43 protein-coding genes (1 of these 43 only partly in view) are annotated in these 50,923 nt (G+C 67.6%); 16 read left to right on the top strand and 27 right to left on the bottom strand.

What is annotated here, in order from left to right:
• Positions 1-1,019, bottom strand: the 5' portion of a protein-coding gene (locus AC5RVD_RS14875; RefSeq protein ID WP_494127343.1) for a cytochrome ubiquinol oxidase subunit I. 616 nt of this gene lie to the left of the window's left edge; 1,019 of the gene's 1,635 nt are visible here — the first part of the coding sequence; its start codon is at positions 1,017-1,019; the stop codon falls past the left edge of the window.
• 190 nt (positions 1,020-1,209) lie between these two features.
• Here AC5RVD_RS14875 and AC5RVD_RS14880 point away from each other — a divergent pair, with 190 nt between their 5' ends.
• Both AC5RVD_RS14880 and AC5RVD_RS14885 read left to right on the top strand, forming a co-directional pair.
• Positions 1,210-1,599, top strand: coding sequence for a BlaI/MecI/CopY family transcriptional regulator (locus AC5RVD_RS14880; RefSeq protein WP_493977919.1), 390 nt, complete (start codon positions 1,210-1,212; stop codon positions 1,597-1,599).
• A gap of 5 nt (positions 1,600-1,604) precedes the next feature.
• The gene (locus tag AC5RVD_RS14885) at positions 1,605-2,588 is read left to right on the top strand and encodes a M56 family metallopeptidase (RefSeq protein ID WP_494127344.1); all 984 of its coding nucleotides are present in this window, start codon (positions 1,605-1,607) and stop codon (positions 2,586-2,588) included.
• On the opposite strand, the gene AC5RVD_RS14890 is transcribed toward AC5RVD_RS14885, so the two are convergent.
• On the bottom strand, positions 2,585-4,696 hold the full coding sequence (locus tag AC5RVD_RS14890; RefSeq protein WP_494101634.1) for a DNA gyrase/topoisomerase IV subunit B: 2,112 nt from the start codon (positions 4,694-4,696) through the stop codon (positions 2,585-2,587). The two genes, AC5RVD_RS14885 and AC5RVD_RS14890, sit on opposite strands and share 4 nt — an antisense overlap.
• Before the next feature lie 250 nt (positions 4,697-4,946).
• Here AC5RVD_RS14890 and AC5RVD_RS14895 point away from each other — a divergent pair, with 250 nt between their 5' ends.
• On the top strand, positions 4,947-5,168 hold the full coding sequence (locus AC5RVD_RS14895) for a DUF7455 domain-containing protein (RefSeq protein WP_494101633.1): 222 nt from the start codon (positions 4,947-4,949) through the stop codon (positions 5,166-5,168).
• Between the two features lie 237 nt (positions 5,169-5,405).
• Here the strand turns inward: AC5RVD_RS14895 and AC5RVD_RS14900 are convergent, their stop codons facing one another.
• The 4 genes from AC5RVD_RS14900 to AC5RVD_RS14915 form a co-directional block, all read right to left on the bottom strand.
• Positions 5,406-6,680 (bottom strand): RNA polymerase sigma factor, encoded by a 1,275-nt coding sequence (locus AC5RVD_RS14900; protein ID WP_494101632.1) that lies wholly within the window; start codon positions 6,678-6,680, stop codon positions 5,406-5,408.
• A gap of 250 nt (positions 6,681-6,930) precedes the next feature.
• Positions 6,931-8,133: a DUF4192 domain-containing protein gene (locus AC5RVD_RS14905; RefSeq protein ID WP_494127345.1), complete on the bottom strand. Its 1,203-nt coding sequence runs from the start codon at positions 8,131-8,133 to the stop codon at positions 6,931-6,933.
• Between the two features lie 95 nt (positions 8,134-8,228).
• Positions 8,229-9,584 (bottom strand): MFS transporter, encoded by a 1,356-nt coding sequence (locus AC5RVD_RS14910; RefSeq protein WP_494127346.1) that lies wholly within the window; start codon positions 9,582-9,584, stop codon positions 8,229-8,231.
• A 33-nt stretch (positions 9,585-9,617) separates the two neighbouring features.
• A complete protein-coding gene (locus tag AC5RVD_RS14915; RefSeq protein ID WP_493987549.1) occupies positions 9,618-10,556 on the bottom strand; it encodes a proteasome assembly chaperone family protein in 939 nt (312 codons plus the stop codon).
• A 314-nt stretch (positions 10,557-10,870) separates the two neighbouring features.
• Here AC5RVD_RS14915 and AC5RVD_RS14920 point away from each other — a divergent pair, with 314 nt between their 5' ends.
• From AC5RVD_RS14920 to AC5RVD_RS14940, 5 genes are all read left to right on the top strand, one after another.
• Entirely contained in the window at positions 10,871-12,394 is a 1,524-nt protein-coding gene (locus AC5RVD_RS14920) for a leucyl aminopeptidase (RefSeq protein WP_494127347.1), read from the top strand.
• A 180-nt stretch (positions 12,395-12,574) separates the two neighbouring features.
• Positions 12,575-13,957, top strand: a complete 1,383-nt coding sequence (gene lpdA, locus AC5RVD_RS14925) for a dihydrolipoyl dehydrogenase (protein ID WP_494127348.1) — start codon at positions 12,575-12,577, stop codon at positions 13,955-13,957.
• Between the two features lie 112 nt (positions 13,958-14,069).
• Positions 14,070-15,839, top strand: a complete 1,770-nt coding sequence (gene sucB, locus AC5RVD_RS14930; protein WP_494127349.1) for a 2-oxoglutarate dehydrogenase, E2 component, dihydrolipoamide succinyltransferase — start codon at positions 14,070-14,072, stop codon at positions 15,837-15,839.
• 177 nt (positions 15,840-16,016) lie between these two features.
• A complete protein-coding gene (locus tag AC5RVD_RS14935; protein WP_494113369.1) occupies positions 16,017-16,367 on the top strand; it encodes a hypothetical protein in 351 nt (116 codons plus the stop codon).
• Between the two features lie 171 nt (positions 16,368-16,538).
• Complete coding sequence (locus AC5RVD_RS14940) at positions 16,539-16,970, top strand: OsmC family peroxiredoxin (RefSeq protein ID WP_493987444.1); 432 nt, start codon at positions 16,539-16,541, stop codon at positions 16,968-16,970.
• Between the two features lie 73 nt (positions 16,971-17,043).
• Here the strand turns inward: AC5RVD_RS14940 and AC5RVD_RS14945 are convergent, their stop codons facing one another.
• Together AC5RVD_RS14945 and AC5RVD_RS14950 are read right to left on the bottom strand one after the other, a co-directional pair.
• Positions 17,044-20,538 (bottom strand): S41 family peptidase, encoded by a 3,495-nt coding sequence (locus tag AC5RVD_RS14945; protein WP_494127350.1) that lies wholly within the window; start codon positions 20,536-20,538, stop codon positions 17,044-17,046.
• Positions 20,539-20,547: 9 nt separating this feature from the next.
• Positions 20,548-22,332 carry a protein kinase domain-containing protein gene (locus AC5RVD_RS14950; protein ID WP_494127351.1) on the bottom strand — a complete coding sequence of 595 codons (1,785 nt, stop codon included), beginning with the start codon at positions 22,330-22,332 and terminating at the stop codon, positions 20,548-20,550.
• A 104-nt stretch (positions 22,333-22,436) separates the two neighbouring features.
• Between AC5RVD_RS14950 and lipB the strand changes: the two genes are divergently transcribed.
• The 3 genes from lipB to AC5RVD_RS14965 all read left to right on the top strand — a co-directional run bounded on the left by lipB (position 22,437) and on the right by AC5RVD_RS14965 (position 25,013).
• Positions 22,437-23,153, top strand: a complete 717-nt coding sequence (lipB, locus tag AC5RVD_RS14955; protein WP_494127352.1) for a lipoyl(octanoyl) transferase LipB — start codon at positions 22,437-22,439, stop codon at positions 23,151-23,153.
• On the top strand, positions 23,150-24,154 hold the full coding sequence (gene lipA, locus AC5RVD_RS14960; protein WP_494127353.1) for a lipoyl synthase: 1,005 nt from the start codon (positions 23,150-23,152) through the stop codon (positions 24,152-24,154). Before lipB ends, lipA begins: the two co-directional genes overlap by 4 nt.
• Positions 24,155-24,257: 103 nt before the next feature.
• Complete coding sequence (locus tag AC5RVD_RS14965; RefSeq protein WP_494113365.1) at positions 24,258-25,013, top strand: DUF4191 domain-containing protein; 756 nt, start codon at positions 24,258-24,260, stop codon at positions 25,011-25,013.
• A 102-nt stretch (positions 25,014-25,115) separates the two neighbouring features.
• On the opposite strand, the gene AC5RVD_RS14970 is transcribed toward AC5RVD_RS14965, so the two are convergent.
• The gene (locus tag AC5RVD_RS14970; protein ID WP_494113364.1) at positions 25,116-25,553 is read right to left on the bottom strand and encodes an RDD family protein; all 438 of its coding nucleotides are present in this window, start codon (positions 25,551-25,553) and stop codon (positions 25,116-25,118) included.
• A gap of 235 nt (positions 25,554-25,788) precedes the next feature.
• On the opposite strand from AC5RVD_RS14970, the gene glnA reads away from it, so the two are divergent.
• Complete coding sequence (glnA, locus tag AC5RVD_RS14975; protein WP_494127354.1) at positions 25,789-27,213, top strand: type I glutamate--ammonia ligase; 1,425 nt, start codon at positions 25,789-25,791, stop codon at positions 27,211-27,213.
• A 195-nt stretch (positions 27,214-27,408) separates the two neighbouring features.
• Positions 27,409-27,606: a hypothetical protein gene (locus AC5RVD_RS14980; protein ID WP_494113361.1), complete on the top strand. Its 198-nt coding sequence runs from the start codon at positions 27,409-27,411 to the stop codon at positions 27,604-27,606.
• Between the two features lie 15 nt (positions 27,607-27,621).
• Here AC5RVD_RS14980 and AC5RVD_RS14985 read toward each other — a convergent pair whose 3' ends face one another.
• The 5 genes from AC5RVD_RS14985 to AC5RVD_RS15005 form a co-directional block, all read right to left on the bottom strand.
• A complete protein-coding gene (locus AC5RVD_RS14985) occupies positions 27,622-27,954 on the bottom strand; it encodes a cupin domain-containing protein (RefSeq protein WP_494113360.1) in 333 nt (110 codons plus the stop codon).
• 127 nt (positions 27,955-28,081) lie between these two features.
• A complete protein-coding gene (locus AC5RVD_RS14990) occupies positions 28,082-28,810 on the bottom strand; it encodes an amino acid ABC transporter ATP-binding protein (RefSeq protein ID WP_494113359.1) in 729 nt (242 codons plus the stop codon).
• Positions 28,807-30,273: an amino acid ABC transporter substrate-binding protein/permease gene (locus tag AC5RVD_RS14995; RefSeq protein WP_494113358.1), complete on the bottom strand. Its 1,467-nt coding sequence runs from the start codon at positions 30,271-30,273 to the stop codon at positions 28,807-28,809. Before AC5RVD_RS14995 ends, AC5RVD_RS14990 begins: the two co-directional genes overlap by 4 nt.
• Before the next feature lie 108 nt (positions 30,274-30,381).
• Positions 30,382-33,399 (bottom strand): bifunctional [glutamine synthetase] adenylyltransferase/[glutamine synthetase]-adenylyl-L-tyrosine phosphorylase, encoded by a 3,018-nt coding sequence (locus tag AC5RVD_RS15000; RefSeq protein WP_494127355.1) that lies wholly within the window; start codon positions 33,397-33,399, stop codon positions 30,382-30,384.
• Between the two features lie 9 nt (positions 33,400-33,408).
• Positions 33,409-34,749 carry a glutamine synthetase family protein gene (locus AC5RVD_RS15005; RefSeq protein ID WP_493977944.1) on the bottom strand — a complete coding sequence of 447 codons (1,341 nt, stop codon included), beginning with the start codon at positions 34,747-34,749 and terminating at the stop codon, positions 33,409-33,411.
• Positions 34,750-34,915: 166 nt separating this feature from the next.
• On the opposite strand from AC5RVD_RS15005, the gene panB reads away from it, so the two are divergent.
• Complete coding sequence (panB, locus tag AC5RVD_RS15010) at positions 34,916-35,788, top strand: 3-methyl-2-oxobutanoate hydroxymethyltransferase (protein ID WP_494113356.1); 873 nt, start codon at positions 34,916-34,918, stop codon at positions 35,786-35,788.
• 54 nt (positions 35,789-35,842) lie between these two features.
• Here panB and AC5RVD_RS15015 read toward each other — a convergent pair whose 3' ends face one another.
• Positions 35,843-36,004 carry an SPOR domain-containing protein gene (locus tag AC5RVD_RS15015; protein ID WP_493967355.1) on the bottom strand — a complete coding sequence of 54 codons (162 nt, stop codon included), beginning with the start codon at positions 36,002-36,004 and terminating at the stop codon, positions 35,843-35,845.
• 94 nt (positions 36,005-36,098) lie between these two features.
• On the opposite strand from AC5RVD_RS15015, the gene map reads away from it, so the two are divergent.
• On the top strand, positions 36,099-36,977 hold the full coding sequence (gene map / locus AC5RVD_RS15020) for a type I methionyl aminopeptidase (protein WP_494113355.1): 879 nt from the start codon (positions 36,099-36,101) through the stop codon (positions 36,975-36,977).
• 89 nt (positions 36,978-37,066) lie between these two features.
• A complete protein-coding gene (gene ppgK / locus AC5RVD_RS15025; RefSeq protein ID WP_494113354.1) occupies positions 37,067-37,885 on the top strand; it encodes a polyphosphate--glucose phosphotransferase in 819 nt (272 codons plus the stop codon).
• 75 nt (positions 37,886-37,960) lie between these two features.
• On the opposite strand, the gene nrdR is transcribed toward ppgK, so the two are convergent.
• The 12 genes from nrdR to AC5RVD_RS15085 form a co-directional block, all read right to left on the bottom strand.
• On the bottom strand, positions 37,961-38,461 hold the full coding sequence (nrdR, locus tag AC5RVD_RS15030) for a transcriptional regulator NrdR (protein ID WP_494113353.1): 501 nt from the start codon (positions 38,459-38,461) through the stop codon (positions 37,961-37,963).
• A 99-nt stretch (positions 38,462-38,560) separates the two neighbouring features.
• Positions 38,561-39,910 (bottom strand): histidinol dehydrogenase, encoded by a 1,350-nt coding sequence (hisD, locus tag AC5RVD_RS15035; RefSeq protein WP_494127356.1) that lies wholly within the window; start codon positions 39,908-39,910, stop codon positions 38,561-38,563.
• Between the two features lie 34 nt (positions 39,911-39,944).
• Positions 39,945-43,424 carry a DNA polymerase III subunit alpha gene (gene dnaE / locus AC5RVD_RS15040; protein ID WP_494113380.1) on the bottom strand — a complete coding sequence of 1,160 codons (3,480 nt, stop codon included), beginning with the start codon at positions 43,422-43,424 and terminating at the stop codon, positions 39,945-39,947.
• A 110-nt stretch (positions 43,425-43,534) separates the two neighbouring features.
• Positions 43,535-44,470, bottom strand: a complete 936-nt coding sequence (locus tag AC5RVD_RS15045; protein WP_494127357.1) for an RluA family pseudouridine synthase — start codon at positions 44,468-44,470, stop codon at positions 43,535-43,537.
• A complete protein-coding gene (lspA, locus tag AC5RVD_RS15050) occupies positions 44,463-45,074 on the bottom strand; it encodes a signal peptidase II (protein ID WP_494113350.1) in 612 nt (203 codons plus the stop codon). The genes AC5RVD_RS15045 and lspA overlap by 8 nt, the downstream gene beginning before the upstream one ends.
• A gap of 128 nt (positions 45,075-45,202) precedes the next feature.
• Positions 45,203-45,868: a DivIVA domain-containing protein gene (locus AC5RVD_RS15055; protein WP_494120486.1), complete on the bottom strand. Its 666-nt coding sequence runs from the start codon at positions 45,866-45,868 to the stop codon at positions 45,203-45,205.
• A 149-nt stretch (positions 45,869-46,017) separates the two neighbouring features.
• A complete protein-coding gene (locus AC5RVD_RS15060; protein WP_493987465.1) occupies positions 46,018-46,305 on the bottom strand; it encodes a YggT family protein in 288 nt (95 codons plus the stop codon).
• A gap of 69 nt (positions 46,306-46,374) precedes the next feature.
• Positions 46,375-46,890, bottom strand: coding sequence for a cell division protein SepF (locus AC5RVD_RS15065; protein ID WP_494113348.1), 516 nt, complete (start codon positions 46,888-46,890; stop codon positions 46,375-46,377).
• Between the two features lie 89 nt (positions 46,891-46,979).
• Positions 46,980-47,729 (bottom strand): YggS family pyridoxal phosphate-dependent enzyme, encoded by a 750-nt coding sequence (locus AC5RVD_RS15070; protein WP_494127358.1) that lies wholly within the window; start codon positions 47,727-47,729, stop codon positions 46,980-46,982.
• Complete coding sequence (locus tag AC5RVD_RS15075; protein ID WP_494127359.1) at positions 47,726-48,445, bottom strand: purine nucleoside phosphorylase YfiH/LACC1 family protein; 720 nt, start codon at positions 48,443-48,445, stop codon at positions 47,726-47,728. Before AC5RVD_RS15075 ends, AC5RVD_RS15070 begins: the two co-directional genes overlap by 4 nt.
• A 21-nt stretch (positions 48,446-48,466) precedes the next feature.
• A complete protein-coding gene (gene ftsZ, locus AC5RVD_RS15080; RefSeq protein ID WP_494113345.1) occupies positions 48,467-49,654 on the bottom strand; it encodes a cell division protein FtsZ in 1,188 nt (395 codons plus the stop codon).
• 217 nt (positions 49,655-49,871) lie between these two features.
• On the bottom strand, positions 49,872-50,923 hold a 1,052-nt coding region (locus tag AC5RVD_RS15085; protein ID WP_494127360.1), incomplete at its 5' end, for a cell division protein FtsQ/DivIB.

Below are 50,923 nucleotides of genomic sequence, written 5' to 3' on the forward strand. Positions count from 1 at the left end.
CGCTCCTGGTACTCCGGCAGCAGGCTGTTGATGCCCCGGATCTCGGTGTCGAAGTCGCCGTTGGCCATGAAGGAGAGCAGGCCGGGCAGCTCCACCACGGCGACCATGTCGTCGCAGTCGTTGGAGCCGAGGTCGCCGACCGTCAGGATGGAGAAACCGGTGCCGTCGTGGCAGGCTGCCTCCGCCGCCGCCATCTTCATGGGCTGTTGCTCGAACATCAGTTTGGCCTGCAGGTCCCCGGTGAGGGACACGCCGGCGAAGGAGACGACGGCGACGACCGCGCCGATCCGCAGCGAGCGGAGCCACACCTTGTGGTCGGCCGCATCCCTGCCGCGCGCCGGGTCCGATCCCACGACCACCGCGCCGTCCGGGCCCACGGTGTCGATCCCGTCGCGGCGGCGCTTCCACAGGTGGTACCAGCTGATGCCCAGCAGGAAACCGCCGGCGACCGAGGTGGCACCAAAGATTGTGTGCGGGAAAGCCACCAGCAGGGTGTTGTTGGTCAGCACCGCCCAGACGTCCACCATCACCGGCCGCCCGTCGATCATTTCAACGCCGACTGGATGCTGCATCCAGGAGTTCGCGGCCAGGATGAAGTAGGCCGAACAGACGGTGGCCAGCGAGGCGCCCCAGATGCTGAGCAGGTGCACCGCTTTGGGCAGCCGGCCCCAGCCGAAAATCCACAACCCCAGGAAAATGGACTCCACGAAGAACGCGAGCAGCGCCTCCATGGCCAGCGGCGCGCCGAAGACGTCGCCGACGAAGCGGCTGTACTCGCTCCAGGCCATGCCGAACTGGAATTCCTGGACCAGGCCGGTGGCCACACCCATGATGAAGTTGATCAGGAATAATTTGCCCCAGAACTTGGTCATCCTCAGGTACTGGTCCTTGCCGGTGCGGTACCAGGCCGTGTGCATGATCGCGACGAGCAGCCCGAGGCCAATGGTCAGCGGCACCATGAGGAAGTGATAGACGGTCGTGATACCGAACTGCCACCGCGCGATTTCCAGTGCTTCCATTGCCGATGCCTCCCCGGACTGAACTGGGTATCCGGACAGCTCCGGAAACCTTTTCTACAAGCCGTAGAACTTAATCTTCTACGAACTGTAGAACATTTGGGCGAAAGACGGTAAATTAGAGACCAAGAGCACGGTCGCGGAAAGGGTCTGCGCGCCGGCGATGCGACGTTAAGAGACGAAAAGGAACCAGATGGCTACTCTCGGAGATTTGGAACGGGCGGTCATGGACGTGCTGTGGTCCCAGAACGCCGCCGATCCTGCTGAAGCCGGACTGACGGCCAATGAGCTGCGCGACACGCTGGCACAGGTCTCCGCGGACGGTGCGGATGGCAAGGAGCTGGCCGTCACGACGGTGCTGACGGTCCTGTCCCGGCTTGAGAAGAAGGGACTGGTCCAGCGCGGCCGAGACATCCGCCCGCACCGCTACCGGGCAGTAACGAGCCGTGAAGAGCACACCGTGGAGCTGATGCACGAAGTCTTGGGCTCGGCCCCGGACCGCGAGGCCGTCCTGGCCCGGTTTATCGGCACGGTCAGCGACGAGGAAGCCGAAACCCTGCGCAAGATCCTCTCCTCCAACTGAGCTGAATGTTCCTGGCCTCCTACCTGCTGGCCGCCATGGCGGTCATTTTGGCGTGGCCGGCTCCCATCCTGCTCTCTCGGGCACGCTGGACAGCCCGCAGTCCCGGCACGGCGCTGGTGCTTTGGCAGGCCATCGCCTTGGCCGGCGGCCTGTCCATGATCGGGGCGATGCTGACGTGGGGCCTGGAACCACTGGGCGAACACCTGCTGGCCGGCCTCCGTGGACTGACCGGCCTTCTGCTTGACGACAGCACGGACAGGGGCCTGGACCTGGTGCACGTGTTCGCGCTCAGCGCCGCCCTGCTGCTCTCCGTCCACCTGGTCTTCACGTTGCTGCTGACCTACTACAAGATCCGCAAACAGCGCGGCCGGCACCGCGACCTGCTGAACCTGCTCAGCTCCCCGTCCGAGGACTCCCCGCGCACCTTGGTGATCAACCATCCGGCGCCGGTGGCCTACTGCCTGCCGGGCGGCGGCGGCTCCGTCACGGTGCTCTCGAACGGCCTGCTCGAGCTGCTCTCGCCGGACGAACTGCACGCCGTCATGACGCACGAAAAGGCGCATCTGGAACAGCGCCACGACCTGCTGCTGTGGGCCTTCGCCGCCTGGCGGGCGGCCCTGCCCTGGCTCCCCACGTCGAAGCTGGCCAGGACGGCCGTGAACGAGCTGATCGAGATGCTCGCAGACGACCATGCCCTGAAGACTTCGGACCGGGGGACGCTGGTGCGTGCCATCGCCGTCGTCGCCGCCGGTGAGCGGCCGGCGGCCACGGCGGGCCCGGCCGCCCCGGCCGCGGGCATCGGCGACCCTGCGAAGGCTTTGCTCGGCGCCGCCGAGGCGGAAACCCTTGTCACCGCACACCGGCTCCGGCGGCTGCTTTCCCCTGTTCCGGCCCTCAGCGGGGCAGCCCGGGCCGCGGTGCTGCTGGCCGCGGCGTTGCTGCTGGCGGTGCCGACCGCCCTGCTGGTGGCACCGGGACTGGCGGCCTAGGCGTCGATCCGTTCCCGGTCCAGCATCGAGGCGCCGGCCACGATGAACTCCTTGCGCGGGGCCACGTCAGAGCCCATCAGCAGGTCGAAGGAGCGCTCGGCGGCTTCGGCATCCTCGATCCGCACCCTGCGCAAGGTACGGTGGCGGGGCTCCATGGTGGTCTCGGCCAGCTGGTCGGCGTCCATTTCGCCCAGGCCCTTGTAGCGCTGGATCGGCTCCTTGTACTTCCTGCCGTCCCTCTCCAGGGTGGCGAGCAGTTTGTGAAGCTCGTTCTCGGAGTAGGTGTACACCACCTCGTTGGCCTTGGCGCCCGGATTGATGATCTCCACGCGATGCAGCGGCGGCACGGCGGCGAAGACGCGTCCGGCGTCGACCAAGGGGCGCATGTAGCGGAAGAAGAGCGTCAGCAGCAGCGTGCGGATGTGCGCGCCGTCGACGTCGGCATCCGTCATGAGCACGACCTTGCCGTAGCGGGCGGCGTCCAGTTGGAAGCTCCGTCCCGACCCTGCCCCCACCACCTGGATGATGGCCGCGCATTCGGCGTTGGAGAGCATGTCGCCCACCGAGGCCTTCTGCACGTTGAGGATTTTGCCGCGAATGGGCAGCAGAGCCTGATGGTCCGAAGAGCGGGCCAGCCGCGCCGTGCCCAAAGCGCTGTCGCCCTCGACGATGAACAGCTCGGAGCGTTCGACTTCGTTGGTGCGGCAGTCGATCAGCTTTGCCGGCATGGAGGAGGTCTCCAGCGCATTCTTGCGCCGCTGCGTCTCCTTGTGGACGCGGGCCGAAATCCGGGATTTCATCTCGCTGACGACCTTTTCCAGCAGCAGCGCGGATTGGGCCTTGTCCCCGCGGTTCGAGGACGCCAGCTTGGCGGACAGCTCCTTCTCCACCACCCGGGACACGATGGCGCGTACGGCGGAGGTGCCCAGGATCTCCTTGGTCTGGCCCTCGAACTGCGGCTCGGCCAGGCGGACGGTGAGCACCGCGGTCAGGCCGGCGAAGACGTCGTCCTTTTCGATCTTGTCGCTGCCGGCCTTGAGCTTGCGCGCGTTGGCCTCGATCACCTTGCGGAAGGTCTTCAGGAGCGCCTGTTCGAAGCCGGTCTGGTGCGTGCCGCCCTTGGGGGTGGCAATGATGTTCACGTAGGAACGGACCGTGGTGTCGTAGCCGATGCCCCAGCGCAATGCCACGTCCACCTCGCAGTCGCGGTCGACCTCGGCAATCTTGCTGTGACCGTTTTCGTCGAGTACGGGAACGGTTTCCTTGAACTTGCCGGAGCCGTGGAAGCGCCAGACATCCGTGACGGCGCTGTCGTTGGCCAGGTATTCGACGAACTCGGCAATCCCGCCGTCGTGGTGGAACACTTCCTCGATCGGGCCGTTCTCGCCGGCGGTGCCGGCCATCTTGCGCTCGTCGCGCAGCGTGATCTTCAGCCCCGGGACCAGGAACGAGGTCTGCCGGGCCCGGTTCTGCAGCTCTTCGTAGGAGAATTTGGCGTCCGGGGTAAAGATCTGCCGGTCGCCCCAGTACCTGATGCGCGTGCCGGTCACGCCGCGCTTGGCGGTACCGACCACTTCCAGCTTGGAGCCCGTGACGAACGGCTCGAACGTGGACTCCGGGCCCGGCCCCCGGGCCGTGTCGATGAACTTGCCCGGCTCGCCGCGGCGGAACGACATTTGGTACGTCTTGCCGCCGCGGTCCACCTGGACATCCAGGCGGGACGACAGGGCGTTGACCACGCTGGCGCCGACGCCGTGCAGTCCGCCGGAGGCGGTGTACGAGCCGCCGCCGAATTTGCCGCCGGCGTGCAGCTTGGTGAACACCACTTCGACGCCGCTCAGGCCGGTCTTTGGTTCGATGTCCACCGGGATGCCGCGGCCGTCGTCGTGGATCTCCACCGATCCGTCCGGGTGCAGCGTGATCTTGATGCTCTGCCCGTAGCCAGCCAGCGCCTCGTCGACGGAGTTGTCGATGATTTCCCAGAGGCAGTGCATCAACCCGCGGGAATCCGTGGACCCGATGTACATGCCCGGCCTCTTGCGGACGGCTTCCAGCCCTTCCAGGACGGAAAGATGGCGTGCTGTGTACTCAGACTTCGTTGGCGCCACGTGTACGAGTGCTCCTTGGCAGACAGAACTGCGGTCCTTGGCCGCGGTCCGCCGCGAATAACGGACCGTTACTAGGCTAATCCCCTTTGCGGGCGGGCTTGTGCACCGCGCCGGGGCGCACGCCGGCATGTGACGCAGCTCCCGGCTGTTACCGACACGTGATACGCGGTGAGCGAAAGTGACCCCATCTTGCGAAGATTTGCGTGCTTCGGATGGTTCTATGGATAGACGCACTCGTAAGGAGGTCATCATGACGACAGCAGTAGCCCCCCGTGAACTGACCGCATTGGACCGATGCGACCGGTGTGGCGCCCAAGCCTATGTACGGGTTGTCCTGGCCTCCTCCGGCGGCGAACTCCTCTTCTGCGGGCACCATGCCCGGCAGCATGAGCCGCAGCTTCGCTCCAAGGCCTCGGAATGGCAGGACGAGACCGGCCGGCTGACCGAAAAGGCCGGCGCCGCCGCCGAATAGGCTCTCCGGGAACAGCTGCAGCCGCAGCCCGTTCCCGGTGCGGTCCGACAGGTCCGCGCGGTACCCCGATCAAAGGGCGCCGTTCCCCGCAAGGGGAACGGCGCCCTTTGCGTTTCCAAAAGCATTTCCGCCAGAGCACCCGGGCCTGGACGGCGCGGCCCTCTGCCCTTCCGCTGCACCCCCGGTTAACGCAGCAGGGCCGGCCCCCGCGGGTGCCGGCCCTGCTGCGCAGTCGGATCAGTCCAGGTAGTCGCGCAGTACCTGCGACCGCGACGGGTGCCGCAGCTTGGACATGGTCTTGGATTCGATCTGGCGGATGCGCTCACGGGTGACGCCGTAGACCTTACCGATTTCGTCTAAAGTCTTCGGCTGGCCGTCGGTCAGCCCGAACCGCATGGCCACCACGCCGGCTTCGCGCTCGGACAGCGTGTCCAGCACCGAGTGGAGCTGCTCCTGCAGCAAGGTGAAGCTGACCGCGTCGGCGGGAACCACAGCTTCGGAGTCTTCGATCAGGTCGCCGAACTCCGAGTCGCCGTCTTCGCCCAGCGGCGTGTGCAGCGAGATCGGCTCGCGCCCATACTTCTGGACCTCGACGACCTTTTCCGGCGTCATGTCGAGTTCCTTGGCCAGCTCTTCGGGAGTCGGCTCGCGGCCCAGGTCCTGGAGCATTTGGCGCTGCACGCGGGCCAGCTTGTTGATGACTTCCACCATGTGCACCGGGATGCGGATCGTGCGGGCCTGGTCCGCCATGGCGCGGGTGATGGCCTGCCGGATCCACCAGGTTGCGTAGGTGGAGAACTTGAAGCCCTTGGTGTAGTCGAACTTCTCGACGGCGCGGATCAGGCCCAGGTTGCCTTCCTGGATCAGATCCAGGAACAGCATGCCGCGGCCGGTGTAGCGCTTGGCCAGCGAGACCACCAGGCGCAGGTTGGCTTCCAGCAGGTGGTTCTTGGCGCGCTTGCCGTCGTGGACAATCTGCTCCAGGTCGCGCCGCAGGCGCGTCTCCATGGTGCCGTCGTCCTTGGCCAGCTTCTCTTCGGCGAAGAGACCGGCCTCGATCCGCAGGGCGAGGTCGACTTCCTGCTCGGCGTTCAGCAGGGCGACCTTGCCGATCTGCTTCAGGTAGTCCTTGACCGGGTCTGCGGTGGCACCGGCGGAGACTACCTGCTGGGCGGGGGCGTCGTCGTCGTCGGCGTCCGAGTAAACAAACCCGGAACCGGTCTCGCCTTCCTTGCCCTTCTTGGCGCCCGTTTCCTCGGCGGCTTCTACATCTTCCTCCGTGGGCTCCGGCTCAGCTTCGGGATCCTCGTCGACTTCATCCGTAGCCAACCCGGCGGCGTTCGCCTCATCCTTTTTGGCAGCGGCACCGGGCTTGCGGCCGCGCCGTTTGGGAGCAGCTTCCGCCGCTGCCGCTGACTGGGCGCCCGCGCGCTTGGTCGTCGCGGACTTTTTCGGAGCGGAGGCAGCAGTCTCCTCATCGGGAGCTGCAGCAGTCTTCTTGTCCGGTGACACAGAGAACCTTTCGTACGGCGGTCTGTGACGCTACCTGCGGGTAACACCACTATGACCCTGTCAAGTCCGTGAATGACTTCAAACCAAACCACGGACGCAGGGTCTGCAAGGCATAACCTGTTCCGCGGCGACGGTATTCCCGCAGGACCTACCGCTGTTTGAAACACGAACCCAACCGGGTCTCGGTTCCCATTGTCTCACGATTCAGACCGCCGGATGAACTGATTTTCGACCGTCGCGGACGCCGCGGTCATGCCGCCAGGTGCCTCCGGCCCGGCCAGGCCGTCTCCCGCCGGCGTGCCCACACCGGCAGCATTCCGCTGCCCGCCAGTTCCTGGACCAGTTCCGCAAGCCGGTAGCCAGGCATTTCGCGCAGGCATGCTTCCGCCCGTTGGTGCGCATGCGAACCGCGCCCCCGTGCCCATTCGATCCAGGCATGCAGCGTGCCGGCGGCGGCGCGGGAGCGCCCCGTTCCGACGGCGTGCAGGTGTTGGAGCAGGTGGGCCGTGGCATCCACGCGATCCCAGTCCGGAGCGTGGGGCGAGTCGCCGATCAAGATCCTTGACCACCCCCGGGCCGCCGCAGGATCACCGGATCCGGGCAATGGCTCCGTGGGCGGCACCGCGTCCGTCGCCCCGTCCGGGTCCTGGAGGAGGCCGGACGCATCCGCCCACCGGTACGCGGTCTCGGGGCTGCTGCAGGCGAAGATGGCAACGCCATCCCGTACCGCGTAGTCGGTCAGGCTCGCGAGCAGGAATGCCTGTTCTTCCGCCGTGACGGTTCCGGCCCGGTGCGCCGCCAGGGAATGCTCCCAGCGGCAGAGGGTATGGAAGTAGAAGGCCGGATGGGTCCACCCTCCCGCGCGTCCCTCGGCCAGCCGATCCGCCTCCTGCTGTATCCCGGCCACCACAGCGGGTGCCGCGGACGTTGCCGGTGACGGCGCTTCGGCGGCCTCCGCCGCGGATGCCGCATAGGTGCTGCCGCTGTAGACGAGTTCGGCGTTCAACGCACTGTCCCGGATCTGTGACACCGGCCGGCCGGGCATCGGGCAGCATCCGATGTCGCCGCAGTAAAGCTCGCGCCAGTGCTGCGGGCCCACCGTCCAGCCCCCGCGCACCGGCAGTCCGGCGGCGGACAAGGAGCGGCCGAGGGAGGCTACGAGTCGGGCATGAGGCGGCCGGTCCGGCGAGCGCCAAGGGCGGTCCGTGTAGAGAATCAGCAGCGCGGAATCGGCGTCCTCATCGGAACGCAGATAGTCCGCCGCTGTGTCGGTAAACAGCTCTAGGTGGCAGCTGTCCTCGCTGGTAGGGAGGTCCAGGCGGAGCGTCGCGCCCAGACGGCCCCGGGAAAGGGCCAGCAGCACCACGCTGCCGGCCGGAAGGAATCCCAGCGCATGCGGCACGAAACCCAGGACGTCGACGGGCCGGCGGGCGGTGAACTTCTTCTTCTCCATGACAGGAGCCTTCCGCTGCGGCCGACCCGGCGGCTAGCCGACGGGTCGCCGCTGTGGACGGTGGCCCTGCCGAAGGCCCTGTGGAGGGAGGGTGCTTACCCGTCCCCGGTTCCGCCGTTCCCCCTGCGTTCCCGGATCCGTTCGCGACGCCGGCGGCGTTCCCGTGCCAGCGCGTCACGCAGCGGCGGCACGGTGATCCCTCCGTGCGACATCCGGGTGCGCACGCGTTTGCGCACGGCCAGCATCGCCAGCGTGCCCACGATCAGGAACAGGAACTGGAGGCTGAAGGCCAGCTTGAAGGAGTCCAGCGCGTACAGGTCTCCCTGTGAGAACCCGCTGGCCAGCAGGGCATCAAGGACTACGCCCATGCCGAGCATCACCAGCAGCGCCGAGACAAAGCCGCCGACGTTGACGATCCCGGTTGCTGTTCCGGCGCGGCTGAGCGGATTGAAGGTCCGGGCGAAGTCGAAGCCGATCATGGACCCCGGTCCCCCGACCGACACGGCCATGACCAGCAGCAGAAGCAGCCAATACGGGGCAGGGCCGGGGTAGACCAGCACGCACAGCCATGCCGCCGACATCGCCCCGACGATCAGCAGGACCATGGTGGAGCGCCTCAGGGGATGCCGGCCCACCCAGCGACCCAGCAACGGGCCCGCGACGAAGGAGGTAAGGACCGCGGCCGTCATCAGCACCGAGGCTTCCGTCGGCGTCAGGCCCTGGGCCGAGACCAGGAACGGGTAGCCCCACATGAGCATGAACACGTTCGCGGGGAACTGGAGCGTGAAGTGAGTCCACAGTCCCAGTCTCGTACCCGGTTCCCGCCACGCCTCGGCCAACGACGCCCCGGTCTGGCGCAAGGTCGGCTGCGGGGCCTTCCGCGGCTGGCCCGGCTCGTTGCGGACCACCGCGAGGGCAAGGACGAAGGCCACCGCCGAGAGCGCCGCAACGGAGAGGAACGCCGGCGTCCAACCCGCAAGGTTGAGGATGGCCACGAAAGGGATGACGCTGATCAGCTGGCCGATCTGGCCCAGCTGGCCGGTCAACTGGGTCAGCAGCGGGATCCGCTTCCCGCTGAACCAACTGGGCAGCAACCGCAGCACGGACACGAAGGTCATGGCGTCGCCGGCGCCGACCAGGACGCGTCCGGCCAGCCCTTCGGGAACGGAGGACGCGAAGGCCAGGGCGGTTTGCCCGGCCAGCATCAGCACGGCTCCTCCGGCCACCATCATCCGGGGCCCGTATTTGTCCACCATGAGGCCGACGGGTATCTGCAACCCCGCGTACACCACCAGTTGAAGCACGGTGAACGTCGACAAGGCGGCGGCGGTGGCATCAAAGCGCTCGGTGGCCTGCAGGCCCGCTACGCCAAAGGTTGTCCGCTGGGTGATCGCCACCAAGTAGGCGAATATCCCGCTCCCCCACACCCACCAAGCCCGCCGCGAATCCATTGCTCCATCTTGCCCACGGCCCGGGGCAAGGTACTAATCGGCGTCGCCGGACCCTGCGGAGGCTCCTTCGCCCCCGTCGTCGTCCGTGGCAGGCCGGGTGGCCAGGAAGGCCTCCACGGCCGCGCCGATTTCGTCGGCGTCGGGAAGCTCTTCGTTGTCCTTGACCAGCAGCGAGCGGCGCTCTTCGTGCCCCGCGTACTCGTCATACCGCTCTTCCAACCGGCCGACGACCCGCTGGACGTCGGCAGAGTCCTGTACCTGCCGGTCGATCTGGCTTTCGACCTCGCGTCCGGTCTCGCGCAGCCGGTCTGTCGGCAACGTCAGCGAGGTGGCGGCACCCACGTACTCCAGTGCCGCGACGGCGGCCGGTGGGTACTGGGCGTCGGACAGGTAGTGGGGCACGTGAATGGAATAGCCGACGACGTCGCGCCCCGCCTCGGCCAAACGCATTTCCAGCAGCGGGCCGATACCGGCCTGCAGCTCCGCCTGGGGCTTCCAGCTGGTGATGCCGTCGATCAGGTCCTGGCGCGAGCCGTGGACGGTGACGCCGATCGGGCGGGTGTGCGGCACCGGCATCGGAAGCGACTGGACCCACGCGACCAGCCGCGTCTGGAGCCGGTTCGCCAACCAGACGACCGCCCGGGAGAACCGCTCCCACTGGTAGTCGGGTTCGGGACCGGTCAACAGCAGGAACGGCGTGCCGAGCCCGTCGACCAGCCGGTAGAGCTCGATGGCGGGGGCCTCGTAGTCCGTGAAACGGTCTCCGGCGAAGGTGATGCGGGGCCGCCTGCTGCGATAGTCCACCAGTTGGTCAACGTCGAAGGAGGCGACCAGCTGTGCATCGAGCTCGTCGAGCAATTCGTCGCCGATCTGCTCCACCACATGACCGGCTTCGGCTGCACCGGTAAATCCCATGACGAGATCAAGCCCGCGCAGCGCAGGCGAGTCGAACAACTCCGCGTTGGTCGACATCAGCGACTGTGGATCCAGCAATGTGCCCTCCGTTCCGGCATCGTCTTTCCCTGCCGTGCATGGCTCTCTCGCAAGGTTCAGCGCCCGGGCGGGCGGAAAAATTCCTGCGCCGCCGGCCGTGACAGCGCGTGCGCGGCACCGGATCCGGTGCCGGAGAGACTACGATCGACAGGTGCAGGCCCTGTTCCGGCCAACCTCTATAGGCTCATTCCTGCTGGAACTACTGTAGACACAACGGTAAGCAACCGGTGAGCGGCGGCGGGCACCACCCGTCCGGCGCCGGCCGGCTGAAGGAGAAGTTAGGACAGATCTGCGTGATCCCCACGACCGAGCTCAAGCTCAGCGCCATTGCCAAAGATGTCAAAAAGGCCAAGTCAAACGCCCTCGTCATTGCAGTCGGACAAGACGGAGATGGTCCCGTCCTGCTGGAGAATCCGTTGCCGGCCAAGGCGTCGAAGACGCTGCAGGAGTCCCTTCCGCTGCTCGGTGTAACCGGGGCCGCCGACGAGGTGCACCGCCTGCCGGGGCTGCCCGACTCCGGGGCGGATGTGGTGGTGCTGGCCGGCGTCGGGAAATTGCTGCCCGGGCAGGCGCTGACGGAAGAAACCCTGCGCCGCACCGCCGGCTCGGCTGTGCGGCAACTCGCCGGGGTCCGGTCGGTGGCCCTGGGCCTGCCGGCCGGAACAGTCGCCGAAGCCGCGGCTGTTGCCGAAGGCGCGGCCCTGGGGGCCTATGACTTCAGCGATCACCGCACCCGCGGGGCCGGGGTTCGCGGCCCGGTGGCGGAAGCCACCGTCATCACGCCGGTCGCCGGCGATAAGGAACTGGCGAAGGCGCTCAAGCGGGCCTCGGTGCTGGGACGGGCGGTCAACGCGACGCGCTCCCTGGTCAACCAGCCGCCGAGCCACCTGTACCCCGAGTCGTTCGCCGAGGCTGCCACGCAGATGGCCAGGAACCTGCCGGTCAAGGTCACCGTCCTGGACGAGAACCGGCTGGCCAAGGACGGCTACGGCGGTTTGACCGGCGTCGGCAAGGGATCCAGCCGCCCGCCCCGCCTGGTCAAGGTGGAATACGCGCCGGTCCGGGCCAAGGCGAAGCTCGCCTTCGTGGGCAAGGGCATCACCTTCGACTCCGGCGGCCTCTCGCTCAAGCCGGCCACGGGCATGATGACCATGAAGTGCGACATGGCGGGCGCGGCCGTGGTGCTGAACGCTGTCCTGGCCATCGCCGAGCTGGGACTGCCGGTGAAGGCCACGGCGTGGCTTTGCCTGGCGGAAAACATGCCCTCCGGCACCGCATCCCGTCCCTCCGACGTATTAACCATGTACGGCGGCAAGACGGTGGAAGTGCTGAACACGGACGCCGAAGGCCGGCTGGTCATGGCCGACGGACTCGCTGCCGCCAGCGAGGAACATCCCGATGTCCTGTTGGACGTCGCCACCTTGACGGGTGCGCAGATGGTCGCGCTGGGAAGCCGGGTGGCCGCGGTCATGGGCGAAGAACCGGTACGTGATGCCGTCAAGGCCGCAGCCGACAGGGCGGGGGAACTGTTCTGGCCGATGCCGCTGCCGGAAGAACTTCGTCCCAGCCTGGACTCGCAGGTGGCAGATTTGTCCAACATGGGCGACAAGTACGGCGGCATGCTGACGGCCGCGATTTTCCTGCGCGAGTTCGTGGGCGAATCCGGCGGCGTGCGCATCCCGTGGGCCCATCTGGACATCGCCGGTCCGGCCTTCAACGAAGGCTCTCCGCACGGCTACACCCCGAAGGAGGGCACCGGCGTCGCCGTCCGCACGCTGGTTGCCTATGCCGAGGATGTGGTGGCCCGCAGCTCCTGAGCCTGCATGCTCGCCGCTTCCCCGCGTGAATCCGCACACAATCCGGCCTGTTGGGGCCGTCACCAACTAGATGATGGTATGCGGGAGGGCTAAGGTGAAACCCAACCAACTTCGTTCGTCAACCCCAATCAACTCATCGACGTGTCACCACACGTTGCGAACACGCGAGGGAGCGTTCACGTGGCCGATTCGGCAACAGCGCAAGAATTCGACATCCTGATCCTCGGCGGCGGCAGCGGCGGTTATGCCGCTGCCCTCCGCGCCGTGCAGCTGGGCTTCAGCGTCGGCCTGGTGGAAAAGGGCAAGCTCGGCGGCACCTGCCTGCACAACGGCTGCATCCCCACCAAGGCGCTGTTGCATTCGGCCGAGCTGGCCGACCATGCCAAGGACGCCGCGAAATACGGCGTGAACGTTAGCCTCGATTCCATCGACATGGCTGCCGTCAATGCCTACAAGGACGGGGTCATCGCCGGGAAGTTCAAGGGCCTGACCGGTCTGGTCAAGTCCAAGGGCATCACCGTCATCGAAGGTGAAGGCAAGCTCGTCGGCAAGGACACCATCGAGGTCGGCGGCACCGCCTACAAGGGCAAGAACATCGTCCTGGCCACCGGTTCCTACTCCAAGACCCTCCCCGGACTGGAAATCGGCGGCAAGGTCATTACCTCCGACCACGCCTTGAAGATGGACACCCTGCCCAAGAGCGCCGTGGTGCTCGGCGGCGGCGTCATCGGCGTCGAGTTCGCCTCGGTATGGAACTCGTTCGGCGTTGACGTCACCATCGTCGAGGGCCTGCCCTCGCTGGTGCCCAACGAGGACCCGGCCATCATCAAGCAGTTGGAGCGCGCGTTCAAGAAGCGCGGCATCAAGTTCAACACCGGCGTTTTCTTCGAAAAGGTGGAACAGAACGACGACGGCGTGGTGGTCACCCTCGCCGACGGCAAGACGTTCCAGGCCGACCTGATGCTGGTTGCCGTGGGACGCGGGCCGAGCACCGCAGGACTGGGCTTCGAGGAAGCCGGCCTCACGGTTGACCGCGGCTTCGTGGTCACCAACGAGCGGCTGCACACCGGCGTCGGCAACATTTACGCCGTCGGCGACATCGTCCCGGGCGTCCAGCTGGCCCACCGCGGATTCCAGCAGGGCATCTTCGTGGCCGAGGAGATCGCCGGCAACAAGCCGGCCCTCATCGAAGACATCAACATCCCGAAGGTCACCTACTGCGACCCGGAGATTGCCTCCGTCGGCCTCAACCAGCCGCAGGCCGAGGAGAAGTTCGGCAAGGACAACGTGGAAACCGTCGAGTACAACCTGGCGGGCAACGGCAAGAGCTCGATCCTGGGCACCAGCGGCATGATCAAGATGGTCCGCGAAAAGGACGGCCCCATTGTGGGCATGCACATGATCGGCGGCCGCATCGGCGAGCAGATCGGCGAGGCGCAGCTGATCGTCAGCTGGGAAGCCTACCCGGAGGACGTCGCCGCGCTCATCCACGCGCACCCCACGCAGAACGAGGCCCTCGGCGAAGCCGCCATGGCCCTGGCCGGCCGCCCGCTGCACGGGTAACAAGCCCTCCCCTGGTGCACCCGTCCCCGCCGGACGGGTGCACTAGGCTCAAGACAAGACTCGATGTACCGGCCAGGCCGGAAAAATAGACTCAAAGGAGAACGGGCACCACATGTCTGAAACCGTGAACTTGCCCGCCCTCGGTGAAAGCGTCACCGAAGGCACTGTGACCCGCTGGCTGAAACAGGTCGGCGACCGGGTCGAAGTCGACGAACCCCTGCTCGAGGTGTCCACCGACAAGGTCGACACCGAGATCCCCTCTCCGGTAGCCGGTGTGATCGAAGAGATCCTGGTGGCCGAGGACGAAACCGCCGACGTCGGAGCCCCGCTGGTGCGCATTGGCGACGGTTCCGGCTCAGGCGAGGCCGCCGAAGCAGCGCCGGCGGCGCAAGAGGAGGCGGAAGCTCCCCAGCAGGAGGCCGCGAAGCAGGAGGAGCCCCGGGAGGAGGCCCCGAAGCAGGAGGAGCCCCGGCAGGAAGCCCCTGCCGAGGAAGCTCCGGCCGCCGGTTCCGGCGAGGGCACGGAAGTCACCCTCCCGGCCCTGGGCGAAAGCGTTACCGAAGGAACGGTCACCCGCTGGTTGAAGCAGGTGGGCGACACGGTCGAGGTCGATGAGCCGCTGCTCGAGGTCTCCACCGACAAGGTCGACACGGAGATTCCGTCCCCGGTGGCCGGCACCGTGCAGGAAATCAAGGTCGCCGAGGATGAGACCGCCGAGGTCGGTTCAGTGCTCGCCATCATCGGCACCGGTGCCGGCCCCGCCAAGGCGGAGCCGAAGGGAGCGGAGCCGGTGGCCGCCGCGCCCGCCGAGGACCGCGAAGCCCCGGTGGCGGAACCGTCCGCCGAACAGCCGGCCGCCGAAGCCCCGAAGGCCGAGGCCCCCAAGGCCGAGGCCCCGGAGGCAGCAGCCCCCCAGGCGGCATCTGCCCCGGCCGCCGCCGAGTCCGCCGCCGGCCCGGACGCCGGCTACGTCACCCCGCTCGTGCGCAAGCTGGCCAACCAGCACGGCGTGGACCTGTCCACCGTCAAGGGCACCGGCGTGGGCGGACGCATCCGCAAGCAGGACGTGATGGAGGCAGCCGAAGCCGCCAAGCCAGCCGCAGCTCCCGCAGCTCCCGCAGCCGCCGCAAAGGCTCCGGCGGAAGCCGCGGCCTCGGCGAAGCGCGGCACCGTCGAGAAGGCGCCGCGGATCCGCCAGGTGATCGCCCGCCGGATGCGCGAATCGCTCGACGCTTCCACCCAGCTCACCCAGGTCCACGAGGTCGACATGACCAAGGTGGCCAAGCTGCGCGAGCGCGCCAAGAAGTCCTTCCAGGAGCAGAACGGCGTCAAGCTGACCTACCTGCCCTTCATCGCCAAGGCCGTCGCGGAGGCGCTCAAGCAGCATCCGAAGCTGAACGCCGAGTACGACGAGGAAAAGCAGGAGATCACCTACCACAACGCAGAGCACCTGGCGATTGCGGTGGATACCGACAAGGGCCTGCTGGTCCCGGTGATCAATGACGCCGGCAGCCTGAACCTGGCCGGCCTGGCGGGCAAGATCGCCGATGTTGCCGCACGTACCCGCAGCAACAAGATCGCCCCCGACGAGCTCTCCGGCGGCACCTTCTCGATCACCAACATCGGCAGCGTCGGGGCCCTGTTCGACACGCCGATCATCAACCAGCCGCAGGTGGGAATCCTCGGTACCGGCGCCATCGTCAAGCGGCCCATGGTGGTCCAGGATGAGAATGGCGACGATTCGATCGCCATCCGCTCGATGATGTACCTGTCCCTGACCTACGACCACCGTTTGGTCGACGGCGCAGATGCCGGCCGTTTCCTGCAGACGCTGCGGGCGCGCCTGGAAGCCGGACAGTTCGAGGCGGACCTGGGCCTCTAGCCCGGACTGCCCCGCGCGACGCACGAATCAGCGGCGGGCTGCGTTCCCCAGTGGACGCAGCCCGCCGCTGTGCTCTGCCGCCCTCGGCCCCCAGCCGTACTACGCAAGGTAGAAAAACCCCGTGCCGTCGCGGCATGGCGCGGATCCGGGCGCTTCCCCGGCCGATAGGCTGGGCCCATGGAGATCCTTTACAACATTTTCGTCTTCCTGCATATCGTCGGTGCTGCCATGATCGTCGGCATCTGGATCGGCAACATGAAGAAGCCCACGGTCCACCCCCGCCAATTCGACGGCGCCGCCCTGCAGCTCATTACCGGCATCATCATGATGGGCCTGATCCCGGCCTTGGCCATGGACGCCGACTACGTGAAGCTGACCATCAAGCTTGTCATCGGGCTCGTCGTGGGCGTCCTCGCGTTCATCGGCCGCCGCAAGTACAAGGCCGGCGAGCCGATTTCGGCCGGTCTGGCCCACTCCGTGGGCGGCCTGGCGCTGCTGAACGTCGCCATCGCCACCCTCTGGAACTGACCTTACGAATTCCCGCGCTGCGGCCGGCCCCGACCCGGGGCCGGCCGCAGTGGCCTTAACGGTGCCGCCGGACAGTCCGGCGCAACTCCCCTAGGATGAAGATGACGGCACCGGCCGACTCTGGCCGGGACCGGCGGAAAACGCATCCTGTACATCGACCAAGGAGGACACATGGCTACAACACGTTCTGCCAGCACCGAGTGGAACGGCGACCTGTTTAGCGGCGCCGGCCAGACTACGTTCGAAACGTCCGGCATCGGCACCTACGATGTCACCTGGAAGGCACGTGCGGACCAGTCCGAAGGAAAGACCAGCCCCGAAGAACTGCTGGCCGCCGCCCACGCCACCTGCTACTCGATGCAGTTCAGCAACATGCTCAAGGAGAACGGGACCACCGCCGAGAGCATTAAGACCTCGGCGGCCGTGGATTTCGTGCCGGGCACCGGCATCACCGAGATTCGCCTGACCGTGAACGCGACCGTGCCCGGGATCAGCGAGGACGACTTCCAGCGCCTGGCCTCCGGCGCCAAGGACACCTGTCCTGTTTCCGGCGCCCTGGCCTCAGTGCCGAGCATCACGATTGATGCCACCCTGGCCGGCTAGCGCACAAATCTTTCGTTGAAGAACCCCGGGCACCTTCGGTGTGCCCGGGGTTCTTCAATGTTCAGCCCGGCGCTCAGCCGGCCTCCTGCGGACGCGGCGGCAGCGGTCCGGGGCGCAGCACGGGATAACCGGCCCGCGCCGGCGGCTGGTCGGTCGGCAGTTCACCCAGCATCTCCTTGAGGATGCCGACGCTGTGCTCCAGCTGCGGGTCCTCCCCCGCCCCGTACGCATGGGGCGGGAACGGCACCTCGATGTCCGGGTCCACCCCGTAGTTCTCCACGCCCCAACCCACGCCCTGGGTGAACCAGAACGCGTACCGTGGCTGCGTGACACCGGTGCCGTCGGCCAGCGAGAACTTCGCGTCGATGCCAACCACCCCGCCCCAGGTCCGCGTCCCGACCACGGGACCGATTCCGCGCAGCTTGCTCACCTGGGTGATGATGTCGCCGTCGGACCCGGCGTATTCATCGGTGAGGACGACGACGGGGCCCCGCGGCGCATGTGCCGGGTACGTGCCCGGCTGCTCGCCGCGCGCGAGGTTCCATGCGGTGACCTTGCGACCGATCAACTCGGCCACCAGCTGCGAGGTATGGCCGCCCCGGTTGCGCCGTACGTCGATGACGAGCGCGTCCTTGGCGGTCTCCACATCCAGGTCGCGGTGCAGTTGTGCCCAGCCGCGCGCCACCATGTCCGGAATGTGGAGGTAGCCGAAGCGCCCGTTCGATGCCTCGCGGACGTTGCGGCGGTTCCCGGACACCCAGTTCTGGTACCGGAGCCGCTCCTCGTCGCGGATGGGGACCACCGCGATCCGCCGCTGCAGGCCGGCGTCCGGGCTGCCCGCCCCGTTAACGATGGTCAGTTCAACGGTCTTGCCGGCCGCGCCGACCAGCAGCGGCGCCGGGCCTGCCAGCGGATCCACGGGGATGCCGTCCACCGCCGCGATCACGTCACCCGGGTCCACTGCTGCGCCCGGAGCCGTCAGCGGGGACAGCGCCAGCGGATCCGATGATTCTCCGGCAAGGATCTTCTGCACGGTCCAGCCCGCCTCGGTCCGCGCCAGGTCGGCGCCGAGCCGTCCCTGTTTCCCGGAGCCCGGTTCCGCGACGGGCGGTGGCGAAACGTACGCGTGCGAGGTGCCGAGTTCGCCGTGCAGCTCCCAGAGCAGGTCCACCAAGTCGTCGTGCGACCCAAGTCGTTCCACCAGGGGCCGGTAACGGTCGTAGACGCCTTGCCAGTCCAGCCCGGCCATGTCCTCGGCCCAGTAGAAGTCGCGCTGCAGCCGCCAGGCCTCGTCGAACGCCTGTCCCCAGACCTTGAGCGGTTCGAGCGTGACCCGGATCCGGCTCAGGTCGACCTGCACGCTCTCGGGCGAGTCGTCGTCGACCTTCCCGGCGGCCGGCACGGCCTTCACCTGCGCCTTGTGCACGTACACGATCCGTTTGCGGTCCTGGGACACCTCATAGGAGTCCACGGCCGGCACCAGCACGGAAACCTCCCGGCGGGAGAGGTCGAACCGCTCCAGCCGCTGGGCCTGCTCCGGCTCCTCCGCCGACGCGCGTCCCTCTCCGGTGACACCGGCGGGATCACTGGCCAGCCACAGCAGGGCTCCTTCGACCGCGCTGAGGTCCGTGTAGCGGCCTTGCTGGACCGGGACCGGGATGATCCGCTCGGCCAGCCGTTCGGCGTCCACAACCACCTCGGTGACGGCGGGCGCGGCCTGGTCCTCCCCGTTCGGGGAACCGTATGGCTCCTTCCCCGCTGCCGGCGGCGCGTCCGGCAGCGTGCCGTGCACCGACGGGCCGAACGGCGAAGACGTGGCAGCGGCCAGGGCCACCAGGAACGGCTTGGTCGATTCGGGGAAACCCAGATCGAAGCTGTGGGTGGAATAGACCGGATCGAAGCTCCGTTCGGAGAGGAACGCGGCGAACTTGCCGTCCGGGGTGAAGGCCGGCCCATGGTCGCGGAAACGTCCGTCGGTCACGTCGACGATACCGCCGGTGCCGTCGGCCCGGGCCAGCCGCAGGCGGGTGCGGGTGCCCTCCGCGGTGACCGGCTCGGCCCACAGGATCCAGCGGGAATCCGGTGAAAAGACCAGCTCACCAACGGCCCCGTGGTCGGTGCCGGAGAGGCGGCGCAGCTCCCCGTTTCCGGCGTCCAGGACCAGTACCTGCCCGTATTCGGTGGCCACTGCCGCCAGCGACCCGTCCGGACTGGCGGCAAGCGCGCTCACCCGGTCCGGTCCGGGCAGCTCCACGCGGCGCAATTGCTGCGGCTCCAGCGCTTCGGCGGAACGCGCGTCCGGTTCCCGGCTCTCCGTGCCGGCGCCTTGCTTTCCGCCGGAACGCACCTCCACGATGGGCTGGGATTGGGTCGGATGGACGACGGCGGAGGCGGACACCGGGCGGGGCAAGCCGTCGGGCTCCGGTTCGGCAGGGGCCGGCGCGGTTGCGGCGGGAGCAGGCTGGTCGCCCCGGGGAAGTTGTTCGAAGACCTGGCGGATGTAGAGGGCTTCCTCGCCGTCGTGGTCGGCGACGTAGACCACCCGCGTGTCGCCGAGGGGCCGCGCCAGCCGGGCGCGGACACCGGGCGTCGATTCCACCGCGCGCGAAGGCCCGTCCCGGTGGGTCAGCCAGTGCACTGTGCCGTGCGTTTCGATGACGGACGCGGTTCCCTTGGGATTCGGGACGGCGGACGCCAGGTGCTGTGCCACGTTGAGTGGGCGGCCGCGGCGGCTCGTGGATGCCGAGCCCAGCGTGATCCGGAGCCGGCGCGGTGCCGCGTCCAGGGAGTCGAGGAGCCAGAGTTCACCGGCGGATTCGAAGACCACCCGGTTGCCGTCCGTCGCGGCATGGCGGACATAGAAACCGTCGTGGTCGGTGTGCCGGCGGAGGTCTGTTCCGTCCGGCCGCAGCGAATACAGATTGCCGTAGCCTTCGTGGTCGCTCAGGAACGCGATCCGGTTGCCGATCCACATCGGGTCTGCCAGGTTGCCGTCGAGATCGGCCGCCAGGCGCTCGAACTCGCCGCCTCCGTCCCGGTCGATCCACAGCTTGCCGGCCGTACCGCCGCGGTAACGCTTCCACCAAGCCGGTTCGCGAGAGAGCACGCTCCCGACCACCAGCGGACGCTCGTCGCCGAGTTCCGGCCCGAACGCGATCGAGTCGACGGGCCCGAAGGGCAGGACGCGGGCGCCGGAGCCGTCCAGCGGCACAGCGTAGGCCCAGGTATGACGCGACTCTTCACGTTCGAAGGAACTCGTCACCAGTGCGTCGCCGGCAGGCGTGAATCCTTTTACCCTGGTGGAGGCATGCCCCCAGTACGTCAGCTGGCGGAACCCTCCGCCGTCGACCGACGCGGTGACAGCCTCGGGCGCGCTGGCCTGCACCACACCCCAGGCCAGGTGCTGCCCGTCCGGCGAGAACCTGGGGTTCCTGGCCGGCAGTTGCAGCGACGAGACACGCCACGCCCGGCCGCCGGCAAGGGGTGCAACCCACACGTCGTCCTCTGCGACGAACGTGACAAGATCGCCGTGCACGTGCGGGTAGCGGAAGTAGCTCGATGAAGTCATGCCTCGATCTTAGTCACGGCCTGCGCCGGCCCTGGGGTCATCGGAGCGGCGGGGCGCCTCATGGACGGCCTGGATCAGCCAGCCGGCGTCCTGCCTGACCATCTCCAGTTGGACCCGTTGCACGCTGGGTTCGGCGCGTCGTCCCACCACGCTGCCGTCGGCGGCCACCTGCCGGAACGCCGACGTGGTGACCGTCGCGGCCACCGTTACTTTTCCTCCGCCTTGCGCCGCCGGAGCAGCGGTTACGTCCTCCACCGTGGTTTCCAGGCCCTCGAGCCAACTCCCCGAGCCCGCCAGTGCCGCGATGATCTCCCGGTCCGTGTCCATGACGGCCGTTCCGGGGACGTTGACTTGGTCGAGCAGCGTCGCATCGCGCGTCCTGACCGCTTCGGTGCGCAACCAGGCCAGGGCGGGCACGGCCGCGGCGGCATCGTCGCCCCGCAGCGCCTGCCCCAGGGCCGCCGGCAGGACCTGGGCCTCGGGGGGAGAAGGCGGCTGTGCTTCGCGCTGCCCCGCGGACACCTGTTGCACGGACTGGCCGCGGCCCGGCGACCGCCCGGCGTCTGCGCCGTTCGGCGGAGCAGGCGCCAAGGCGCCCGCCAGGGCGGACAACAGTCCCGCTGCCGCCGCCGCCGCGGTCATCGCCAGTACTGCCCTCGCCCACCGGCCGGCGGCCGGCCGGGCATCGCCCCGGGACCGAGGCCGGGCATCGCCCCGGGACAGGGGCCGGGCATCGCCCCGGGACAGGGGCAGGGGAAACGGTGGCAGCGGTCCCCCGTCCCGGCGGCCCGCCGCCTTTCCCGCCGCCTGCCGCCGGGTCAACAATTGGCTGGCAACGGAGGGATGCGCCGACGCCGTCAAATCCAGCGCCTCCGGCTTTGCGGTCCGAATCGCCCGGCGGGCGAACTCCGCCGCCGAGGGGCGCTCCCCCGCACGCTCGGCCAGTCCGTCTTCCAGGAGGGCCACCAGATCATCCGGCACCTCGGGCACCAACGCCGCCAGCGGCGGCCGCTGTGCGGTGGCACCGGGCACCCGGCCGGTGAGCGCGAACCAACCGATGGCCGCCAGCGCATAGTTGTCCGCTTCGGGATCCAGGCCCCCTCCGCCGGACCCGCCGCCCGGTGCCCCGAACCCCGGCGTGCCCGCCGCCGGCGGGCGGTCGCTGCCCAGCGCACGGGCGACACCCAGGTCGGCCAGCAGCGGCTTGCCCACGGCGGTGAACAGCACATTGCCGGGCGAGACGTCCCCGTGCACGGTCCCGATCCCGTGCAGGTAATCCAGAACCTGGGCGACCGGAGTCAGAATCGTTACCACCTCGCCCACGGCCAGCGGTCCGCGGGCGGCGACGAGTGCCGCGAGCGAGCCGCCGGCAGCATACTCCAGCAGCAGCCCCGGCCCGCGATCAGTTTCCACGTGGCCATGGACGGGCAGCAGGTGCTCATGCCGCGCGTCCGTCAACAGGGACAGTTCATGGTCGGCGGCAGCAGCAGCCGCGGTCCCCTGCTGCCCCTCCGCCGCAATCGCCCAGGGCGCTGGCTCGCCCTCCCCGGCGGCATATCCTTGCCGGGCCGCGCGCCGCACGGGCGGCGGGCCTCCCGCGTCGTCGGTGGGCGGAGCAGGAGGCACGGACAGCACCTTCAGTGCATACTCCGTTCCGGTCGCCGTATCGCGGACAAGCCAGACCGAGGCTGATGCGCCGCTGCCCAGCCATCGCTGCACATGCAACCCCGGCGCCGCCGGGCGCGGCGGTTCCGGCTCCACGGAGGCTGCGCCAGGTGTCTGCCCATCTTCCATGGACCACTTCTACTCCGTCCGACTGCTGCGTGCAGAAGTTATCCACAGCAATTGTGGCGCTACACAAATAGCAGTGCCCGGCCCTCGAAGCGTAGTCTTGCTGAATGGCTCTTGAGTTTTCACGACTGGGCTTCGCCCCTGACTACGTCGACTATGAAGAAGGCTGGGCGCTGCAGCGCAAGCTGCACGCTGAAGTCGTGGCTGGGACGGCGCCCAGCACCGTGCTGTTGCTCGAGCACAGTGCCGTCTACACCGCCGGCAAGCGCACCGAAGACCATGAGCGGCCGCTGGACGGCACCCCCGTGGTCAGTGTGGACCGTGGCGGCAAGCTGACCTGGCACGGCCCCGGCCAGTTGGTGGGTTATCCCATCGTGGCCCTTCCCGATCCCACCCGGGTGGCCGACTACGTCGACATCCTCGAGCAGGTCCTGATCAACGTGCTCGCCGATTACGGCGTGGCCGGCACCAGGATGGAGGGCCGCTCCGGCGTCTGGATCGAGGCCGACGAGCGCAACCCCGCCCGCAAGATCGCCGCCATCGGCATCCGCGTCAACCGCCGGGTAACCATGCACGGCTTCGCGCTTAACTGCCGGAACGACCTGGCACCCTACAGCCAGATCATTGCCTGCGGCATTACCGACGCCGGCACCACCACCATCCAGGCCGAGACCGGGCTGGACGTTGCCCCGGCCGACATCGCAGACCGGGTGGAGGCAGAACTCCGCTCGTTCGAAACATCACTGGTCAAGACGGGCACCCCCGGACCCGCGGCCACCGACACCGACACTGGTCACCGCCAGACCGAAGGAGCCCTGTTGTGACGCTCGCCCCTGAAGGACGCCGCCTGCTGCGCGTCGAGGCCCGCAATGCCGCCACCCCCGTAGAGCGCAAGCCGGACTGGATCAAGGCAAAGGTCAACATGGGCCCCGAGTACGTGGGCATGAAGAACCTGGTCAAGAAGGAGGGGCTGCACACCGTCTGCGAAGAGGCAGGCTGCCCCAATATTTTTGAATGCTGGGAAGACCGCGAGGCAACATTCTTGATCGGCGGATCCGAGTGCACGCGCCGCTGCGATTTTTGCCAGATTCACACGGGAAAGCCTTCCCCCGTCGACATCCTGGAACCCACGAAGGTCGCCCAGTCGGTCCAGCAGATGAACCTGCGCTACGCCACCGTCACCGGCGTCGCCCGCGATGACCTGGCCGACGAGGGCGTGTGGCTCTACGCCGAGACCATCCGGAAGATCCACGAACTCAACCCGGGCACCGGCGTCGAAATCCTGATTCCGGACTTCTCCGGAAAGCCCGAACACATCGCGGCCATCTGCGAAGCCCAACCGGAGGTGTTCGCGCACAACGTGGAAACCGTGCCCCGGATCTTCAAGCGCATCCGGCCGGCCTTCCGCTATGAGCGTTCGCTGGACGTCATCGCCCAGGGCCGCGACCACGGCATGGTGACCAAGTCCAACCTGATCCTGGGCATGGGCGAGACCCGCGAAGAAATTTCCGAGGCGCTGCGCGATCTCCACGCCGCCGGCTGCGACCTGGTGACCATCACCCAGTACCTGCGCCCGACCGAGCGCCACCACCCGGTAGAGCGCTGGGTGAAGCCGGAGGAGTTCGTGGAACTGAGCCAGGAGGCCGAGGAAATCGGCTTCCTGGGTGTGATGAGCGGACCGCTGGTGCGCTCGTCCTACCGTGCCAGCCGTCTCTGGGCCACCGCCATGCGCAAGAAGGGCCTGGAGCTTCCGCCCCAGCTCGCGCACATCGGCGAGTCCGGCAGCACCCGCCAGGAAGCCGCCACGCTGATGGCTGCCCGGTAACTGAACCGCCGGAACCGCGGTCCGGGAGCCTGCCGGCTGCCGGACCGTTGCCGTGTCCGCATCCGGCACGAGAGCCTCCTCCGTCACGATAGAATTGGACATTATGGCCCATAGCACCGATTCCGACGCCCCGAAGCGGGGTCTCTTCTCACGCAAGCCCAAGGCTGGGAAACCGTCCAAAGCCAACAAGCAGCCCGGCCGGCTGAAGCAGATCGGCCAGGTCTTCCGGATGACCCGGCGCAACGACCCGAACGTTGTCTGGTTCATGCTTTTGGCGTTCCTCGGCATCGTCGCCGTCGGCCTGGTCATTGGCCTGCTGATCAACAACTGGGTCACGCTGCTGATCATCTCCATCCCGCTGGGCCTGCTGGCCGCCACCTTCATCCTGTCGCGGCGCGCCGAACGTGCGGCGTTCTCGCAGATCGAGGGCCAGCCCGGTGCTTCCGGGGCGGCGCTCAGCGTGCTGCGCCGCGGCTGGATCCTGCAGGACCAGCCGGTGGCCGTGAACCCGCGCACCCAGGACGCCGTATTCCGCGCCGTGGGCCGCCCCGGCATTGTGCTGGTAACCGAGGGCCCCTCGCACCGGGTGCGGCAGCTGGTCGAGTCGGAGCGGCGCCGGATGCGCCGCATCCTGCCCAACGTCACGATCCATGTGATCGAGACCGGCCGCGGCGAAGGCCAGGTGGAGCTGAGCAAGGTGGCCAAGACCGTGCAGAAGCTCAAGAAGGAACTGACCAAGCAGGAAGTCAGCGCCGTGGACAAGCGGCTGTCGGCCCTGGGCAGCAACAAGCTCCCCATCCCGAAGGGCGTGGACCCGTTCAAGGCCCGCCCGGATCGCAAGGCCATGCGCGGACGCTGATCCTCCCCCCTGACATCCCGAGAGGCTGCCGGTTCCCACCGGCAGCCTCTCGGGTTTAACGGGTTGGCGTTGATCGGGGTTGACGCACGCTTGGGCGCTGCCTCAGCGGCGCACCAGGACGGTGCCCATGGCACGATCGTGGAAGCCGCGCTGGTCGGGGTCGAAAATGACGGCCGGAATCACCAGGCACAGGAGAGCGGTGCGCACGACGGCGGCCAGCAACCCGGGTGCGGAGCCGTCGAGTTTGCGCACGTGGATGCCGAGCAGGCGGTGGCCGAAACTGTAGCCGAGCGTCCCCACCAGCAGCAGCTGCTCGACGGCGAACACTGCCAGGATGGCCAGCTGGCTGCCGCCCAGGAAGGCGTTCGCGATCGCATAGCACAGGAGCCAGTCAATGAGCAGCGCCACCATCCGGCGCCCCGGACGCGCAATTGAGCCGGAGCCGGACTGCGGGAGCCCGAGCCGCTGCCCGGGCCATTTCTGGATGTTGGACTGCGGGGGGCCTTCGAGCCAGGAACCAAGATCGCGTCTGCTTACCACCCCTCAAGTTTACCGGTCACGCCTGCCGCCGGCTTCCCCGGGGTGCGGGCCCGGAGTTGCTGCCGGTAAAGTGTGAAGACCCCAGACGGTAAACTTGCAGTGCACATCGATTTCGTAACCTGCCCGAAACAATTGCGACACTGTCGGGAAATTCCCTGCTCCTATTGTTGTAACTGTTGCCGGCCCCGTTCAGCGGAGGCAGGTTCCCCCAGAATGCGTAAGGAGCATGACCCCGATGTTCAAGAATGCGGACGAGGTCCTCAAGTACATCGCCGACGAAGACGTGAAGTTCGTCGATATCCGTTTCACCGATCTGCCCGGCGTCCAGCAGCACTTCAACGTGCCGGCCAAGACCGTTGACGCGGACTTCTTCGTGAACGGCCAGCTCTTCGACGGCTCCTCGATCCGCGGCTTCCAAGGCATCGCCGAGTCCGACATGCAGCTGATCCCCGATGTTTCCACCGCCTTCATCGACCCGTTCCGCGTCGAGAAGACGCTGGCGCTGAACTTCTCCATCGTGAACCCGCGCACCGGCGATCCCTACCACCGCGACCCCCGCGGCGTGGCCGAGCGCGCCGAAGCGTATCTGGCCTCCACCGGAATCGCCGACACCGCGTTCTTCGCCCCGGAAGCCGAATTCTTTATTTTCGACGACGTCCGCTACCAGTCCAGCCCCGAGCATTCCTTCTACAGGGTGGACTCGGTCGAGGCGTACTGGAACTCCGGGAAGAGGGAAGAAGGCGGGAACCAGGGGTACAAGACGCCGGTCAAGGGCGGCTACTTCCCGGTGGCCCCCACCGACAAGCAGGCGGACCTGCGCGACGCGATCTGCGTGGAGCTGGACGCCGTCGGCCTCGAGGTCGAGCGCTCCCACCACGAGGTCGGTGCCGCCGGCCAGGCCGAGATCAACTACAGGTTCAGCACCCTGACGCACGCCGCCGACGATCTGCTGAAGTTCAAGTACATCGTCAAGAACGTCGCCGACGCCTGGGGCAAGTCCGCCACGTTCATGCCCAAGCCGGTCTTCGGCGACAACGGCTCCGGGATGCACTGCCACCAGTCGCTCTGGACCGCCGGGCAGCCGCTGTTCTACGACGAGAAGGGCTACGCCGGCCTCTCCGACACCGCCCGCTGGTACATCGGCGGCCTGCTCAAGCACGCTTCCGCGGTGCTGGCGTTCACCAACCCGACGGTGAACTCCTACCGCCGGCTGGTCAAGGGCTTCGAGGCCCCGGTGAACATGGTCTACTCGCAGGGCAACCGCTCGGCCGGCATCCGCATCCCGATCACCGGCTCCAACCCCAAGGCCAAGCGCATCGAGTTCCGCGCTCCGGACCCCAGCTCCAACCCCTACCTCGCCTTCGCCGCCCAGCTGATGGCGGGGCTGGACGGCATCAAGAACCGCATCGAGCCGGCCGACCCGATCGACAAGGACCTGTACGAGCTGCCCGCCGAGGAAGCCAAGGACATTCAGAAGGCTCCGGGTTCGCTGGAGGAAGCGCTCGAGGCACTGGAGGCGGACAACGAGTTCCTGCAGGCCGGCGGTGTCTTCACCCAGGACCTGATCGACACCTGGATCGCCTACAAGCGCGAAGAGGAAATCTTGCCGCTGGCCGCCCGCCCGAATCCGTACGAATTTGAGCTCTATTACGGCTGCTGACGGCTGATGCTGCAGGATCGCGGCTAGTCCACGGCATTGTCGTACAACGCGTGAGGCTCCTCCCGCCATGGGAGGAGCCTCACGCGTTCTCTGCGCTCCCGGCGCTTTCCCCCGTCATCCGATCGGGGCCGCACCGGTGAGCCGCCGCCGGAAAGAGCCTCGGCTGAAACGTCGAGGCGTGGCAAAATGAACCCTATGGGCGAGAGCGGGGGGCCCGCACCTCAAAGCCGGACGCCGCGACCGGTCAGGGCCGCGCTCATCGGCGCTGCCGTCACCTTCCTGGTGTTCCTGGTCATCCTGCGCGTCGGAGTCGCCTATTCGCTGGTGCTGACCGCCACCGCGCTTCTGTTCGCGGGAGTGGTGGCGATCATCCGCAGCGCGCTGCGCGGGTAAGGCGCAGTGCGCCGCTCAGCCGTCCCGGTGTGTCTCGGTGACGGCGGTAAGCAGGAACACCGAGTCCTCGGACGCCTCCACCGAGTGCCGCTCCTGCGGGATCACGGCGAGCTGGTTCTCGTTGACCGCCATGCGGCCGGACGCGGACACCACGGTGACCGCCCCTTCCAGGACCAGCAGCGTGCCGGCCAGCGGAGCGTTGTGCTCCCCCAGTTCGGCGCCTGCCTTCAACGCCAACACCGTCTGGCGCAACGGACCGTCCTGGGCCACCAAGGCGGCACTGCGTCCGTGCGGGGCTCCGACGGCCACGGCCAGGTGTTCGCGTCCAAGCACATCGATGTCGGTCATGTCCGGCGCCTCCTTCGGTTGGGTTCCGGCCTCAGCCTAACCCGGAGCCCTGTTCCCGGCCACACTGGCGGGGCGAGGCCCGACGGCGGTGCCCCCCGCGCATCGGAGGGGCACCGCCGTCGGCCGGTCAGAGGACCTTGGCCAGAAAGTCCTGGGTACGTGCCTGCTGCGGAGCGCCGAAGAGTGCCTCCGGCCTGCCTTCTTCCACGATGTAGCCGTCGGCCATGAAGATGACGCGGTCGGAGACTTCGCGGGCGAAGCCCATCTCATGGGTGACCACCACCATCGTCATGCCTTCGGCCGCCAGGTCCTTGATGACCTGCAGCACCTCCCCCACCATCTCCGGGTCCAGGGCGCTGGTGGCCTCGTCGAAGAGCATGATGTCGGGGTTCATGGCCAGTGCCCGCGCGATGGCGACGCGCTGCTTCTGCCCGCCGGAGAGCTGGGCCGGGCGGGCGTCGGCTTTCTCGGACAGCCCGACCCTCTCCAGCAGTTCCAGGGCCTTGTTCCGTGCTGCGGCCTTGCCGAGCTTCTTGAGCTCCACCGGGGCCAGCATGATGTTCTCCAGCACCGACTTGTGCGGGAACAGGTTGAAGTGCTGGAAGACCATGCCGATGTGCTGGCGCACCTTGTCCAGGTCGACCTTCGGGTCGGTCAGGTCGAAACCGTCGACGACCACGGTTCCCCCGCTGATGTCCTCCAGCTTGTTCAGGCAGCGCAGGAAGGTCGACTTGCCCGAGCCGGACGGCCCGATCACGCAGACGACTTCGCCTTCGGCCACCTCGACGTCGAGGCCCTTGAGGACCTCGTTGCTGCCAAAGCTCTTTTTCAGTCCGGCGACGTGAATCTTGCTCACTTGTTGAACCTCTTATCCAGGATGTTGGAAAGCTTGATCAGCGCGGTGATCACCACGAAGTACAGCGCCGCCACGATCAGCAGGGTTTCGCCGGTGCGGAAGTTGGAGGCGTAGATCTGCTGGCCCTGGTAGGTCAGTTCGGCGAAACCGATGACCGCCAGCAGGGAGCTGTCCTTGAGGGTGATGACGAACTGGTTGATGAAGCTGGGGGTCATGATCTTGACCGCCTGCGGGATCACGACCTTCTGCATGGATTTAACGTAGCCCAGGCCCAGGCTGCGGCTGGCTTCCATCTGGCCGGGATCCACGGACTGGATGCCGCCGCGGACGATCTCCGTCATGTAGGCGCCGGCGTTCAGGCTCAGGGTCAGCACGCCTGCGGTGAGGACGTCGATCGGCGCGCCGGTCAGCTGCGGCAGGCCGAAGTAGAAGAAGAACGCCTGGACCAGCAGCGGCGTGCCGCGGAAGATGCCCACATAGGTGGTCGCGATCCCGCGCAGCACGATCCGGCGGGATACCTTCAGGAACCCGAAGGCGACGCCCAGGACCAGGGCGATGAGGATGGACAGCGCCGTGGCGAACAGCGTGAGCCCCAGGCCCTTCATCAGGGCGGGAAGGCTGTCTGTCAGCAGCTGCCAGAAGCTGCTCTTCCCGGCGGTCTCCGGCGAGGCTAGGTACTTGTCCAGGATCTGCTGGTATTCGCCGCTGGCCTTGAGTTCGGCCAGGCCGGCGTTGAAGGCCTGGATCAGTTCGGGATTCTGGTCCTTGTTCACCGCGAAGCCGTAGGAACTTCCGCGTTCCTTCTCCGTGACGGCCTTCAGTCCGTTGTTCTGGGCTATGCCGTAGGCCAGCACCGGGTAGTCGTCGAAGACTGCCACGGAGTTGCCGGCCTTGACGTCGTCGTACATGGTGGCCGACTGGTCCAGCGGCTTGACCGTGAACCCGTACTCTTCTGCGATCGAGTCGGCAAAGGCTTCACCCTCGCTGCCGCGCTTGACCGCGACTGTCTCGCCCGCGAGGTCCTCGTACGACGTGATCTCGTTGTTGCTCTGCGCCACGGCCATCTGCACGCCCGAGTCGAAGTACGGGTCGGAGAAGTCGAAGACCTGCCGGCGTTCGTCCGTGATGGACATGCCGGCGATGACTCCATCCACCTGGTTGGACTGCAGGGCCTGCAGGGCGGCGTCGAACCCGAGCGAACGGATTTCCACCTCGAAGCCCTGGTTCTCGGCGATCGCCCGCAGCAGGTCCATGTCGATGCCGACCAGTTCGCCGCCCTGGCGGAACTCGAAGGGCGCGAACGTCGTGTCGGTACCGATGACGTAGCTCTCGCCGCTGGCGCTCTGCGGTGCCTGGGCCGCAGCCGCGGCCGCGTTGCCGCCGAAGACCAGCGAGAGCACCGCCAGCAGCCCGGTCAGGGCCAGCAGGCGCCGTCCCAGCCCGGTGCGTTGGAGGGTGTGCAAACTAAACAGCTCCTAGATTTGTTCTCAGGGCACGCCTGTACAAGGCGCAAAAGATCCTCATTGAGGGTACAGACCGGTGACCGGCGGCACCACTTGGCGTCGTGGAGGCTAGGTGCCGTAACCGTAGAAGTAGCGCTCGAAGATGGCCCGGGCGCGGCGGGTGAGGCGCAGGTAGTCTTCCTCGATCGCCGCGGCGTTTCCGGGCTCGTACCCGCACCAGCGTGCCACCGCTTCCAGGTCCCTGCGCGAGGCGGGCAGCACGTCGGAGTTCTTGCCCGCCCAGATCACATTCGCCGACCGGATCCGGGTGGCGAGGCTCCAGCTCCGGCCGAGCGTGGCGGCGTCGTCCCCCGGGAGCAACCCTGCGGCTGCGATGGCGGAGAGCGCTTCGAGCGTGTTGGTGGTGCGCAGCTCCGGGAGCTTCCGGGCGTGCTCCAGCTGCAGCAGCTGGACCAGCCACTCCACATCGCTGAGTCCCCCGCGGCCGAGCTTCAAATGGCGGGCCGGATCGGCGCCACGCGGGAGCCGCTCCGACTCCACCCGCGCCTTGATCCGCCGGATCTCGCGCACCTGATCGCTTCCGAGCCCGTCCGGGTAGCGGATCGCGTCCACGAGCGCGATGAACTCGTCCGCCAAGTTGTCGTCTCCGGCCATTGGCCGGGCGCGCAGCAAGGCCTGGGCTTCCCAGACCAGGGACCAGCGCTGGTAATACTCGCGATAGGAGTCCAGCGAGCGCACCATCGGCCCGTTCTTGCCTTCCGGCCGCAGCGCAGCGTCCACTTCGAGCACCCGTTCGGCCAGCACCGGAGGGGTGCAGGGCTGCTTCAGGAGGGAAGAAATCCGCGTGACGATGCGCTCCGCCTGCTGCTGGGCTTGGCCGGGGTCGGCCCCCGGCAACGGCCGGTGCACGTACATAACGTCGGCATCCGAGCCGTAGCTGATTTCGCGTCCGCCCTGCCGGCCCATGGCCACCACCAGCAGGGCCGTCAGCCGTTCCTCGGACTCCAGAACGGAGGTTTCCGCCACATGGAGCGCGCCGAGCACGGCGGCGCGGTCGGCGTCCGCCAGCGCGGCGCCGACCTGGGACTGGTCCAGCAACCCGGAGGAGTCGGCGAGCGCGATGCGCAGCGTTTCCCGGCGGCGGATCAGCCGGATCAACCGGATGGCCTCTTCGGGCACCGGATGGCGGGACATCTTGGACCGGATTTCCTGCCACTGGGCGTCGAAGGTGAGCGGTACGAGGTCCTTGTCGGTGCCCAGCCAGGCCGTGGACTCCGGCGAGACCTCCAGCAGGTCGGTGATGAAGCGGCTGCTGGAAAGAATGTGGCACAGGCGTTCGGCGGCCGAGCTCGAGTCCCGCAGCATGCCCAGGTACCAGTGGGAGTCTCCCAGACGTTCGCTCAGCCGGCGGAAGCCCAGCAGGCCCGCGTCCGGGTCCACGCCGGACGCGATCCATTCCAGCAGGACCGGGAGCAGCTGGCGCTGCAGCAGCGCCTTCCTGCTGACCCCGCCGGTCAGGGCCTCGATGTGCCGCATCGCACCACGCGGGTCCTGGTAGCCCAGCGCGGCCAGCCGGCCCTGTGCCGCCTCCGGCGTGAGCCGCACCTCGTCCAGGCTCAGGTTGGAGGCGGCCGCCAGCAGCGGCCGGTAGAAGATGCGTTCATGCAGCGCCCGCACCCGGCGCTTGGTCTGCTGCCACTTCTCCAGCATCTCGGCCGGCGCCGGACGCCTCTCGAGCAGCGCCCCCTGCGCGGCTTTGGCCAGCACGCGCTGCGCCTGCTCGTCGTCGGGCATCAAGTGGGTCCGGCGCAGGTTCACCAACTGGATCCGGTGCTCCAGCACGCGCAGGTACCGGTAGGCTTCGTCGAATTCCTGCGCGTCGGCGCGCGAGATGTAGCCCGCCGCGCTCAACGCGGCGATGGCCGACGTCGTGTCACGCTGGCGGATTGAATCGTCCACCCGGGCATGCACCAGCTGCAGCAATTGGACCGTGAATTCGACGTCGCGCAGCCCGCCGCGGCCCAGCTTGATCTGGCGGCCGCGCTCGTGGGCCGGGATGTTTTCGGTGACCCGGCGGCGCATGGCCTGCACCGACTCGACGAACCCTTCCCGTTCCGACGAGGACCACACCAGCGGCGACACCGCTTCCTCGTACCGGCGGCCCAGCCCGGCGTCCCCGGCCACGGCCCGGGCCTTCAGGAGCGCCTGGAACTCCCAGCTCTGCGCCCAACGGCGGTAGTACGTCAGGTGCGAGTCCAGCGTGCGGACCAGCGGTCCGTCCTTGCCCTCCGGGCGCAGGTTGGCGTCGACTTCCCAGAGCCCCGGCTCGGGGCCGGGTGAGTTGATGGCGCGGGCCGTTCCGGTGGCCAGCGCCGCGCCGATCGCCCCGGCATCGCCGTCCGCGAGCCCGTCGGCTTCCACGACGTAGACCACGTCGACGTCGGAAATATAGTTCAGTTCGCCGGCCCCGCACTTTCCCATGCCGATGATGGCCAGCCGCACTGCCGCGACGTCATCGGTGCCGTACCGTTCCGCTGCTTCGGCCCGGGCCACCGCCAGACCGGCGTCGAGCGCGGCCGCGGCCAGGTCCGCCAGTTCCCGGGCGGCGTCCGGCAGGAAATCGACCGGGGAGGCTGCGGAGAGATCGCGGATCGCCAGTGCGGACAGGTGCCGGCGGTACGTGCTCCGCAGGGCGACGTAGGCGTCCTTGCCCGACAAGGAGGCGACCGGTTGTCCCGACAACGGGTCCGCCCCGACGGACCGCAGCAGCGAACTGCGCAGCCGGGACGCCGGCACCCGGCCGGGTTCCGGTCCTATGTCCGTGTCGAGGACGTCCAGGTGCTCCGGCCGGCGGAGCAGGAAATCCGCCAGGGCCTCCGAAGCCCCGAGCAGCCGGAACAGGCCTTCGCTGCCGTCTCCGCCCATATTGATGACGTCGGCCAGGGTCGGGTTCTTCTCCAGCAGCCGCACCAGTGATACCAGTGCCTGGTCCGGGTCGGCGCTGACCGCGAACCCGGCCTCCAGCCGGTCCTGGCTGATGCCGGACAACTCCTTGGCCTGGAGGAACCGGGTGCTGCGCTCCAGGTCGTGGAACCCTCGGGCGATCAACCGCCGGTTCGTCAGCACGTCCCCGCCCTAGAGGATTCCGATGTTGCGCTTCAGCTCATGCGGGGTGACCTGCAGCCGGTAGTCGTGCCACTCGGCCCGCTTGTTGCGCAGGAAAATCTCGTACACCTGCTCGCCCAGGATCCCGGCCACCAGCTCCGACTCCTCCATGGTGCGGATGGCGTCGTGCAGGCTGGACGGCAGCGGGTCCAGGCCCATGGCCCGCCGCTCGGCGGTGCTCAGGCTCCACACGTCGTCCTCGGCGGCCGGCGGCAACTCGTAGCCCTCCTCGATGCCCTTGAGCCCGGCGCCCAGCAGCACCGCATAGGACAGGTACGGATTGGCCGCCGAGTCAATGCCCCGGTATTCCACCCGGGCGGATTGGCCCTTGCTCGGCTTGTACAACGGCACCCGCAGCAGCGCCGACCGGTTGTTGTGGCCCCAGGACACGTAGCTGGGTGCCTCTCCTCCGCCCCACAGGCGCTTGTAGGAGTTCACGAACTGGTTGGTGACGGCGGTGAATTCGGGCGCATGGCGCAGGATCCCGGCCATGAACTGGCGCGCGGTCTTGGAGAGCTGGAATTCGGCACCGGCTTCGAAGAATGCGTTCGAGTCGCCCTCGAACAACGAAAAGTGGGTGTGCATGCCGGAGCCGGGGTGGTCGGAGAACGGCTTGGGCATGAAGGTGGCGTAGATGCCCTCCATCAACGCCACTTCCTTGACCACCGTGCGGAAGGTCATGATGTTGTCCGCGGTCTGCAGCGCATCGGCGTAGCGGAGGTCGATTTCGTTCTGGCCGGGGCCGTCCTCGTGGTGGCTGAACTCCACCGAGATGCCCACGTTTTCCAGCATCGTCACCGCGGTGCGGCGGAAGTCCTGGGCAACGCCACCGGGCACGTGGTCGAAATACCCGGCGTGGTCCACGGGTACCGGGACCCCGTCCGGACCCAACTGGTCGGACTTGAGCAGGTAGAACTCGATTTCGGGGTGGGTGTAGCAGGTAAAGCCCATCTCCGCGGCTTTGCCCAGCGTCCGTTTGAGCACGTTCCGCGGGTCGGCGGTGGAGGGTTCGCCGTCGGGGGTGAGCACGTCGCAGAACATCCGGGAGGTCTGCTCCGCTTCGCCCCGCCATGGCAGGATCTGGAACGTGGTGGGATCCGGCTGGACCAGCATGTCGGACTCGAAGACCCGGGCCAGGCCTTCGATCGAGGAGCCGTCGAAACCGAGCCCTTCCTCGAAGGCGCCTTCGACCTCGGCGGGGGCCAGCGCCACGGATTTCAGCGACCCGACGATGTCCGTGAACCAGAGCCGGACAAACCGCACGTCCCGTTCCTCGATGGTACGGAGGACGAATTCCTGCTGACGGTCCATGTGCTGCCTTTCGCTGAATCCGGGCCCTGCATCCAAAACTGCATGCCAAAGCCTGCCGTGGTCTGCTTCCCTTTAGCCTACTGGCAGCACAACCGAAGTTGGCGCCCCGGTAACGCGTCCGCGTCAGAGTGGAGGAAGCGGACGCCGGAGGATTAGGCTCTACCACATGCCCACTTCACAGTCTTCCGGTGCAGAACAGCCGGCTCCTTACGGCACGTCGGCGGCGGCAGCGGCTTCCCGCCCGGCGCGCCGCACCCGCATCCACCACCTGCAGCAGGCCAAGGACGAGGGCCGGCGCTTCGCCATGCTGACGGCGTACGACCAGTACACCGCGGAGATCTTCGACGCTGCCGGCATCGAAGTGCTGCTGATCGGCGATTCGGCGTCCAACAACGTCCTGGGCAACGAGACGTCCCTGCCGATCACGGTGGACGAGATGCTGCCGCTCTGCCGGGCGGTGGCCCGCTCGGCCCGCAGCGCGTTCGTCGTTGCCGACCTGCCCTTCGGCAGCTACGAGGTGTCCCCGGCGCAGGCGGTGGAAACTTCCGTGCGCTTCCTGAAGGAAACCGGCGTCCATGCGGTGAAGATGGAGGGCGGCGCCTACTATGCGGAGACCGTCCGGGCCATGGTGCAGGCCGGTGTTCCGGTGCTGGCGCACATCGGCTTCACCCCGCAGAGCGAACATGCGCTGGGCGGTTACCGGGTGCAGGGCCGCGGCGACGACGCCGAGCGGCTCATTGACGACGCCCTGGCACTGGAAGCAGCCGGAGCCTTTGCGGTGCTCATGGAGATGGTTCCGGCCGAGGCAGCCGCCAAGGTGGACCAGGCCCTGCGTGTTCCCACGATCGGGATCGGGGCCGGGCCGTCGACCACCGGACAGGTCCTGGTCTGGCAGGACATGGCCGGCCTGCGCGGCGGCAAGATGGCTAAGTTCGTCAAGCAGTATGCGGACGTGCGCACCATCATCTCCGACGCCGCCGCCGCCTTCCGCTCGGATGTCCAGGACGGCTCGTTCCCCGGCCCGGAGCACTCCTTCTAGGCGCCGCGTCCTTCAGTTCGCAGACGCCCCGTCCGGGGACGGGCGCCGGCAGGATCAGTCGTCCTCCGCGTCCCATTCCTCGTTGCGCCGCTGCACCTTCTCCAACGCGTGCTCGGCTTCTTCGCGGGTCTCGTAGGGGCCGATCAACTGGGTCCAGTCGGACTGGGCGCCCACTTCCACCTGGTGGGTAACCACGTTGTACCAGAAATCCGCCATGCAGGCCTCCTTACGTTGACGGCGCCCGGCAGCGTTCGAAGGCTGTCGCAGCCTCGCTGTCGGGCACCTCTGCAGCACCTATATGATCGATACTATGCCCCACAACGCAGCAACAGCACCCGTCGGCACCCTCGTTCAAGGCACCGTCAGCCCCCCATTGCCCGTTCCCCCGTCGATCGCCCGGCCCGAATACGCGTGGAAGCCGGCGCCGGCCAAGTTCACGGGTTCGGAGGTCAAGACGCCGGAAACCATCGAGAAAATCCGCATCGCGGGACGAATCGCTGCGCAGGCCATCGTGGAGGTCGGCAAGCACATCGAACCGGGGGTGACCACCGACGAGTTGGACCGGATCGGGCATGAATTCCTGCTGGACCACCATGCGTATCCGTCCTGCCTGGGCTACCGCGGCTTCCCCAAGTCGATCTGTTCCTCGCTAAATGAAGTGATCTGCCACGGCATCCCGGATACCACCGTGCTGCAGGACGGCGACATCATCAACATCGATATCACCGCGTACCTGGACGGCGTCCACGGGGACACGAACTACACCTTCCTGGTCGGCGACGTCGATGAAGAGTCGCGCCTGCTGGTCGAGCGCACCCAGGAGTCGCTGCGCCGCGGCATCAAGGCCGTGGCCCCGGGACGGGAAATCAATGTCATCGGCAGGACCATCGAGTCCTACGCCAAGCGTTTCGGCTACGGTGTGGTCCGTGACTTCACCGGCCACGGCGTCGGCGAGGCCTTCCACACCGGCCTGATCATCCCGCACTACGATGCCGCCCCGGCCTACAGCCGGGCGATCGAGCCGGGCATGGTCTTCACCATCGAGCCGATGCTCACCTTGGGCACCATCGAATGGGAGATGTGGGACGACAACTGGACGGTTGTCACCAAGGACCGGAGGCGGACCGCCCAGTTCGAGCACACGCTGGTAGTCACCGATTCCGGAGCGGAAATCCTCACCCTCCCCTAGCCTTTCGCGGCCTGACACCGCCGGGCACAGCGGGTAGGCTTCCGGTAGTCCGGCGAGGCACGCCGGGCCTGAGCGAGCACGGAGGTGGCATGGCGACCCAGGACACTGTGGTCAAGAAGGCAGCCAAGCGGGCGGCCCGGTCGGCGATCGGCATCGATATCGGCGGAACCGGCATCAAGGGCGGCATCGTCGACCTCAAGAAGGGCGTTCTGGTCGGCGACCGCATCCGCTATGACACGCCCCGTCCGTCCACTCCGGAGGCCGTGGCCGACGTCGTCGCGCGCATCGTCAAAGAACTCAGTGCCCGGCCGGAAGGCCCCGAGCCCGACCGCCCGGTGGGTGTGACGTTCCCCGCCATTATCCGCCACGGGATCGCACGGTCGGCGGCCAACGTGGACGCGCGCTGGATTGGAACCGACGTCGACGCGCTGCTCACGCACCGGATGTCCCGCCCCGTCCAGGTGATGAACGACGCCGACGCGGCCGGGCTGGCGGAGGTCCGTTATGGCGCGGGTGCGGGGGCAAAGGGTACCGTCCTGGTCATCACCTTGGGCACCGGAATCGGGTCGGCGTTCATCTTCGACGGCAAGCTGGTGCCGAACGCCGAATTGGGGCATCTGGAGCTGGACGGGCATGACGCCGAGTCGAAGGCCTCAGCCGCGGCGCGCGAACGCGACGGCCTGGACTGGGCGGAGTATTCGCAGCGCCTGCAGCGGTACTTCTCGCACGTCGAGTTCCTGTTCTCGCCGGAGCTGTTCATCATCGGCGGCGGCATTTCGAAACGGAGCGAGGACTTCCTGCCCCGGCTTCAGCTGGCCACGCCGATCATCCCCGCCCAGCTGCGCAACAACGCCGGCATCGTGGGGGCGGCCCTGCAGGCGGCCCTGCACTTCGGCTTCGCCAAGTAGATTGGCAACCGGTTGGTTGGTGCCGGTGGCGGCCTCGGCTTCCCCTCCGCAGCCGCCACCGGAGTCTTGGTCGCGCTACTGCGCTGTCAACGGCCGTTGCCGGCCTTCCGGCCCCTGTTGGCCGTTCCTGCGCGCGTCATGGCGCAGCTGGTCGATCGCGGATTCAAAATCCTCCAGCGATTCGTAGCCCTGGTAGACACTGGCAAACCGCAGGTAGGCGATCAGGTCCAGCTTCTTCAGCGGGCCCAGGATAGCCAGGCCCACCTCGTGCGCGTCGATTTCCGCGGCGCCGCTGGCGCGGACAGACTCTTCGACTTCCTGGGCCAGCAGGGCCAGGTCGTCCTCCGTCACGGGGCGGCCCTGGCAGGCCTTGCGCACGCCGTTGACGACCTTGGTCCGGCTGAACGGCTCGCTGACACCGGAGCGCTTGATCACGCTGAGGCTGGTGGTCTCCACGGTGGTGAAGCGGCGCCCGCAGGCGGGGCACTGGCGGCGCCGCCGGATCGCGGAACCGTCGTCGGTCAGCCGGCTGTCCACCACCCGGGAATCGGAGTTGCGGCAGAACGGACAGTACACGCCACACTCCTTCCCTCGGGACAGCCAACTAGTTCATCCTAGAACCATATCTAGGTGAATTACAAGACTGTCATTACTACATGTTGGGGTTGGGCCGGGTCAGACGAACCGGATGGCCACGGCGTCGCCATGGGCCGGGAGGTCCTCGGCGCGGGCCAACGCGGCGATATGCCCGCTCACCTCCCGGAGCGCGCCGCTGCCGTAGTTAACCACCTGGACGGCACGCAGGAAGGTCGTCACGTTGAGGCCGCTGGCGAAGGTGGCGGTGCCGCTGGTGGGCAGCACATGGTTGGAGCCGGCGCAGTAGTCGCCCAGGCTCACCGGGCTGTAGTCGCCCACGAAGATCGCCCCGGCGTTGCGGATCCGGGCGGCTACCGCGGCCGCGTGGGCGGTCTGGATCTCCAGGTGCTCGGCGGCGTAGGCATCGCAGACGGCGATGCCCTGTTCCAGCCCGTCCACCAGGATGGTCCCCGACTGCGGGCCGGACAGCGCCTCGCGGACGCGGGCGGAGTGTTTGGTCCGGGCGATCTGCCCGCCAAGTTCCCTGCGCACTGCTTCCGCCAGTTCCTCCGAAGCCGTGATCAGCACGGAGGCCGCATGCGGGTCGTGCTCGGCCTGGCTGATGAGGTCGGCGGCCACGAACGCCGGATTGGCAGTCTCGTCGGCCAGGATGGCGATCTCGGTGGTGCCGGCCTCGGCGTCGATCCCCACCACGCTCTTGACCAGCCTCTTGGCCGTGGCCACGAATACATTTCCGGGCCCGGTGACGACGTCGACGGGCTCCAGCGCCGGGCCGTGCTCGTTCCCGGGCGCGCCGTAGGCGAACGCGGCAACCGCCTGCGCACCGCCGATGGCGTACACCTCGTCGATGCCCAGCAGCCTGGCGGCGGCCAGGATCGTCGGGTGCGGGAGCGAGCCGAAGTCTTTCTGCGGCGGCGACGCCAGGGCGATGGACGCTACGCCGGCGGCCTGGGCGGGTACCACGTTCATGACGACCGACGACGGGTACACCGCCAGCCCGCCGGGGACGTACAGCCCCACCCGGTTCACCGGGATCCACTTGTGCGTCACCACCGCTCCGTCACCGAGCTCGACGTCGGTGTCCCCCGGCTTTTGCGCCGCGGCGAACCGCCGGGCACGCGCGATCGACTCCTCCAGGCCGGCGCGGACCTGCGGGTCCAGCTGTTCCAGGGCCTCGTCCAGCGCCGCTGACGGCACCCGGGGATGCAGCTGCTCCACCCCGTCGAACCGCCGGGCGAGTTCCGCCAAGGCGGCGAACCCGCCCGCCCGCACCTGTCCGATGATCTCCTCCACGGCACCGGTGGCGGCGTCGAAGGTGGTCTCCGCGCGCGGCATGGCCGCTTTAAGTTCGGCGGTGCCAAGCCGGCGGCCGCGCAGGTCCAGGGTGGGGAAATCGGTGAAGGTGTTGGCAGAGGCTGCAGAAGTCACCCACCCATTCTACTGACCCGGCACCGCCGCCCGGTCAGGCATCGAGGCAGGCGGGCCCCAGCAGGACTTTGAGGTCGCCGAACAGCGAGGGGTTCGGATTGACCCGCAGGTCCACCCCCAGCTTCATCACTTCGACCTTGCGCGAGCCGTTCAGCCGCACCTGCACCTCGGTGGTGCCCGGATGGGTGCGCAGCACGTCGCCCAGCGCGGTGACCACCGACTCGGTGGCCTTGAAGCTCGCCATCGAAATCACGACCGGCCCGGAGTGCCCGTCGCTCAGGTCCGGGACGGTGAGCTCCTGGGCATTCAGGGTGACGGCACCGTCGTCGCGGCGCTGCAGCCGGCCGCGGACCACCACGATCAGGTCTTCCGCGAGCACGGTGGCGATCGGCGCATAGGCCTGCCCGAAGAACATCACTTCCATCGAACCACCCAGGTCCTCGACCTCGGCGCGGGCGTAGGCGTTGCCGCTGTTCTTGGCGATCCGGCGCTGCAGCGACGTGATCATGCCCGCGATCGTGATGATCTGCCCGTCCGGCGGGCCGTCCTCGCCGATCACCGATGTGATGGACATGTCCGCGTGCTGGCTCAGGATCCCGTCCAGCCCCTGCAGCGGGTGGTCCGAGACATACAGGCCGAGCATGTCGCGCTCGAACGCGAGCTTGTCCTTCTTGTCCCACTCGGGCAGGTCCGGCACGTCGACCGAGAGCCCCCCGGCGGTTTCGCCGCCGTCGTCGAACGCGCTGAAGAGGTCGAACTGGTTGGCCGCCTCGTTGCGCTTGAGCACGATGACCGAGTCCACCGCTTCTTCGTGGATCATGGCGAGGGCGCGGCGCGGATGGCCCAGCGAATCGAATGCGCCGGCCTTGACCAGCGACTCGATGGTGCGCTTGTTGCACACCACGGCCGGGACCTTCTGCAGGAAGTCGCTGAAGCTGGCGAAGTTGCCCTTCTCGTCGCGTGCGGCCACCATGGCGTGCACGACGTTGGCTCCGACGTTGCGGATGGCGCCCATGCCGAAGCGGATGTCCGTGCCGACCGGGGTGAAGTTCAGCGCCGACTCGTTCACGTCCGGCGGCAGCACCGTGATGCCCATGTGCCGGCATTCGTTCAGGTACAGCGCCAGCTTGTCCTTGTCGTCGCCGACGGAGGTGAGCAGGGCGGCCATGTATTCGGCCGGGTAGTGCGCCTTCAGGTAGGCCGTCCAGTAGGACACCAGGCCGTAGGCGGCCGAGTGCGCCTTGTTGAACGCGTAGTCGGAGAAGGGCAGCAGGATGTCCCACAGCGCCTTGACGGCTGCCTCGGAGTAGCCGCGGTCCACCATGCCTTGGTGGAAGCCCGCATACTGCTTGTCCAGCTCGGACTTTTTCTTCTTGCCCATGGCGCGGCGCAGGATGTCCGCCTGGCCCAGCGAGAAGCCGGCCACTTTCTGCGCGATCGCCATCACCTGTTCCTGGTACACGATCAGGCCGTAGGTGGTATCCAGGATTTCCCGCAGCGGCTCTTCCAGCTCCGGATGGATCGGGGTGATCTCCTGGACGCCGGTCTTGCGCAGGGCGTAGTTGGTGTGGGAGTTCGCGCCCATCGGACCCGGCCGGTACAACGCGATGACGGCGGAGATGTCTTCGAAGTTGTCCGGGCGCATCATCTTCAGCAGGGACCGCATGGGGCCGCCGTCGAGCTGGAACACGCCGAGGGTATCGCCGCGGGCGAGCAGTTCGTAGGACGGGCGGTCGTCGAGGTCGAGCGTTTCAAGGTCCAGGTCGATGTCCTGGTTCATCTTGATGTTCTCGATGGCGTCCGTGATGATCGTCAGGTTGCGCAGGCCGAGGAAGTCCATCTTGATCAGGCCGAGGCCTTCACAGGTGGGATAGTCGAACTGCGTGATGACCTGGCCGTCCTGCTCCCGGCGCATGATCGGGATGATGTCGATCAGCGGCTCCGAGGACATGATGACGCCGGCCGCGTGCACGCCCCATTGGCGCTTCAGCCCCTCCAGGCCCAGCGCGGTTTCGAAGACCTTCGCGGAATCCTGGTCGGACTTGAGCAGTTCGCGCATCTCCTCGGCCTCGCCGTAGCGTTTGGCGTTGGGATCGTGGACTTCCTTCAGCGTCAGGCCCTTGCCCATGACGTCCGGCGGCATCGCCTTGGTCAGCCGCTCGCCGGTGGAGAACGGATAGCCCATGACGCGGGAGGAGTCCTTCAGCGCCTGCTTGGCTTTGATGGTGCCGTAGGTGACGATCATGGCAACGCGGTCGTCGCCGTACTTCTCGGTGACGTACTTGATCACCTCGGGGCGGCGCCGGTCGTCAAAGTCGACGTCGAAGTCGGGCATCGAGACGCGGTCCGGGTTCAGGAAGCGCTCGAAGATCAGCCCGTGCTTGAGCGGGTTCAGGTCGGTGATGCGCATCGCGTAGGCCACCATGGAGCCGGCACCGGAACCACGGCCCGGACCGACGCGGATGCCGTGGTCCTTCGACCAGTTGATGAAGTCGGCGACCACCAGGAAGTAGCCGGGGAAGCCCATCTGGAGGATGATGCCGATCTCATATTCGGCCTGCTTCCGCACGTCGTCGGGAATCCCGTGGGGGAACCGGTAGTGCAGGCCCTTCTCCACTTCCTTAACGAACCAGGACTCCTCGTTCTCCCCCTCCGGCACCGGGAAGCGCGGCATGTAGGAGGCCTTGGTGTTGAACTCCACGTTGCAGCGCTCGGCGATCAGGAGCGTGTTGTCGCAGGCCTCCGGGACGTCGCGGAAGATGGCCCGCATTTCGGCCGGGGACTTCAGGTAGAACTCGTCCGCGTCGAACTTGAAGCGCTTCGGGTCGGCCAGCGTCGAGCCGGACTGCACGCACAGCAGCGCCGCATGCGACTTGGCGTCTTCGGCATGGGTGTAGTGGAGGTCGTTGGTGGCGACGAACGGCAGCCCGAGTTCGCGGGCCAGCTTCCGCAGGTCGGCCTGCACGTTGCGCTCGATGTCCAGGCCGTGGTCCATCAGCTCGCAGAAGAAGTTTTCCTTGCCGAAGATGTCCCGGAAATCGGAGGCGGCCTGCTTGGCCTCGTCGTAGAGTCCCAGCCGCAGCTTGGTCTGGACCTCGCCGGACGGGCAGCCGGTGGTGGCGATCAGTCCCTTGCCGTAGGTCTGCAGCAGGTCGCGGTCCATCCGGGGCTTGTAGAGGTAGCCTTCCAGCGAGGCCAGCGACGAGGCGCGGAACAGGTTGTGCATGCCTTCGGTGGTCTCGGCCCACATGGTCATGTGGGTGTAGGCGCCGGCGCCGGAGACGTCGTTGCGCCCGCCGTCGCCCCACCTGACGCGCGTCTTGTCCGCCCGGGCGGTGCCGGGCGTCAGGTACGCTTCAACGCCGACGATCGGCTTGATTCCTGCGTTGCGGGCCTTGTTCCAAAAATCAAAGGCGCCGAAAACGAACCCGTGGTCGGTCGTCGCCACGGCGTTCATGCCCAGTTCATCGGCGTGGCTGAACAAGTCGGTCAGCCGCGCGGCACCATCGAGCATCGAGTACTCGGTGTGGTTGTGAAGGTGGACGAAGGAATCGTTGCCGGTCTTGGATGAAGTCACTGCTGCCACCGTTTCATTCTAGGTGCCGGAGCCGGGCCGGTTCCGGCTTACACGCGGTGTTCGGCCAGCGCCTGCAGCGCGTAGGCCAGGTCCCGCGGGTACCCGCTCTCGTATTCGACCCACTCCCCGCTGCCGGGGTGGTGGAAGCCAAGCTTCTTGGCGTGCAGCCACTGCCGGGTCAGTCCCAGCGCAGCGGCAAGTTTGGGGTCCGCGCCGTACGTCAGGTCGCCGGCACACGGATGCCGCAGCGCGGAGAAGTGCACGCGGATCTGGTGCGTCCGGCCGGTCTCCAAGTGCACTTCGACCAGCGAAGCCCTGCCGAACGCCTCGAGCACCTCGTAGTGGGTGATCGAGTTGCGGCCGTCTTCGACCACGGCGAACCGCCAGTCGTAGCCGGGATGCCGGCCGATCGGCGCGTCGATGGTGCCCTCCAGCGGGTCGGGCAGTCCCTGGACCAGTGCGTGGTAGACCTTGTCCACCGTGCGTTCCTTGAACGCACGCTTCAGCAGCGTGTAGCCGTGTTCGGTCTTGGCGACCACCATGACGCCGGAGGTTCCCACGTCGAGGCGGTGGACGATGCCGGCCCGCTCGGCGGCTCCCGACGTCGAGATCCGGTACCCCCGGGCGGCCAGGGCCCCCACGACGGTCGGGCCGACCCAGCCCGGCGACGGATGCGCGGCCACGCCCACCGGTTTGTCGATGACGACGAAATCGTCCTCGTCTCCGAGAATCTTCAAATCCTCTACCTCTTCCACCACGACGGCGAGCGGATCCCGCTGTTCGGGTACGGCAATGCGCAGGCTCCCCTGCTGCGGAAGCTTCTCCGACTTGGCGATGGTCCGGCCGTCCAATTCCACGCGTCCGTCGCCGAGGAGTGCTGCGGCTGCCGAGCGGGACACTCCCAGCAGCGCGGCCACTGCGGTATCGGCCCGCGCGCCGGCTGTCCGGCCGTCCAGCTCGACGACCCTGACGTCGTCAGTCACCGCTCTCCCCTGCCGCCTTGCCGTCGCCCGCCGGTTTGTCCCCGGCCTTGGCAGTCTCCCGGGTACCGTCCATGCCGATGCCCATGAATGTCAGCACGCACCACAGGATGACCGCTCCCACCACGGCGGAGTCAGCAATGTTGAAGATCGCGAAGTTGGGAAACGCGATGAAGTCCACCACGTGGCCTACGCCGAAACCGGGTTCGCGGAACAGCCGGTCGGTCAGGTTGCCCAGCGCGCCGCCGAGCAGGAAGCCCAGCGCCACGGACCACCACAAGGAGCGGACTTTGCGCGCGTAGACCAGGATCGCCGCGGAAACCGCCGTCATGACGATGGTGAACACCCACGTGTAGTCCTCGCCGATCGAGAACGCGGCACCGGAATTGCGGATGAAATGCCAGTGCAGCAGCGGCGGCAGCACCGGGGTGATCTGGCCCTCGGTCATGGTGGACACGACCCACCACTTGGTCAGCTGGTCGAAGGCGTAGGCGAAAGCCGCGCAGCCGGCCAGCAGCAGGATGAACCGGCCGCTGCCCTTGCGCTGTCCCGGTGCGGCCACAGCCCCATCGTCGGGTCGATCGGCTGCCGGTGAAGTTTCTGACATGTCTCTCTCGTCTTCAGTGCCCGTCGGCGCCGGAGCGCTGTGCCCAAAGCCAATGGCCGGCGGCAGGATAATCCCGGCGCCGGCCATTGGGAGCCCCGTGGCACGGGGCTGGCAGTTATCTCCCGCGCTTACGCGTCGGCGCTGTCCTTGACCTCGGGAGCAGCGAAGGAACCGCGGGCTTCCAGGTCACGCAGCTGGCCTTCGATGTACGCCTTCAGGCGGGCGCGGTAGTCGCGTTCGAAACCACGCAGCTGCTCCAGCTTGCGCTCCAGCACGGCCTTCTGCTGCTCGAGGTTGCCCAGGGTCTTGCGGCTCTTCTCCTCGGCGTCATTGACCAGGCTGCTGGCTTCCAGCTGTGCTTCGGCAATGATCTTGTCCCGCTGCTCCACGCCGGCGGTGACGTACTCGTCGTGGAGCTTCTGGGCCATTGCCAGCACGCCTGCGGCCGACTCGGCCGCTGCGGTGTGCCCGGTCGCGGATGCCGGGGCGGCCGCGGGAGCCGGCTTCGGCTCTTCCTTCGGCTTGGGCTCTTCCTTGGGCTCTTCCTTCACCGGTTCCCTGACCTGCTCGGTCTTCGGGGCGGCCGAGACCGGAGCCGGCACGGAGGCCTCCGGACCCTGGTTCGACGTGGCTTCAGCCAGCTTCTTGCGAAGTTCGTCGTTCTCCTGGTTCAGCCGGCGGAGTTCGACGACGATCTCATCTAGGAAATCGTCGACCTCGTCCTGGTCATAGCCTTCGCGAAACTTAGTCGGCTGGAACCGCTTGTTGACAACGTCTTCTGGCGTCAAAGCCATCTGGTCACCTCATACTGGTTCGTGGGTCATGAATGCAACGTGCTGGATTCATAACAACGGTAGCGAATATTCGCCGTGCAACGGACATCCGCCAGCTATATCTGAATCAGAATATATCGTTTCGGAGACGAACACTAACGCGCCCCCGATCAAGCCAAACCCGCCACGATCGCCATGGCAATCGTCACGGCAAGGAACAACACCAGGAACGCAAGATCGAGCGCGAATCCTCCGATCCGCAGCGGCGGAATGAGTCGTCGCAGGGCCTTCATGGGAGGGTCGGTCACGGAGTAAACCGCGGAAGCCGCTACCAGCGCGATGCCGCGCGGCCGCCAGCGCCGGGCAAAGGCCTGCACGATTTCAAAAACAATCCGTACGATCAAGGCCAGTTGGAACAACATCAAGATCAGGTAGAGCAGGACGAAAATGATGGACACGCCGGTTCCACGATTCCTAGCGCTAGAAGGAGTAAGACTGGCGGCACGCCTGCCGGAAGTAGCGGCGGGCTAGCTCTGGTTAAAGAAGCTGGCCTGCTGGTCGCTGGATTTCCGGTCCTCGCCCAGCACTTCCACGGTTGACGGCGAGAGCAGGAAGACCTTGTTCGTGACGCGCTCAATGCTGCCGTGCAGGCCGAAGACCAAGCCGGCGGAAAAATCGACCAAACGCTTGGCTTCCGCTTCGCCCATGTCCGTGACGTTCATGATCACCGGGATGCCGTCGCGGAAACTTTCGCCAATGACCTTGGCATCATTGTACGACCGCGGATGCACGGTGGTGATCTGGTGCAGCACGGTGGCGTCCTCGCGGGCCGACGGAGCGCGCTTGATCGGCGTCACCGGCGCCCGGTATTCCTCGGCAGCCTGCTTCACCGGCGCCGGGGGCTCGGGGCGGCGCTCCTGGCGGGGCTGGTCCACAGGCTGCTCCTCATCTCGAGCGGGCGTGTCTGCCTGCTCGGCTTCATAGTGCTCGTCACCATCGGCGAGCCCAAGATAAATCATTGTCTTGCGCAGTGTGCCTGCCATGGTAGCTCCCATCCTGTCTTCAGCGCTGCTGTCCGCCTTGCCGGGTCCCGGAATACCGGTCCCGGCAAGGAGTCTGCCTAGCCAAAACGCTACCCCACGGCCGGTCGCGGGCCGAGGACATCGGAGCCGACACGGAGGTGTGTCGCGCCCGCAGCGACCGCTGCTTCGAGGTCCTGGCTCATGCCCGCCGAAACCAGGCCGGCGCCCGGGTGCTCTTCCTGAAGCCGCTGCGACAGCTCCACCAGCCTGCCGAAGGCCAGGGCGGGGTCTGCCCCCAGCGGAGCGACCGCCATCAGCCCGGCGGGGTTCAATCCCTTGGTGTCGGCGAGGGCATCGGCCAGCGCCGGGATGTCTTCCGGTCTGGCACCGCCCCGGGCCGCCGTGCCGGCGGCCTGCTGCGTGACGGCCTCGTCAAGGTCTACCTGGATCAGGCAGTCCAGGTGCGCCCGGGGTTCGAGCCCGGCCGACTCCCGCCGTTCCTGCTCAGCCGCCATGGCCTTGCCGAGGGCGGTGACGAGTTGGGGCCGGTCCACCGAATGGACCAGGTCCGCATACCGCACCACGGATTTGGCCTTGTTCGTCTGCAGTTGCCCGATGAAATGCCAGCGGAGCCCCGCACCGGCAAGCTCGGCGGCCTTCGCGGCTGCCTCCTGGTCCCGGTTTTCGCCGACGTCAGTGACGCCCAGTTCGTGCAGCAACGCGACGTCGGAGGCCGGGAAAAACTTCGTCACGACGATCAATTCCGGCTCCGTGGAGCGCCCCGCGGCGGCCCGGGCGATCCGGGTCCGGACACGTTCCAGGTTCGCTGCCAGTTCGGACTTCCGGGTCTCGGTACTCATGCATCCTTCCAGACAAGGCCGGCGAACCGGCCGGTGCGTTGATCGCGCCGGTAGGAGTAGAGCCTGTCGTCCTCCCGGGTGCAGCCGCCCACCTGGTGCACGTCCACACCGAGCCCGGCCAACTCTGCCCTGGCTCCCGCGGCAAGGTCCAGGGCCGGGGTCCCCCAGGCTGTCCTCGCCGACAATTGGGGAATCCGGGCAACCGCCTCGGCCTGCATCTGCTCGGGGACCTCATAGCAGGCCCCGCAGATGGAAGGCCCGATCCACGCCTGCAGTTCTCCGGAGCCGGCCTCCCGAAGCCGGGCGACCGTGTTGGCCAGCACCCCGTCAAGCAGTCCGCGGCGGCCGGCATGCGCCACGGCGGTGGCGGCACCGCCGTCCGGCAGCGTCCCCGCCAGCACGACCGGCAGGCAGTCCGCCACCATTACCGCAAGCGGCGCCGTGCCGTCGGCACTGATCAGGGCATCGGCCGTCACCGCTCTTTCCGCCGTGTCGGCTTCTCCGCCCCCGGCGGGGATGACGGCGGCGACGGCCGAATGCACCTGGTTCATGAACCGCAGCGAACCGGCCGGTACGGACATGGCATCTTCCAGCGACGCGCGCCGCCGGAGCACGGTGTCGGGGTCGTCCCCGACATGCAGGCCAAGATTGCCGGCGGAGCGGTCGGTAAAAGCGGCCCACACGCCGGTGTGGACCCTCTGCTTCCACCAGAACACTGCCGGACCTGTCTTCGGGGGTTACTTCAGGAAGTCCGGAACGTCCAGGTCGTCGACGCGGCCCGCGCTCAGGTCCGGCTCCACGATGGCCGGCAGGTCCATGTCGAAGCCGGCGTCGGCGGGAACGTGCTGCGACTGGGGCACGGCGCCGCTGAAGCTGTGCTCCATGGGCTCCGAGGCGGGAACCGAGGGCTGGGCGGCAGGAACTGCGGGCGCACCGGCCGGCGCCGCGGCCGGCTTGTGGGCCGGGGCGGAGGTGACGTCCACCTGGTCAAAGCCGGCGGCGATGACGGTAACCCGGGCTTCGTCGCCGAGCGCGTCGTCGATGACGGCGCCGAAGATGATGTTCGCCTCGGGGTGCGCGACTTCCTGCACCAGCCGTGCGGCCTCGTTGATTTCGAACAGGCCCAGGTCCGATCCGCCTTGGATCGACAGCAGTACGCCGTGCGCACCGTCGATGGATGCTTCCAACAGCGGAGACGCGATGGCCAGTTCGGCGGCCTTGACGGCACGGTCCTCGCCGCGGGCGGAGCCGATGCCCATCAGCGCGGAGCCGGCTCCCTGCATGACGGACTTCACGTCCGCGAAGTCGAGGTTGATCAGGCCCGGGGTGGTGATCAGGTCGGTGATGCCCTGCACGCCGGAGAGCAGCACCTGGTCGGCGGAGCGGAAGGCATCGAGCATGGAGACGTTGCGGTCGCTGATGGACAGCAGGCGGTCGTTGGGGATCACGATGAGGGTGTCGACTTCGTCGCGCAGGGTCTCGATGCCGCTTTCGGCCTGGTTCGACCGGCGGCGGCCCTCGAACGTGAACGGGCGGGTGACAACGCCGATGGTCAGGGCGCCGAGCGAACGGGCGATCCGCGCCACCACCGGTGCGCCGCCGGTGCCGGTGCCGCCGCCTTCGCCGGCGGTCACGAAGACCATGTCCGCCCCGCGCAGCACTTCCTCGATCTCTTCGGCATGGTCCTCGGCGGCCTTCCGGCCCACCTCCGGATCAGCGCCGGCGCCCAGACCCCGGGTGAGTTCGCGCCCGACGTCGAGCTTGACGTCGGCGTCACTCATCAGCAGTGCCTGAGCGTCGGTGTTGATGGCGATGAACTCCACGCCGCGGAGTCCCACCTCGATCATCCGGTTGACGGCATTCACGCCACCGCCGCCGATGCCGACGACCTTGATGACGGCCAAGTAATTCTGCGGTGCTGCCACGTCCTGTGTCCCTTGCTCGAGTCTGTGCACTGATCAGTTCTGCCGGAGCGGGCGGGTACCCTGTCCGGTAGTTTCACTTAACCTTAACCTTCAGCTTGAAGGTTAGAGTTATGTCAAGTAGTTCCTATTCGAGACGCTAGACGCAAGCCCCGGCGCGCACAACGACCTTGCTCCGCGTGTCGCGCGATCCCGGAATGTTGCGCATTTCCTCTCCCGCTCAACGGGTCACCGGACGCGTGGGCGTGCTCACGTCGATGACGCTCGCCTTGTCCTTGACGCCCTTCGCCTGCAGCAGCGCCTGCAGCACGGTCGCCTTGAGTTCCTGCTCCCCCGCGTTGCCCCACAGCACTTTCTGGCCGCTGGCCAACTGGAGTTCCACCGAGTCCACCGACTGCGCGGACGCGTGCTTGAGCTGTTCCAGGACGTCGGGCGGCAGCGCGGCGAGCACGCCGGTGATGGATGCGAAGACGTCCGGATTTTCGGCGGCCTTGGCTCCGTCGATCAAGGGCAGTTTGACCTCACTGCGTTTGGCGACCGACGCCAGCACCGTCCCCGATTCGTCGATCAGCACGAATTTCCGGCCGTCCTTGAGGACGGCCACGGGTGTGTGCTCGATGATCCGGACATGCAGTTCCGACGGCGGCCGGGCGATCACTTCCACCGACTCCACGGCCGGCAGGTGGTCCACCCGGTCATAAACGTCCCGCTCTCCGATGCGGGCCAGCGGCGTGCCCCTGAGCGGTTGCAAGGCCTCGGTGAGTGTTGCGGACTCGGTCAATTCGGCGCCTTCGACGGTGATGGTCTTCACCGCCAGCGCCGGCGACAGGAAGATGACCGACATCAACACCGCGAAGAGCACGACGACGATGCCGGCCGCGATCAACAGCCGGCGCCGTGTCTTGCGCGCTGGCGGTTCGGGGAAGCTGACAACGGTGGTATCGGCGGGGCCCGCCCCTCCCGCGCTGCCCTGTCCCGTCCGCTGGTCCCGCCACCGCGACAGCAGGGCGGCCGCCCCGCCCCGCGTGCTTCCGGACGCGTGCCCGGTGCCTGTTGCCTTCCCCGGCCTGCTCGATGCTTTGGCGGTGTGGGACGAGGCGCCGGCGCCGGGCTTGGGCGATCGCCTCGGCTGTGCCGCTCCCCCGGACTTGGGCGTCCGCGACGGCGCCGCCGCCCCGGCGGCCGCCCTGACGGCGGTGGCGCCGCGCGGTCCGGAAAGCCTGCCCGATCCGCGCGGGTTGGCGCGCGGGGCGGGCTTGGCTGTCGGCGCGG

The organism is Arthrobacter sp. THG-b23 (assembly GCF_059091265.1).

Excerpts from the sequence above, each read along its gene's own strand:
- AC5RVD_RS14880 (WP_493977919.1), top strand. The coding sequence starts at position 1,210 with ATGGCTACTCTCGGAGATTTGGAACGGGCGGTCATGGACGTGCTGTGG.
- AC5RVD_RS14885 (WP_494127344.1), top strand. The coding sequence starts at position 1,605 with ATGTTCCTGGCCTCCTACCTGCTGGCCGCCATGGCGGTCATTTTGGCG.
- AC5RVD_RS14895 (WP_494101633.1), top strand. The coding sequence starts at position 4,947 with ATGACGACAGCAGTAGCCCCCCGTGAACTGACCGCATTGGACCGATGC.
- AC5RVD_RS14905 (WP_494127345.1), bottom strand. The coding sequence starts at position 8,133 with ATGGAGAAGAAGAAGTTCACCGCCCGCCGGCCCGTCGACGTCCTGGGT.
- AC5RVD_RS14910 (WP_494127346.1), bottom strand. The coding sequence starts at position 9,584 with ATGGATTCGCGGCGGGCTTGGTGGGTGTGGGGGAGCGGGATATTCGCC.
- AC5RVD_RS14915 (WP_493987549.1), bottom strand. The coding sequence starts at position 10,556 with ATGTCGACCAACGCGGAGTTGTTCGACTCGCCTGCGCTGCGCGGGCTT.
- sucB (WP_494127349.1), top strand. The coding sequence starts at position 14,070 with ATGTCTGAAACCGTGAACTTGCCCGCCCTCGGTGAAAGCGTCACCGAA.
- AC5RVD_RS14935 (WP_494113369.1), top strand. The coding sequence starts at position 16,017 with ATGGAGATCCTTTACAACATTTTCGTCTTCCTGCATATCGTCGGTGCT.
- AC5RVD_RS14940 (WP_493987444.1), top strand. The coding sequence starts at position 16,539 with ATGGCTACAACACGTTCTGCCAGCACCGAGTGGAACGGCGACCTGTTT.
- AC5RVD_RS14945 (WP_494127350.1), bottom strand. The coding sequence starts at position 20,538 with ATGACTTCATCGAGCTACTTCCGCTACCCGCACGTGCACGGCGATCTT.
- AC5RVD_RS14950 (WP_494127351.1), bottom strand. The coding sequence starts at position 22,332 with ATGGAAGATGGGCAGACACCTGGCGCAGCCTCCGTGGAGCCGGAACCG.
- lipB (WP_494127352.1), top strand. The coding sequence starts at position 22,437 with ATGGCTCTTGAGTTTTCACGACTGGGCTTCGCCCCTGACTACGTCGAC.
- AC5RVD_RS14965 (WP_494113365.1), top strand. The coding sequence starts at position 24,258 with ATGGCCCATAGCACCGATTCCGACGCCCCGAAGCGGGGTCTCTTCTCA.
- glnA (WP_494127354.1), top strand. The coding sequence starts at position 25,789 with ATGTTCAAGAATGCGGACGAGGTCCTCAAGTACATCGCCGACGAAGAC.
- AC5RVD_RS14980 (WP_494113361.1), top strand. The coding sequence starts at position 27,409 with ATGGGCGAGAGCGGGGGGCCCGCACCTCAAAGCCGGACGCCGCGACCG.
- AC5RVD_RS14985 (WP_494113360.1), bottom strand. The coding sequence starts at position 27,954 with ATGACCGACATCGATGTGCTTGGACGCGAACACCTGGCCGTGGCCGTC.
- AC5RVD_RS15005 (WP_493977944.1), bottom strand. The coding sequence starts at position 34,749 with ATGGACCGTCAGCAGGAATTCGTCCTCCGTACCATCGAGGAACGGGAC.
- panB (WP_494113356.1), top strand. The coding sequence starts at position 34,916 with ATGCCCACTTCACAGTCTTCCGGTGCAGAACAGCCGGCTCCTTACGGC.
- AC5RVD_RS15015 (WP_493967355.1), bottom strand. The coding sequence starts at position 36,004 with ATGGCGGATTTCTGGTACAACGTGGTTACCCACCAGGTGGAAGTGGGC.
- map (WP_494113355.1), top strand. The coding sequence starts at position 36,099 with ATGCCCCACAACGCAGCAACAGCACCCGTCGGCACCCTCGTTCAAGGC.
- ppgK (WP_494113354.1), top strand. The coding sequence starts at position 37,067 with ATGGCGACCCAGGACACTGTGGTCAAGAAGGCAGCCAAGCGGGCGGCC.
- dnaE (WP_494113380.1), bottom strand. The coding sequence starts at position 43,424 with ATGCTCGATGGTGCCGCGCGGCTGACCGACTTGTTCAGCCACGCCGAT.
- lspA (WP_494113350.1), bottom strand. The coding sequence starts at position 45,074 with ATGTCAGAAACTTCACCGGCAGCCGATCGACCCGACGATGGGGCTGTG.
- AC5RVD_RS15055 (WP_494120486.1), bottom strand. The coding sequence starts at position 45,868 with ATGGCTTTGACGCCAGAAGACGTTGTCAACAAGCGGTTCCAGCCGACT.
- AC5RVD_RS15065 (WP_494113348.1), bottom strand. The coding sequence starts at position 46,890 with ATGGCAGGCACACTGCGCAAGACAATGATTTATCTTGGGCTCGCCGAT.
- AC5RVD_RS15070 (WP_494127358.1), bottom strand. The coding sequence starts at position 47,729 with ATGAGTACCGAGACCCGGAAGTCCGAACTGGCAGCGAACCTGGAACGT.